The 57,671-nt window shown below is 37.6% G+C and carries 49 protein-coding genes, 3 pseudogenes, 1 riboswitch and 2 other annotated features (1 of these 55 running past the window's edge); of the genes and pseudogenes, 43 read left to right on the top strand and 9 right to left on the bottom strand.

Going from position 1 to position 57,671, the window contains the following annotated elements; all coding sequences use genetic code 11:
• Positions 1-376 precede the first annotated feature (376 nt).
• Positions 377-1,042 carry a helix-turn-helix domain-containing protein gene (locus OS138_RS00005; protein WP_070828548.1) on the bottom strand — a complete coding sequence of 222 codons (666 nt, stop codon included), beginning with the start codon at positions 1,040-1,042 and terminating at the stop codon, positions 377-379.
• Positions 1,043-1,221: 179 nt separating this feature from the next.
• Between OS138_RS00005 and OS138_RS00010 the strand changes: the two are divergent.
• From OS138_RS00010 to OS138_RS00045, 8 genes and pseudogenes are all read left to right on the top strand, one after another.
• A pseudogene (locus tag OS138_RS00010) lies at positions 1,222-3,204 on the top strand (DUF1430 domain-containing protein).
• Between the two features lie 3 nt (positions 3,205-3,207).
• Positions 3,208-3,842, top strand: a pseudogene (locus OS138_RS00015) (ABC transporter ATP-binding protein).
• Between the two features lie 376 nt (positions 3,843-4,218).
• Entirely contained in the window at positions 4,219-5,130 is a 912-nt protein-coding gene (locus tag OS138_RS00020) for a peptidylprolyl isomerase (RefSeq protein WP_002288548.1), read from the top strand.
• A 216-nt stretch (positions 5,131-5,346) separates the two neighbouring features.
• Positions 5,347-5,784: a hypothetical protein gene (locus OS138_RS00025; RefSeq protein WP_002321308.1), complete on the top strand. Its 438-nt coding sequence runs from the start codon at positions 5,347-5,349 to the stop codon at positions 5,782-5,784.
• A gap of 94 nt (positions 5,785-5,878) precedes the next feature.
• Entirely contained in the window at positions 5,879-6,763 is an 885-nt protein-coding gene (locus OS138_RS00030; RefSeq protein ID WP_010728140.1) for a diacylglycerol/lipid kinase family protein, read from the top strand.
• A 221-nt stretch (positions 6,764-6,984) separates the two neighbouring features.
• On the top strand, positions 6,985-10,155 hold the full coding sequence (locus OS138_RS00035) for an Ig-like domain-containing protein (protein ID WP_325069570.1): 3,171 nt from the start codon (positions 6,985-6,987) through the stop codon (positions 10,153-10,155).
• A 19-nt stretch (positions 10,156-10,174) separates the two neighbouring features.
• Positions 10,175-11,203, top strand: a complete 1,029-nt coding sequence (locus OS138_RS00040; protein ID WP_002291157.1) for a DUF916 and DUF3324 domain-containing protein — start codon at positions 10,175-10,177, stop codon at positions 11,201-11,203.
• Complete coding sequence (locus OS138_RS00045; protein ID WP_002291155.1) at positions 11,200-11,958, top strand: WxL domain-containing protein; 759 nt, start codon at positions 11,200-11,202, stop codon at positions 11,956-11,958. Before OS138_RS00040 ends, OS138_RS00045 begins: the two co-directional genes overlap by 4 nt.
• Before the next feature lie 85 nt (positions 11,959-12,043).
• On the opposite strand, the gene OS138_RS00050 is transcribed toward OS138_RS00045, so the two are convergent.
• The gene (locus OS138_RS00050; RefSeq protein ID WP_325069571.1) at positions 12,044-12,784 is read right to left on the bottom strand and encodes a LytR/AlgR family response regulator transcription factor; all 741 of its coding nucleotides are present in this window, start codon (positions 12,782-12,784) and stop codon (positions 12,044-12,046) included.
• A 60-nt stretch (positions 12,785-12,844) separates the two neighbouring features.
• Between OS138_RS00050 and OS138_RS00055 the strand changes: the two genes are divergently transcribed.
• The 15 genes and pseudogenes from OS138_RS00055 to OS138_RS00125 all read left to right on the top strand — a co-directional run bounded on the left by OS138_RS00055 (position 12,845) and on the right by OS138_RS00125 (position 28,930).
• The gene (locus tag OS138_RS00055; RefSeq protein ID WP_002291152.1) at positions 12,845-14,098 is read left to right on the top strand and encodes a GHKL domain-containing protein; all 1,254 of its coding nucleotides are present in this window, start codon (positions 12,845-12,847) and stop codon (positions 14,096-14,098) included.
• Positions 14,099-14,392: 294 nt separating this feature from the next.
• A pseudogene (locus OS138_RS00060) lies at positions 14,393-14,647 on the top strand (winged helix-turn-helix transcriptional regulator); the annotation flags it as partial.
• Positions 14,648-14,769: 122 nt separating this feature from the next.
• Positions 14,770-15,096, top strand: coding sequence for a nucleotide pyrophosphohydrolase (locus tag OS138_RS00065; protein WP_002291148.1), 327 nt, complete (start codon positions 14,770-14,772; stop codon positions 15,094-15,096).
• A 67-nt stretch (positions 15,097-15,163) separates the two neighbouring features.
• Positions 15,164-15,877, top strand: coding sequence for a class A sortase (locus tag OS138_RS00070; protein ID WP_284598573.1), 714 nt, complete (start codon positions 15,164-15,166; stop codon positions 15,875-15,877).
• Between the two features lie 309 nt (positions 15,878-16,186).
• Positions 16,187-17,038: a BglG family transcription antiterminator LicT gene (licT, locus tag OS138_RS00075; RefSeq protein ID WP_002291144.1), complete on the top strand. Its 852-nt coding sequence runs from the start codon at positions 16,187-16,189 to the stop codon at positions 17,036-17,038.
• A 120-nt stretch (positions 17,039-17,158) separates the two neighbouring features.
• Positions 17,159-19,024: a beta-glucoside-specific PTS transporter subunit IIABC gene (locus OS138_RS00080; RefSeq protein ID WP_002333802.1), complete on the top strand. Its 1,866-nt coding sequence runs from the start codon at positions 17,159-17,161 to the stop codon at positions 19,022-19,024.
• A 13-nt stretch (positions 19,025-19,037) separates the two neighbouring features.
• Entirely contained in the window at positions 19,038-20,480 is a 1,443-nt protein-coding gene (locus OS138_RS00085) for a glycoside hydrolase family 1 protein (protein WP_002291139.1), read from the top strand.
• Between the two features lie 107 nt (positions 20,481-20,587).
• Positions 20,588-21,289 (top strand): GntR family transcriptional regulator, encoded by a 702-nt coding sequence (locus tag OS138_RS00090; RefSeq protein WP_002291138.1) that lies wholly within the window; start codon positions 20,588-20,590, stop codon positions 21,287-21,289.
• Positions 21,290-21,585: 296 nt separating this feature from the next.
• Positions 21,586-22,926, top strand: a complete 1,341-nt coding sequence (locus OS138_RS00095; protein WP_002323610.1) for a PTS sugar transporter subunit IIC — start codon at positions 21,586-21,588, stop codon at positions 22,924-22,926.
• Between the two features lie 25 nt (positions 22,927-22,951).
• A complete protein-coding gene (locus OS138_RS00100) occupies positions 22,952-24,040 on the top strand; it encodes a DUF871 domain-containing protein (protein WP_002291136.1) in 1,089 nt (362 codons plus the stop codon).
• A gap of 8 nt (positions 24,041-24,048) precedes the next feature.
• Positions 24,049-25,161 carry an amidohydrolase/deacetylase family metallohydrolase gene (locus OS138_RS00105; protein ID WP_002291135.1) on the top strand — a complete coding sequence of 371 codons (1,113 nt, stop codon included), beginning with the start codon at positions 24,049-24,051 and terminating at the stop codon, positions 25,159-25,161.
• Complete coding sequence (locus OS138_RS00110; RefSeq protein WP_002323612.1) at positions 25,145-26,242, top strand: DgaE family pyridoxal phosphate-dependent ammonia lyase; 1,098 nt, start codon at positions 25,145-25,147, stop codon at positions 26,240-26,242. The genes OS138_RS00105 and OS138_RS00110 overlap by 17 nt, the downstream gene beginning before the upstream one ends.
• A 13-nt stretch (positions 26,243-26,255) precedes the next feature.
• A complete protein-coding gene (dagF, locus tag OS138_RS00115) occupies positions 26,256-26,996 on the top strand; it encodes a 2-dehydro-3-deoxy-phosphogluconate aldolase (RefSeq protein WP_002323613.1) in 741 nt (246 codons plus the stop codon).
• Between the two features lie 10 nt (positions 26,997-27,006).
• Positions 27,007-28,020, top strand: coding sequence for a sugar kinase (locus tag OS138_RS00120; protein WP_002291132.1), 1,014 nt, complete (start codon positions 27,007-27,009; stop codon positions 28,018-28,020).
• Between the two features lie 586 nt (positions 28,021-28,606).
• Positions 28,607-28,930, top strand: a complete 324-nt coding sequence (locus tag OS138_RS00125) for a hypothetical protein (RefSeq protein ID WP_002291130.1) — start codon at positions 28,607-28,609, stop codon at positions 28,928-28,930.
• 451 nt (positions 28,931-29,381) lie between these two features.
• Here the strand turns inward: OS138_RS00125 and OS138_RS00130 are convergent, their stop codons facing one another.
• Together OS138_RS00130 and OS138_RS00135 are read right to left on the bottom strand one after the other, a co-directional pair.
• Complete coding sequence (locus OS138_RS00130; protein WP_002323377.1) at positions 29,382-29,864, bottom strand: hypothetical protein; 483 nt, start codon at positions 29,862-29,864, stop codon at positions 29,382-29,384.
• Positions 29,865-30,016: 152 nt separating this feature from the next.
• Positions 30,017-30,370, bottom strand: a complete 354-nt coding sequence (locus OS138_RS00135; protein WP_002323376.1) for a hypothetical protein — start codon at positions 30,368-30,370, stop codon at positions 30,017-30,019.
• Positions 30,371-31,447: 1,077 nt separating this feature from the next.
• Between OS138_RS00135 and OS138_RS00140 the strand changes: the two genes are divergently transcribed.
• The 5 genes from OS138_RS00140 (at position 31,448) to OS138_RS00160 (ending at position 34,536) form a co-directional block, all read left to right on the top strand.
• Entirely contained in the window at positions 31,448-31,669 is a 222-nt protein-coding gene (locus tag OS138_RS00140; protein WP_016628078.1) for a CAT RNA binding domain-containing protein, read from the top strand.
• Positions 31,670-31,763: 94 nt separating this feature from the next.
• On the top strand, positions 31,764-32,213 hold the full coding sequence (locus OS138_RS00145; RefSeq protein ID WP_002293614.1) for a PTS sugar transporter subunit IIA: 450 nt from the start codon (positions 31,764-31,766) through the stop codon (positions 32,211-32,213).
• Positions 32,214-32,228: 15 nt separating this feature from the next.
• Positions 32,229-33,098, top strand: coding sequence for a ketose-bisphosphate aldolase (locus OS138_RS00150; protein WP_002323375.1), 870 nt, complete (start codon positions 32,229-32,231; stop codon positions 33,096-33,098).
• A 12-nt stretch (positions 33,099-33,110) separates the two neighbouring features.
• Positions 33,111-33,437 carry a PTS fructose transporter subunit IIB gene (locus tag OS138_RS00155; protein WP_002293612.1) on the top strand — a complete coding sequence of 109 codons (327 nt, stop codon included), beginning with the start codon at positions 33,111-33,113 and terminating at the stop codon, positions 33,435-33,437.
• 1 nt (position 33,438) lies between these two features.
• Positions 33,439-34,536, top strand: a complete 1,098-nt coding sequence (locus OS138_RS00160; protein WP_002323374.1) for a PTS fructose transporter subunit IIC — start codon at positions 33,439-33,441, stop codon at positions 34,534-34,536.
• A 397-nt stretch (positions 34,537-34,933) separates the two neighbouring features.
• Here the strand turns inward: OS138_RS00160 and OS138_RS00165 are convergent, their stop codons facing one another.
• Positions 34,934-35,143 carry a phenylalanyl-tRNA synthetase subunit beta gene (locus tag OS138_RS00165; RefSeq protein WP_002296192.1) on the bottom strand — a complete coding sequence of 70 codons (210 nt, stop codon included), beginning with the start codon at positions 35,141-35,143 and terminating at the stop codon, positions 34,934-34,936.
• A 240-nt stretch (positions 35,144-35,383) separates the two neighbouring features.
• Here OS138_RS00165 and OS138_RS00170 point away from each other — a divergent pair, with 240 nt between their 5' ends.
• The 3 genes from OS138_RS00170 to OS138_RS00180 are packed head-to-tail and all read left to right on the top strand — an operon-like array spanning position 35,384 to position 37,116.
• Positions 35,384-35,959 (top strand): TIGR00730 family Rossman fold protein, encoded by a 576-nt coding sequence (locus OS138_RS00170; RefSeq protein ID WP_002293608.1) that lies wholly within the window; start codon positions 35,384-35,386, stop codon positions 35,957-35,959.
• On the top strand, positions 35,959-36,399 hold the full coding sequence (locus OS138_RS00175; RefSeq protein ID WP_002293607.1) for a nucleoside 2-deoxyribosyltransferase: 441 nt from the start codon (positions 35,959-35,961) through the stop codon (positions 36,397-36,399). Before OS138_RS00170 ends, OS138_RS00175 begins: the two co-directional genes overlap by 1 nt.
• 15 nt (positions 36,400-36,414) lie before the next feature.
• The gene (locus OS138_RS00180; protein ID WP_002293604.1) at positions 36,415-37,116 is read left to right on the top strand and encodes a deoxynucleoside kinase; all 702 of its coding nucleotides are present in this window, start codon (positions 36,415-36,417) and stop codon (positions 37,114-37,116) included.
• Positions 37,117-37,603: 487 nt separating this feature from the next.
• Here OS138_RS00180 and OS138_RS00185 read toward each other — a convergent pair whose 3' ends face one another.
• Positions 37,604-38,029, bottom strand: coding sequence for a hypothetical protein (locus OS138_RS00185; protein WP_002293601.1), 426 nt, complete (start codon positions 38,027-38,029; stop codon positions 37,604-37,606).
• Positions 38,030-38,402: 373 nt separating this feature from the next.
• Between OS138_RS00185 and OS138_RS00190 the strand changes: the two genes are divergently transcribed.
• From OS138_RS00190 to OS138_RS00210, 5 genes are all read left to right on the top strand, one after another.
• Positions 38,403-39,374 (top strand): LacI family DNA-binding transcriptional regulator, encoded by a 972-nt coding sequence (locus OS138_RS00190; RefSeq protein WP_002293600.1) that lies wholly within the window; start codon positions 38,403-38,405, stop codon positions 39,372-39,374.
• A 31-nt stretch (positions 39,375-39,405) separates the two neighbouring features.
• Entirely contained in the window at positions 39,406-40,803 is a 1,398-nt protein-coding gene (locus tag OS138_RS00195) for a glycoside hydrolase family 1 protein (protein WP_002293599.1), read from the top strand.
• Positions 40,804-40,961: 158 nt separating this feature from the next.
• Entirely contained in the window at positions 40,962-41,585 is a 624-nt protein-coding gene (locus tag OS138_RS00200) for a hypothetical protein (RefSeq protein WP_002293598.1), read from the top strand.
• Between the two features lie 558 nt (positions 41,586-42,143).
• Positions 42,144-44,237, top strand: a complete 2,094-nt coding sequence (locus OS138_RS00205; protein WP_002329531.1) for an LTA synthase family protein — start codon at positions 42,144-42,146, stop codon at positions 44,235-44,237.
• A 159-nt stretch (positions 44,238-44,396) separates the two neighbouring features.
• Positions 44,397-45,263 carry an Rgg/GadR/MutR family transcriptional regulator gene (locus OS138_RS00210; RefSeq protein ID WP_002293329.1) on the top strand — a complete coding sequence of 289 codons (867 nt, stop codon included), beginning with the start codon at positions 44,397-44,399 and terminating at the stop codon, positions 45,261-45,263.
• Positions 45,264-45,284: 21 nt separating this feature from the next.
• Here the strand turns inward: OS138_RS00210 and ndk are convergent, their stop codons facing one another.
• Positions 45,285-45,722: a nucleoside-diphosphate kinase gene (ndk, locus tag OS138_RS00215; RefSeq protein ID WP_002293327.1), complete on the bottom strand. Its 438-nt coding sequence runs from the start codon at positions 45,720-45,722 to the stop codon at positions 45,285-45,287.
• Positions 45,723-45,894: 172 nt separating this feature from the next.
• Positions 45,895-46,069: riboswitch (M-box (ykoK) riboswitch) on the top strand.
• 341 nt (positions 46,070-46,410) lie between these two features.
• Between ndk and mgtA the strand changes: the two genes are divergently transcribed.
• From mgtA to nhaC, 7 genes are all read left to right on the top strand, one after another.
• A complete protein-coding gene (gene mgtA / locus OS138_RS00220; RefSeq protein WP_002323359.1) occupies positions 46,411-49,059 on the top strand; it encodes a magnesium-translocating P-type ATPase in 2,649 nt (882 codons plus the stop codon).
• A gap of 86 nt (positions 49,060-49,145) precedes the next feature.
• Positions 49,146-49,817: an HAD family hydrolase gene (locus OS138_RS00225; RefSeq protein ID WP_002293780.1), complete on the top strand. Its 672-nt coding sequence runs from the start codon at positions 49,146-49,148 to the stop codon at positions 49,815-49,817.
• 76 nt (positions 49,818-49,893) lie between these two features.
• Positions 49,894-50,127: a binding site (T-box leader), on the top strand.
• A 43-nt stretch (positions 50,128-50,170) separates the two neighbouring features.
• Positions 50,171-50,409: a binding site (T-box leader), on the top strand.
• Positions 50,410-50,464: 55 nt separating this feature from the next.
• The gene (locus OS138_RS00230) at positions 50,465-51,538 is read left to right on the top strand and encodes a methionine ABC transporter ATP-binding protein (protein WP_002323358.1); all 1,074 of its coding nucleotides are present in this window, start codon (positions 50,465-50,467) and stop codon (positions 51,536-51,538) included.
• A 1-nt stretch (position 51,539) separates the two neighbouring features.
• Positions 51,540-52,220 carry a methionine ABC transporter permease gene (locus OS138_RS00235; protein ID WP_002293786.1) on the top strand — a complete coding sequence of 227 codons (681 nt, stop codon included), beginning with the start codon at positions 51,540-51,542 and terminating at the stop codon, positions 52,218-52,220.
• A gap of 16 nt (positions 52,221-52,236) precedes the next feature.
• Complete coding sequence (locus OS138_RS00240) at positions 52,237-53,076, top strand: MetQ/NlpA family ABC transporter substrate-binding protein (RefSeq protein ID WP_002306089.1); 840 nt, start codon at positions 52,237-52,239, stop codon at positions 53,074-53,076.
• Between the two features lie 30 nt (positions 53,077-53,106).
• Positions 53,107-54,330, top strand: coding sequence for a M20 family metallopeptidase (locus tag OS138_RS00245; RefSeq protein ID WP_325069573.1), 1,224 nt, complete (start codon positions 53,107-53,109; stop codon positions 54,328-54,330).
• Between the two features lie 402 nt (positions 54,331-54,732).
• Positions 54,733-56,151 carry a Na+/H+ antiporter NhaC gene (gene nhaC, locus OS138_RS00250; protein ID WP_002293307.1) on the top strand — a complete coding sequence of 473 codons (1,419 nt, stop codon included), beginning with the start codon at positions 54,733-54,735 and terminating at the stop codon, positions 56,149-56,151.
• 507 nt (positions 56,152-56,658) lie between these two features.
• Here nhaC and OS138_RS00255 read toward each other — a convergent pair.
• Positions 56,659-57,102: a DUF305 domain-containing protein gene (locus OS138_RS00255; protein ID WP_002299975.1), complete on the bottom strand. Its 444-nt coding sequence runs from the start codon at positions 57,100-57,102 to the stop codon at positions 56,659-56,661.
• 215 nt (positions 57,103-57,317) lie between these two features.
• Positions 57,318-57,671 carry the final stretch of an amino acid permease gene (locus tag OS138_RS00260; RefSeq protein ID WP_002296179.1) on the bottom strand. The gene runs 987 nt beyond the window's last position, so the window shows 354 of its 1,341 coding nt (coding positions 988-1,341); its start codon lies beyond the right edge, outside the window — the gene reads right to left on this strand; the stop codon is at positions 57,318-57,320.

A 57,671-nucleotide genomic window follows, 5' to 3' on the forward strand; every position in this document is an offset into this window, starting at 1 on the left:
TATTTATGTTACTGTAAGCCATCATATAAAAGTAAATGAGCAGATCATAGAAATATAAAAAAGAACTAAAATTGATCTAAATTATGTGCAGCTTGACTACGTACCAATCTATATTACTTACTAGATTGGTCGTTAATCTATTCGGATCGAATGAGCAAAATATTTTTGTGAATGTCCATCCTTGATTATGATTCCAAAAAGAATCATTGGGAGGCTGTGGCGTAAATATTATACTATAAGCCAGAAATACCTATCATTCTGAACTTTTTTATTTAGGAACTTTCATCTCAAAGCTTTTTCAATTAATTTGTACCCCTGTTTTTTTTTGATAAGATCATGTGCATTGATTTTTTCTATCTCTACGTTCATCTCCTACTTAATGCCTATCTGGCTCCTGAGGGCTTCTTTTTAAGGCATCGTCATAGTCTTTGCTGAGAATTTCTTGGTAATCTGGGGGAATGGCTTCCCAAGAGAGCAGGCGAACGTTCATGACGTGTTTTCCTTTGTGTTTGATTACAGCATGATTCTTACCTTTTTCTACCTCTCCAGCGTGAAAAGACAGCCATGTACCATGGCCAAAGATATCATTACATACCCAATGTTCGATGGAATTGTCCACGTATCCTACATGGAGTGTGGTATAGCCGATTTGTGGTTTCAAAAAAGGATTGAATCGATCAATCGTTTCATTTTTGTATTGATAATTGATAAGAAAAAGATAGACCAAACAAAAGACGAGCAGAAAGAAAGATAGTGTCTTTTTGAGTGAGAAGGGTTGTTTTGATGAATAAGATTTCTTGATAACAAGAGGTTCGTCTGGCAATGTTGGTTCTATTGATTCGGTAGCTGATTCAATAGAAGGAAAATCAATCGGCAGACCTAAAGTCTGATGTAAAAGTGACAGCATTTCAAGGTCTGGCATTGTACGAGAATTTTCCCAACTAGAAATCGTTTTATCGGAAACACCGATTTTTTCGCCTAATTCTTTTTGCGTAAGCTTACAATTTCTGCGGTAAGTTCGTATTTTTTCTCCGATGTTCATCTTCTTCTCCTTTCGATTCTACAGTATATAGATTTATTCTACATGACCTATACACTTGATAGATACGTTTTTTTGATGAAAAACGGTATGATTTTATCGAAGAATCATTTAAGTAAGGGAGAGTGGTGATAATCAAAAAAAAGTTCACAGTTTTACTCACAATCATAGTAATCGGTATCATGAGTGGTTTTGCCTTGGTTAGTGTAAATAAACAGGTACTCTATCGGACAAATGAATTTTTCCATCAAACAGATACTTATACTCCGATTCGATTGCCACAACATTTTATTGGGCAAGAAGAATATGAGCAGCTAATCATGGTATTTGAAAATGTCTCATCAGAAACTGAGCTTTCTTATATGAAAAAAACAGTAAATGAATCCAATGAAGTAGATACATCTTGGAACTTCAAGATACAGCCAAAGCTTGAAATGACATTGTATTATCAAGGGGATGTCAAATCTTCTCACGAGAAGGTACCCTATTCTAATACCTCCTTTCGCGTAACGTCCATTGAAGAATCGATCAAAATAAAAGATTTTGAAGGTGAATTTTTCTTGATGACGAGAGAAAAAGAAGACTATGAACGGTTCATTTCACTATTCACTGATCGATTCAATCAAGCATTTCACACTGATTATGCGACTAATATTTTTGAAGACTTTGAAAATAGCTATTCGTATTCGGTTATTTCAAGTACAGACGTATATAATTATCGAGTGTATTTAACTATTGGATTGATTCTTTTATTCCTTTTGTTATCATCCTTTTTCTTATTGATGAATAAAGAAATCAGTTTATTATTGAATAATGGCTTTTCATTACATCAAGTATTGTGGTGTTTATTGGGGAAAAAGAAAATCATTATTACATTCATAATTGCAGGAATCATTGGTGGTTTTATTTTTATGTATTATAAGGAGCAATTTCTTTATTTGTTCCAGATGTACGTTTTCTTGTTCAGCGGAATATATGGTATCTCTTTGATTTCTCTTTTATTAGTTGAAAAAATCGCTTCGTTAAGAGAAGCGTTCAACTATATCCAATACATTCTTTTTACATTTGGTTTGTTGTTTTCTCTTCTTTTGACCGTTGCCAATGTCGAATTAGCAACTATCGTTTTTTCTTCTTCACAGTTAGCTGTTTCCCATGAACCTCCAAAAGAAATCGCTGATGAAGACTATTATGTGTTTTATCCAGTAACCATCGGGAAAAACCACGTGGATTTTATTTATTCCAATCGTTTTGCATCAGCAACAGATCAGGAATTATATGAAACTTTGAATAAAAACGGAAGTATATTAGTCAATGTATCAGATTACTTGAATGAAGAAAACGAACAGTTTGGCAGAGGGATAAAAATAAATCTGAATTATCTTAAGAAATTTCCTTTAATTGATGTCTCTGGAAGGTTGATCCAAATAACCGAAGAAGAAACGCACCCTGTTATATTGATCCCTGAACGATATAGACATACAGATTTAAAAAATGACCTGGCGCAAATAACAGAATATTATCAAGAAATCAGTGAAAAAGAACCGGAATTTCTATTTATAAAAAACAATCAGCCCATTTATACATTTATTCCTTCTATCCCCTGGATCGAACATTATCCGGTTGTTGAAATACTGACATTGAAAAACAGTACGTATTGGGAAAGAAATATTCTCAGCGGAGAAATCTATCCACCGTTAAAGATCAAGATAGGCTCTTTGTCGAAAGAAAGGTTATTTGAGCTGATTGAAGAAAGTTAGTTACGTGATAACTTGCAGTTATCATTTCCGTATACTCAGACTGAAGAGATAGCTGTCAAAGTGTTAAGCAGATCATTTCATTACTTGATACAGATATTTTTACTCACTTTCTTTTCTTTCTTCTTGTTGAGCTATGTCATGTTATGCATATATTTTGTCTACAATTGTCGGAAAATCGCTATCTTTCGTTCAAGTGGTTATTCGCTCTTTGAAACGTATAAAGATTTCTTCATGATGAACCTCATCAAATGGGGGACGACAAGTGTAATCTTCCTTTTTCTTATAGAAAGAGAGCCTAAATATCTTTTTAATATTTTTTTCTTTAGTTTCATTGATTTTATTCTTTCAGTTGTTTTTATTTTGTCTACAGAAAAGAAAAGTCAGTTATTGCTGATGAATGGAGGTTAACAAGTGGAGCCGTTGATAGTGATAAAAGGTGCGAAAAAAATCATTCGAAACAAAACGATTCTTCATTTGGATCGTTTCACTGCGGATGCTGGGGATCTTGTGACTGTTGTTGGAGAAAGTGGAGCAGGTAAAAGTACGTTATTGAATATATTAGGATTGAATGATCAATTCAGTTCAGGGCAATTTTATTTAATCAAGAAACAAAACATTTAACTGGAAGAGAGAAGCGCTTGATAAAAAGAAATACCATATCTATTCTTTTTCAAGATTTTGGGTTGATTGAATATGAAACAATCGATTTTAATTTAGATATTGGATTGAAGTTTTCGAATTTAAATGTTTCAGATAAGCGAACAGCAAAGTATGAGGCATTGAAAAAAGTAAATATAAACAAGAAACTAAGTACGCCTATCTACACATTATCTGGTGGTGAGAAGCAAAGAATCGCCTGTGCGAGAGTCTTATTGAAGAATAGCAAAATCATTTTAGCCGATGAACCAACTGGATCATTAGATAAACGAAATAAGGAGCAAGTCGTTGAAATCTTATCGCAACAGGCTTCCCAAGGTACGTTAGTTATCGTGGTCACGCATGATCCATATCTGACCAAAATAGGAAACAAGAAGATCATGCTTTAGAAAACAAATGAAAAATCAAATTTTTTTCAATAAAAACAACAAAAAAATGTCTGGAAAATCGAACATAAAAGTGTCTGATTTGAATATCCCAGCAGCGGAAGAAGAAAAACAAAATCGATAACATTTGTTCTAAGAATTAGTTACGTTAAATACGGAACGCAAGATAGACTTGAAAAACGGTAACAAAAGAAGTAGTATATTAAGGTGTGATGTGCTACTTGACATTTATTCTGCTGAGCGAACTTTCTGGATTGTGTAGCCTTATATCTATTCAGGACGTATCGAGCAGATTAGTAAAGGTGTTCTTGATGATTTTCATCTTGAACACCTTTGTTTTTAGCAATTCGCAAAAAACGAAAAGTAGGAGAATTGATAAATGAAAAAAAGATTTTTAGCACTTGCCATCGTACTAGGCACTGGCTTATTGTCAGGCTGTACGAATGCCGGTGAAAAAACAGCCGTTAGTTATAAAGGCGGTACAATCAGCGAACAAGAAGTAATGGATAGCTTGAAAAAAATGCAAGGAGCAGATTCCGCTGTGCAACAGTTGATCGTTTATCAAGTATTTGAAGATAAATATGGAGATGACGTATCAACCAAAGAAATAGATTCCCAATATGATCAAACAAAGAAACAATTGGGTGATTCATTTGATTCACAATTGAAATCTGCAGGTTACACAGAACAAACATTCAAAGACAGTATCAAACAAAGTCTAGCCTTTCAAGAAGGTCTAAAGAAACATATCAAATTGACCGATGAAGATTTAAAAACGGCTTGGGAATCTTTCCATCCAGAAGTGGAAGCTCAAATTATCCAAGTAGCAAGTGAAGATGATGCAAAAGATGTGAAGAAAGCTGCTGATAAGGGAGACGATTTCTCTAAATTAGCCAAAGATAAGTCAACTGATACTACGACAAAAGAAGATGGCGGAAAAGTGAAATTTGATTCCACTACTACAACGGTTCCGGCAGAAGTCAAAGAAGCAGCCTTTAAGTTGAAAGATGGTCAAGTTTCTGATGTGATCACTTCTACCAATGCTTCAACTTATACTACGGAATATTATGTGGTTAAAATGGTGAAAAACCAAAACAAAGGCAACGACATGGATAAATACAAAAAAGAATTGAAAGAAATTGCAACAGACACAAAATTAAGTGACAGTACCTTCCAGAATAAAGTAATTGGCGAAGTATTGAAAGACGCTAATGTAAAAATCAAAGACAAAGACTTTGAAAATGTTTTGAGTACATTCACTTCAGATTCTAGTACAGCAAGTAGTAAATAAGCGGTATAAATAAAAAATATGAACTATTTAAATCAATAAAACTGTTCATCTAAATCTTTTTATTAGAACTAACTCAACAGTAGTTTAATTACTACTTGATTTAGTTCTTTTTATTTTAAAAATTTTTTTTACTTAGAATCCAGCGACCCTAGATATTTTTCTGTATAATCTTAAATAAAGAAAACAATATCAAAAAATGCACGTAGAAGTAGATAAATGGAGTGGTTTTGCAAATTTCTTTTATTTCTAGAAGTTATTCACGTATACGGATTTGTTTTTCTCACAAATAAAAAGGCAGGAAGTACAATGGATCATTTGTATATAAAATATATTCATCAATTTTCCGTTTTGGTGTTAGGCACACTAATTATAGCGGGGATTGTCGCATTTATTATTCAAGGTCGTGACATATTAACAGTACATCAAGAGTTTTTCAGTTATGCATTTGGTATTCCTCTGATCGCTATAAGGTCTGATAACAAAAAGTGGAAGAAACGCTATTACATTCTCTTGCTATTTTTGTGTTTTTATCTGCCACCTAAGATTTTTACTTTATTAGGTATACAATGCCTATCATTTTCTTTTATTTCCTATATCATTGTTTTAATTTTCCTCAGTTTCATAGTATGGGTGTTTTATCTTGTCAAAAAATAAATGAATGTTTCATGAACAGTACTTCATCACAGCCTAATTTTTTTCTTTATGCTATCGTTATATTAAAGAAATCAATCAGAAGGGAAAGAAAGTGATGAAAAAAGTTTTATTAGTGGTAAACCCCAGTTCAGGCGGTGAACAAGCAAAGGAATTTGAGCAATTAGCGATAGCAAAATTGGAATCGGTGTTTGATGAAGTGGTCGTCTTGCATACAAAAAAAGCAGGGGATGCAAAAAACTTTACTCGCGAAGCGGTTACGGAAGGGTATCATAGTGTGTTTGTCATGGGCGGAGATGGAACAGTCAACGAAGGAATCAGTGGAATCGCTGAACAAGAACATCGGCCAAATTTCGGATTTTTCCCATTGGGTACGGTGAATGACTTGGCTCGAGCATTAGGGATACCGCTAGAACCTGAGGAAGCGATCAATCATTTTTCGATTGAATCAGTCAAGCCATTGGATATTGGAAAAATAAATGACGACTATTTTATGAATGTCGTCGCAATTGGCTCTATCCCTGAAGCAATCAATGATGTAGATGCGGAGAAGAAGACGAAATTTGGAAAACTAGCTTATTTCATGTCAGGAATCAAACAGTTAGCTTCCACACAATCCTACTCGTTTCACGTAGAAGTTGATGGAAAGAAGGAAGAAATTGAGAGCAGTACCTTGCTGATAGGACTAACTAACTCAGTCGGCGGTTTTGAAACATTACTTCCAAATGCAAAAGTGGATGATGGTAAGCTCCATTTGGTTTATTTAAAAGATTCTTCTTTGATCGATACGCTTAAAACATTGCCAGACCTATTAAAAGGAGTAGATGAATCTACGAAAAATCTAGCCTATCTTACTTGTGAGCAATTAGTTGTGTCATTAGCTGATGAGGAAGAATTGACGACGAATGTTGATGGAGATGAAGGGGATAAATTACCTGTGACAATCAAAGTGTTACCCTCACATTTACAGGTTTATTGTTAAAATGGATGTTGTGACCGAAGAGTTGTCAGGAGGACATCGGTTGTTCGGAATAAGGGACTGTGACAAGACTTTTGTCACAGCCTTTTTTTGTACAAAAAAGAAATTTTCACCTAACAGAAAAATTTGCCATAAAAATACATATTTTAAATATGAAAGTACAATTACAAATAAATTAAAACGTTAAAATAAAATTGTCAAAACGTCAGAGAGGATGGTGGAGAATGAATCAATATGTAAAAAAGCTGATTGCGTCGATTTTGTTTGTCTTCCCTCTCTTGATGGTGACATCCGTTTTTGCCGATGTAGAGAAAACAAGCGAATCAACGCAATCAGAGAATCAAAGTTTTGACAAGACTACTTTTTCAGAAGAATTAATTACTTCTGAAACTACAGAATCCCAAAGTGAGGCGCCTACTTCTAATACAAGGCAAGAAGAAAATAAGACAAGTGAGACCTCAGAAGTAGCTGAACAAACGTCTGATAGCAGTGAAGAGGTACAGGTTAGAGTTGTTTCAGCGGATGGGTACAGCGAAGCTGCCACAACAGAAGAACTGACGCAGCTTCTCGCAGACGAATCAGTAGCTAAGATTCGTTTAACTCAGCCTTTGACTTTAGACAGGGAATTGGAGATCAAGCGAGATATCGTTATCGATTTTGGCGGACTTGCTCATAATTTCGGCACACATCACATCTATATCAATGAGACACCTCAGTCGATCGAGTTTCAGAATTTTAAAGGAACGGCAGCTCATCCAGGTGGGTTGATACCAAATATCGATGGAAATGCCATTATCATTGCTTATATGTCCGATTTTTGGGGAAACAGATATCATTTTACGGGAGAAATAAAATTTACCGGGAAACTTGACTTATATGATGGTTCTAAATTAGGCCTGATTTACGCCCCTCGTGCAACTGTCACATTAGATGGTGTTTCCGGTGTATTGGATGTCCAACCAGTGAAAGAAGGGATGAATGCCGCTCCGGGTAAAGCTTATTTTTGTAGAAGCTATCAGCTAAATGTAATCAATGGTAGTCAGCTTTATGGACCATATCTAGGAAAATTCTATGGTTTTCTAGATTCAGGTGATGAGACGGGCAGTGGAAAAACAGCACCAGGACTCCATATCTTGAGTGGTTCAAAGGTCTCTCTTGACTATGATCGGGCAGATGGCGTCAGCGATGAAGGAGAGGCTGTCGATACGCTACCCGGGAATGTCACATTTGAAGTCAGTGGCTCAGGAAGTGAATTTTCGGTAAATACAAAGATCAATATTACCAACGACAACAATCGCGGAATTATCCAAATGAGAGGCTCAGGATCAAGAGTCGCTGTGTCGAATGATGGGAAAATCACAATCAATACAGCGACTACTGGCGGATTTCGCCTGCAAGGAGATTCTAGTCAAATCCATGTATCAAGTGGTGGACAAATCTCGGTTAAAATGGCTGGAGATGGCGACCAACCTGGAAACAATGGGATGCGTTTTGTAGGGAAAGGACTTTCTTTGATCGTAGAAGGAGCCGGATCAGTCATCGATATTGATAAGCAAAGTGGTCGTTCTAGCGCAGTTCGTTTTGAGAACGGTACGCAAAAACTAACAGTAACTAATGGAGGCTCACTGAAGGTAAGAAATGCAGGGGATGGCAAATCTTATGTGAACAGACTCAATCAAGGAAACCAAGCGATCCAATTTTATGACGCTTCTGGTTTTCTAGAAAGTCCAGGGTCAGCTGATTTTACGGTTACTGGAGAAAAATCAAATATCGATATACGCGCAGATTCCGGAGCTACCGTAGATACAACTGGAGATATTGATTTGAACTTTATGGCTGGCGAAAAAACTTATTTAGTCATGGTCGGGAAAACTGGGGAAGATAAGACTGGCATCATCAGTGGGGATGTGTTGAATGTAGACTTAGAATCTCCTACCTATTTCGATTTCCAAAACAAACGGATCGGAAGCGAGACTAATGGCATAGGTGGCTGGGTATTTCAAGGAAATGGCGATTCTTCATTGAAGATCGCTCATTCAGAAATTGCTTTATGGCGAAAGGCAGGAGCAACGTTCGATAACTTTGAAAAAGATCCGGATTATTTTTCTGATATGACAGACTTATCGATCAATGGAACCGACTTAGGTAATTTTGTATCAAGCCCTAGTGCAGGTTTAACAAATGAATTTGCTCAGACAGGTGCCGGAATGAAAAATTATAATCGAATCAGTGCCAATAACCAGCTTCCGATGATTGAATCCTTAAGAGTACCAACGAATGCAGATAAAAAAATCTATGGGCATGTCGTTGTTCCCGAAGGTGTCGAGGCAAAGCCAAGAGATGCTTGGACAGGCGAAGTAGAAGTGACTTTACGTATTACTTATGCAGATACGACGAAATCACCTGTAGAAATTACTGCTCTCACACAAGGACAAACAGATGAAAATGAAGGGGCAGGATATAATCCGTGGGGAGAAGGCGAACAAGGCGGTTTGTTTGAAGTTCAAGTACCCAACGAAGAAAGACTAACAACGGGGGATCAAGTGCAAGTAGTTGCTGCTAAAAAAGTAAGAGGCGGCCAAGAAGTGACAGAACTGGACTCTGCCAAAACGACAGTCGATGTGATTCCCCCTGAACCTGCTAATTTAAGTACCACATTGATCAATGCAGCTTCTCGCTCAATCACAGGTACAGGTGAAGCAGGAGCTTTGGTTTCATTGAAAAAAAATCAAGCTGTTTTGTCCGAAACAACTATTGATGATACAGGGAAATTTGTTCTTTCTATCCCAGAAAATCAACTTTTTGCAGGAGATGTATTAGAAATTGTATTAAACGACCAAGCAGGAGAAGCTGCTGCTAAGGGTGTGCAGAACAAGCCAAGTACCAACGATGAAATTGGGAATCACAATCCAAGTGATACGCCAGTTGTTTATCATGATGCCCCGCCTTTTGCACCTGCTACGAAGATCGTAGTAGAAGGTGGTCTCTCATTTCTTGCCCCTTCCAAACTCGATTTTGGTCAGATCAAAGCAACTGGTTTGATACAAGAAGCATTTGGCCAAATGGATGGGCAGGAAAAATTATGGATTTATGATCAGCGAGAAACAAAAAGTCCATGGATCTTAACGATAAAATTATCTCAGCCTTTCACAAATGATGCAGGATTTTCTATGCAGGATGTCCTATATTTCAAGAAAGCTGAGGAGTATCAATTAGTGAATGAAGAAGAACTGGAAATTGTCAGAGGACAAAATTCAACGAATGTGCAAGCAGATTATTCAGAATATTTAAATAACGGTCGGGCGTTTAAACTTGTCTTAACCAAAGAAAATCAGATAGCTGGTAATTACTCAGCAGAGATAACATGGACATTAGCAGATGCGCCGACAGAATAAAGATCAAGGAGGATGATTGATGAATCGAATATGGAATAAAAGTCATCGAAACAACTGCTCTTTACTTCTGATCCTTCTCCTTGGATTCATCCTTTGGCAGACACCTGTCCATGCCTCCGAATTCAATTTTGCGGTAGATTTTGAATTACCGGCTAATCAGATTGATAAGAACAAAACATATATAAATGTAAGGATGGAGCCTGGGAAAACACAGGAAATCCCCTACACGGTCTTTAACCGAACAGATAAATCAGTAACAGTTGAGACATTGATCCACTCCGCTACGACGAATTCAAACGGTGTGATCGAATATGGAGAATCAAAAAGTAAATTTGATGAAACATTAAGTTATGATATGAAAAACTTAGCAAAAACAGTGGGAGAAATAACTGTTCCTCCTCAAAGTGCGGTCACTGAGACACTTTCACTGAAAGCGCCAGAAAAAGAGCTGGCTGGTGTGGTCGCAGGAGGGATCACGTTTCAAGAAAAAAAAGAGAACGTTTCTAACAAAAGTACAGTTGGTGTCGTCAATCAGTTTTCTCAAGTGAAAGCAATCTTGATTCGAAATAGCGAAAAAGAGTCTTCCCCAGATTTGAAATTAAAAAAAGCTTATGCGGATCAAAGCGATGGAAGAAATGTGATTAAGGCGAATCTTCAAAATCCAAATGCTTCTTATATGTTCGGCTTGACTACATCGGTTGAAATCTACAAAAAAGAAACAAAAGAGCCTTACCTTTCAATAAAAAAAGAAAAAATAGATGTAGCACCCAATACAAATTTTGATTTACTTGTCCCATTAGAAGGAAAAAAATTAGCTCCGGGACATTATCAAGCGGTTGTGAAGGGTGCTTGGAAAGAAAAACGCTGGAATCTCCATACCGATTTTGAAATAACTGATGATGCAGCGGACCAATTGAATGAAAAGGATATTGATTTAAAAAATCAGCCAGAAACATTTGACTGGCGATGGCTGATATTTGTTGGAGTCATTCTTATTGGCTTATTTGCTGGATTATTTATTTTAAAAGAAAGAAGGAAAAAGAAATGAAAAAAACAATTGCATTAAGTACCGTTCTAGCTGGAAGTCTATTATTATGTACACAAAGTGTTTTTGCTGAGAATAAGAGCTCAGCCACTACAGAAGGAACGATTTCTGTAACAAAACCAGATGCCGCAAATCCTGAAGACGTTGTTCCAGTTCCTCCTGTTGATCCAAATGATCCCGATACGCCGTTTACACCTGACGAACCAAATCAGGGAACATCCGGATTACTGACGATTGACCAAGCTCCAGATCTTGATTTTGGAACAATCAAGTTAGGTACAGCAAAAACAGTATATGCTGCATTACAAAACGGAACGGACAGTACAGGGACAGCAACACAAGTACAGAATTTCGTACAAGTAACGGATAAAAGCGGAAATTATGCCGGTTGGAAACTATCAGTCAAACGAACAGAATTTATTGGTACAACATCTGATACGAATAAACTAACTGGTTCAAAGGTGAAATTCAAAAACGCCGTGATTCGAAATAGCGCAACTAATAGCAGTGGAACGCCATCTACTATTTCTGGTACTGGCGCTGAAGGAATTGAGATCCCAGCAGATCAGGCAGTAGATCTAGTAACTGCAGGAGCAAATGAAGGGATTGGCACATGGATTTATTCATTAGGAGAGAATGTGGAACAAGGGAGACAATCAGTGGAATTATTTGTTCCTGTATCCAATTATGCCGTAGACAACTACGTTTCAACATTCACATGGTCGTTAACAGATGCTCCTACAGAAGGGAAAGCGTAAAATCAAATCAATGACTTCAGGGAGTGGAGCCGATTCAAGGCCTACTCCCTGAAATCTGCTATGCTTACGTCTCAGCTCTTATTCATCAACTCGAAGCAGTTTTTTGGAAGTCATGGAAACGTTCCTTTGTCTTTTCAAAGATCTTTCGACCAACGAGTAAGGAGTCACCATTGAAAAATTCTAACACATAATGAGCAGAATCAATTTTCTGCAATTGCGATAAGTTGATACAGTAAGATTTTAATAGTAAAAAGTAAGCATACTTTTCTAACTCTGTCTTCAATTGTTTTAAAGAAGTATTCACTAATTTATCTTCTGTAGTTGTTTTGACCATAACTTGGTTTTTCAAACCTTTGATACTTTCAATATATAAAATTTCCCGAGGATACAGGACGAGACTTCCACCTTTTTGATCAATAAAGATTTTATCGACATTTACGATCTGCTGTTCTTTCCAATTGATCTGTTCTAGCACTTGACGAATTTGTTCAGATAAATTCCTGTCTTTTCTGATATATCCAATCGGAAGGATTTTCCGATTGATGATCTCTACTGCAAAATTCGTATAAGCGGTGAAAAAAACAATATTACTATGTGCATTTTTTTTACGTATTTGTTCGGCGACATCAATACCTGTGAGTGATTGCTTCAAGTCGATATCGATAAAGAAAACACCGTGATTATCAATAGTGCCCAACTGGATCAACTGATTGATTTGAGAGACAGAAGTGAGCTGCACGATATTCTCGATATGATGATTGACCAATTCTTTGATGATCCATTCGCTGTGAAACTGGTTATCTTCTATGATAAAATACTTTTTCATATGCAGGCTCCTATTAAAAAAATATGTGTACATTTTGAAACAAAACAATGGAGGAATAAGATGGTCGCAACAGTGACACTTTATTTGACCTTTACTTTGATTTTAGATTTAGGTATCTATTTATTCTTTTCGAAACAACTGCTAGTAAAAAACAGCTTTGGTTGTATAGCTTTGATGGTGGTGACACTTTTACTTCCTATCCCTAAAGTGAGCTTTCCTTACCTAGTTGGCTTATTATTGATGTTTCTTTTTTATTTTACTACGAAAAACCTGTTTATCAGCTGTTTGATCAGTAATCTTTTTTTTGCTATCACTGGACTCAGCTTTTTTCTGGTTTTTGATCTGATGGATTATTTAGGAAAGAGACATCTTGGAACAGCAAGTTTTTTTGCACTACTTATCGCATTTATTTTCTATCTATTAGTAAAAAGTATAGACAAACAGACGAGATTTCTCAACTTGCTTTTTACTTATCCAACTGAACACTATTTTGGAGGTATTTGTATTTTATTAAGCTGGGGCGTGATTTACTTGGTATTGGGAAGTGTTCACTTCCGCTCATCTAATTATCTGCTTCTATCTCTTTTGTCGATAGTCATCAGTTTTTTTTCTTTGTTTTTTTCCATTATGTTGATCAGTTTCCAAGTAAAAGAAAGACAACATCAGGAATCGCTTCAACTGTATCAAATAAATGAAGAATATTACCATCATCTAGAGGAATTCAAACATGATTATAAAAGTCTACTGTTTTCATTAAAAATTATTCTTCAGGAAAATAAAAAAGAAACGTTGGAATTTTTAGAAATCTTAGAAGATCATTCTGCAGCTATTTTTGAAAAACCGCAAATACAACAGCTAACAAATATTGTATCCCCAGCTGTCAGGGGTGTCTTTTTAAAATTTCTAGAAAAAGCAGAATCGGAGAAAATCCCGATCCAAGTAGTTATTCCTGTCGAAGTGAAAACAATCCCGATTGATCTGGTTGTTTTTATTCGCTGTTTATCTATTTTTATTTCTAACGCATTCGATCATCGTGTAGCCGATCAGAGTCCGATTACGATCAATCTGCTGGAAGAAAAAGAGGGATTACGTTTTAGTATAGCGAACAAGGCAAATCCAACGAATTTGACGCTATCGGAGATGGTCAAAAGAGGAAAAACCTCTAAAAAAAATGGCGGGTTAGGTCTATACAGTGCGAAAAAAATGCTGGATGTTTACGAAAATGCAGAACTAAAAATCGATTTTTCAAAGCAGAATCACTGTTTCTTTGTAGAAATGTATCTGGCATCTAGAAAGAGCAAATCAGCCTACTGACTTACTGTTAAAGGATAAGCTTGAGGAAAGTCTACACGGAGATAGAGACAACAACACAGCATATTCAAAAGAAACAGAAGCGTGATGACCGTTGTCACCCTTCTGTTTCTTTTGCTATGTAGTTAAACAAAGTAGTTGACACTTTCGCTACTTAGTATTAGTACGAAAGTATACTTCATGATACTAAGTAGATAAGAAGTGAAAAGCGGAACCCACGATCGTCAAAATGCTAACTGCTTTGCTTACACCAGATAAAGGGAAGAGCAATATCGCTTATTTTAGGCGTGGAGAAGCAAGAAAATCCCTACGATCACACAAAAAATGCTGACCCAGCAGTTAAGAGAGTTAGAACAAGATGGCATTGTCCATCGAAAAGTCTATAACCAAGTCCCGCCTAAAGTAGAGTACTCGCTCACCGAAGAAGGAAAATCATTAAGAGAGATTCTAGTAGCGATGTCTGTTTGGGGAGAAGAACGTATCGAAAAACAAAAAGCCTCAGGGGAAGAAGTCATATTACTGCATACACATGGTGGCTACCTAAATTACTGATTTTCTATGACATTTATTTTAAATAAAAGAAAACAGGAGTTTTTTTAAAAGCATCATCTATTTTTTATGTAAAAAAATGGTATGATTAATCAAGTAAGAAATGATTGGAAGAAGGCAAGCAAATGAATAGCATGGAAAAAGTCAACCAGTTTAGAGATGAACGTAATTGGCGACAATTTCATAACGAAAAAGATTTGGCTATCTCTATTTCATTGGAAGCATCTGAATTGTTAGAACTTTTTCAATGGAAAACGCCGGAAGAAGTAAAAGAAACACAATTAGAACGAATCAAAGAAGAACTGGCAGATGTATTGATCTATTCATACATGATGGCAGACAACCTTCAGCTGGATCTAGATGAGATCATTGAAGAAAAATTGATCAAAAATAATTTGAAATATCCTGTAGAAAAAAGCGCAGGTGTACGAAAAAAATACACAGAGTTGTAGAAATGTGTCATTCGGCTGTTGGAAAGAGCAAAAGAAAAACAGTAAAATGAGTCTGGAGGGAGAGAAAATGAAAAAAAAAGGAAAAGCAAAAAGATGGCTAGTCAATATCCTCTTGTTCCTCTTGTTATTAGTAGGACTAGCTTTGATTTTCAATGAACAGATCAAGGATTATCTTGTCAGAGAGACAGGAGATAAATATGCTATAGCGAATGTAACAAAAGAAGAACTGAAAAAGAATAACGATAAAGATGTCAGTTTTGACTTTGATGCGGTAGAACCAATGACGACAGAAGGGGTCATGAGGTCGCAGATGAGAGGAACAGATCTACCAGTGATTGCTAGTATCGCAGTCCCTTCAGTTTCAATCAATTTACCGATTTTCAAAGGCTTGGATAATACGTCACTACTTTACGGAGCAGGAACATTATCTCCAGATCAAGAAATGGGAAAAGGAAATTATGCCTTAGCAAGCCATCGTGCAACGAACCCTGAATTGTTGTTTACACCGCTGGAAAATTTAGAGATGGGTGCCAAGATCTATTTGACAGATTTAGAAAATGTGTATACATACAAAACATTTTTTAAAGAAAAAGTTGCTCCTACAGATACCCAATTACTGAATGAAGTCGAGGGAAAAGAAATTGTCACACTAATTACTTGTGGCGACATGGATGCCGTCACGCGACTAGTTGTACAAGGAGAACTGGAAAGTGTTACACCGATAAAAGATGCGACAGATGATATGAGATCTGCTTTCAATCTAGAGACAAAAACATTTTAGGATACTGGGACATAAGTCGTTACAGATTAAAAACAGCCAAAGGATATGAATCGATAAGGAAAAACCAATTTGCTGAAAAAAAGAGGAACGCAAAGAGGTGCATCTCTGATTTGGTTGTTCTCTAGATAGACTTGTGTTCCAGTTTTTTTATTTTTTATATGAAAAGGCTTGCATAAATAAAAATTCGATGGTATGATGATTTTGAATAAGAAATGGATTGTTACTGTACGGCAGGCAAAACCAGAATTCAGCTAAGAAACAGTAGGCGAATTCTAGGTTTTTTTATTTTTCTTGAGAGGGCGAAGCAAAATGAAAATTGATAAAATTTTGAATAACAACGTCGTCATTTCGAAAAATGGATTCGGGGAAGAAGTCGTTTGTATGGGAAAAGGACTAGCCTTTCAAAAAAAGATTGGGGACGAGATTTCGCCAGAAGCTGTCCAAAAAGAATTTGTTTTAAGAGATTCTTTTGCTAAAAACCAATTCCAGCAGCTGATGGCTGATATTCCGGCAGAGGAGATCGAATGGGTCAAGCAAGTAGTCGAACTGGCTGAAGATAAACTAAAAGTTGAATTTTCGCCTAATATTTATCTGACATTGACCGATCATCTTCATTATGCGATCACACGAGCAAAAGAAAATATTCAACTGCCTAATCCATTATTATTTGAAACAAAAAAATTTTATCCGAAAGAATATCAAGCAGCGAAAGAGGCTCTTTTGTTCGTGAAACAAAAGACGGGTGTGGAACTTTCTGAGGATGAAGCCGGTTTTATTGCCTTTCATTTTGTGAATAGCCAACAAGGAAACGAAGACATGCAAGTGACGATGACCGCTACCACAATGGTAAGAGATATACTGAGTATCATCAGTAAATTCTTCGGCATCGTGTTCGATGAAGAATCTTTGAATTATCAGCGTATCATTACTCATCTGCAGTTTTTTGCCCAGCGTTATCTCAAAGGGGAAGGATCTGACGAACAAGATGAATTTCTCTACGCATTAGTTCAAGGAAAGTATCCAAAAGCGTTTCACTGTGTCGAACGGATCAATGAGTATCTTCGACAAACGCAAAAACAGGAAATGGGGATCGCAGAGCAGATTTATTTAACGATTCATATTCAAAGAGTAGTAAGTGAGAAAAAAAGCATCCAATCATAAGGATTGTTACTGTATGGCAGGCAAAACCTGGATTGAAAAAATAGGTTCACGAATGTTTGTGACTGTTTTTTTCAATCTGGGTTTTTATTTTTTAAATAAAAAAGAAAGAAGGAAAAAACAATGGATAATCAAGCAGTTGGTCGTCGTGTATGGGAAGCGGTAGGAGGACAAAAGAATGTCAAAAGTTTAGTACATTGTGCTACGCGGTTGCGATTCAGATTAAAAGATGAATCTTTAGCAGATACGCAAAAGTTAAAAGAAGACCCGGACGTGATCCAAGTCGTCCAAAGTGGCGGTCAGTATCAAGTAGTGATTGGCAGTAATGTAGCAGATGTTTATCAATCGATCGTGGATGAGGAAGGTCTTGCAGTTTCGGAGGATGGAAAAGAAGAGTCCAAAAATATTTTGAATCGTCTAATTGATATCATTTCTAGTATATTTACACCTTTTCTAGGGGCGATGGCAGCCGCCGGGGTATTGAAAGGATTCTTGTCATTGGCAACGGTGATGGGCTGGCTGACAGCTGATAGCGGTACTTATCAAATATTGTTTGCTGCAGCAGATGGTGTCTTTACCTTCTTACCTGTCATGCTTGCTTTTACAGCAGCTAAAAAGTTCAAAGCCAACCAGTTTTTAGCAGTAGCAATTGCTATGGCACTTGTGTACCCAGCTATCACAGCAGTTGCTGGTGCGGGAGAAGCTATCAGTTTCTTTGGGATCCCAGTGATTCTTTCACCATCTGGTTATACTTCTTCTGTCATACCAATCATTCTAGCGGTATGGGTTCAAAGTAAATTAGAGCCATTCGTAAAAAAAGTGATTCCGCAATTTCTGCAAATGATTTTAGTTCCGCTTGTCGTTTTAGTAGTGATGGTTCCATTAACATTTCTTGCTTTAGGACCAATCGGGACGGTTGCCGGTAATGCTTTAGGCGGTCTCTTCAACTCGATTTATGGATTTAGTCCAATCGTAGCAGGTCTAATCATGGGAAGTTTATGGCAAGTATTCGTGATGTTCGGCATGCATTGGGGATTCGTACCAATCATGTTCTTGAATATCGAACAATATGGGTTTGATGTATTGATGCCAATGCTTCTTCCAGCCATCTTGGCACAAGGTGGGGCTGCTTTAGCTGTAGCATTGCGAACAAAAGATACGAAACTTCGAGCATTAGGGATTTCTTCTACAGTGACTTCGTTATTTGGAATCACTGAACCAACTGTGTATGGTGTGACATTACCTTTGAAGAAACCATTCATTGCCGCTTGTATTTCTGGAGGTATTGGTGGAGCTATTATCGGATTTTCCGGAGTAAAAGCTTTCTCCAGCAGTTTGGTCAGCTTATTGACAATTCCGACTTTCATTAGTACGGTGGATGGTGTAGAGTCAAATGTGACAGTAGCAGTAATAGCTACAGGAATTGCTTTTGTTCTTGCATTCGTAGGTACATTGATTTTAGGATTTGACGAACAAACACAAGACAATCAATTAGAAAACAAACATGCGAATGCAGGAGAACCGATTACTTCAGCACGGCATACCTTAAAAAGTCCTTTAACGGGTAAAGTACTGCCATTGAGTGAAGTACCAGACCAAGTTTTTTCTTCTGGCGTGATGGGAAAAGGTATCGCTATTGATCCAGAATTAGGAGAACTAGTTGCACCTGCAGACGGAGAGATAACGACTATTTTCCCAACTGGACATGCTGTAGGGATCACAACGACTGACGGAGCGGAGATTTTGATTCATATCGGGATGGATACAGTAGAATTAAATGGGAATGGCTTTGAGATCTTAGTCAAACAAGGGGATCTCGTCAAAGCAGGAGATTTATTGATTCGTTTTGACATCGAAGCAATTAGAGCAGCTGGCTATAGCGTAATCACTCCAGTTGTCATTACGAATACTGATGCATTTGCCGATATACTTGAATTAGACCAAAAAGAGATTATTGCAAACGAAGATGTTCTAGCAATTGTAAAATAAGGAGGAAATCAGGATGCAATCACGCTTTTCAGAAAAATTTTTATGGGGTGGCGCAACCGCTGCCAATCAATTAGAAGGAGCTTATGATCGAGACGGAAAAGGGTTATCCGTTGCAGATGCTATGCCTGGAGGTAAGCAGCGCTTTGCGATTATCGGCAGTGAAGAATTTGACTGGACGATTGATCAAGAAAAATATATTTACCCGAATCATCGCGGAATCGATCATTACGATCGTTTCAAAGAAGATCTTGCCTTGTTTGCGGAAATGGGATTCAAATGTTATCGTTTTTCGATTGCCTGGACACGGATTTTTCCAAATGGAGACGAAGGTACTCCTAACGAAGCGGGATTAGAATTTTATGATCAGCTGATTGATGAGTGCTTAAAATATGATATTGAACCTGTGATCACGATTTCTCATTACGAAATGCCTCTTCATTTGGCAAAAGAATACGGTGGCTGGAAAAATCGAAAACTGATCGACTTCTATGAACGATTTGCTCAGACAGTATTAGAGAGATACAGCAGTAAAGTCAAATATTGGATGACTTTCAATGAAATCAATTCGGCCTTTCACTTTCCAGCTTTAAGTCAAGGATTAGTAAAAAGCAATGGAGCAGGAGAGTACCAAAATATTTTCCAAGCATGGCATAATCAATTCGTTGCAAGTAGCAAAGCCGTAAAAATCGGCCACGAATTGCGTTCGGATATCCAAATCGGCTGCATGATTATCTATGCAACAACTTACAGCATCGATGCCAATCCAGTCAATCAGGCAGCAACAATGATCCAAAACCAAGAATTCAATTTTTTCTGCACGGATGTCCAAGTACGTGGAGAATACCCTGCATACACAGCGCGTACCCATAAAAAATATGGAGTCGATCCGGAAAAATTAGAGCAAACGGAAGAAGACTTCCAGTTGCTAAAAGAATATCCAGTGGACTACATCGGATTTAGTTATTATATGTCTACGGCAATCAATGAGACTGATCCTCAAGCAGCAACTTCAGAAGGGAACTTGCTGGGAGGAGTAAAAAATCCGTTTCTTGAGGCAAGTGAATGGGGCTGGCAGATCGATCCAGAAGGGCTGAGAATCGCATTGAATGAATTATACAATCGTTACCAGAAACCATTATTCATTGTTGAAAACGGTCTTGGAGCCATTGATCATATGGAAGAGGATGGCACGATTATTGATGATTATCGGATCGATTATTTACGTCGTCATATCGAAGCGATGGCTAATGCAGTAGCAGACGGTGTAGATTTGATGGGCTATACGCCTTGGGGATGTATCGATCTTGTCAGTGCATCAACAGGAGAAATGAGTAAACGTTACGGCTTTATCTATGTGGATCTAGACGATGAAGGAAATGGGACACTGAATCGATCAAAGAAAAAATCTTTTGATTGGTATAAAGAAGTAATTGCCTCAAATGGCGTAAACTTGTAATTAAAGCAGCTGAATGAAAAAGAACACACTTCTCACATGTGATTTGTGTTCTTTTTTTATTTTTTATGTGCTATTCTTTTAGTAATAGTAAAGCAAAGGGTGACGTTATGAAAAGGACACGTGTACTATACTTGGAAGTCGCAGATAAAATTAAAGAAGATATTTTCTCAGGAAAATATCCAGTCGGTTCGATGTTGCCGACAGAAAGTGAATTAGAAGAACTGTTTCAAGTCAGCAAAATCACTGTCCGAAAGGCAATCGAACTGCTGGCATCAGATGAATATGTCGAAAAGAAAAGTGGTCGTGGGACGACGGTTCTAAGCAATCGTCCTTACAATCGATTATCCAAAGCGGCAAGCTTTACGCAAATCTTGGAGAACTCCCGATATGAAGTCCGGAAAGAAACGCTGGATTTGCAATTGGTCAATATAAAGAAGGAAGATCCTTTGTTTTCCTTTTTCGGTGAGCAAGCTGTTTGTTTTAAGCGCTTATATTATTTGAACAATCAGCCTTATATTTATTTTGTCCATTATCTTCCACAAGAAATGATGCAATTCAGCAGAGAAGAATTTGGCAAAGAATCTTTGTATCGTTTGCTGACGAAAAAAGGATATACTATTGACTCATTTTCTGATGATTTCTCTGCAGTATTTTTAACAGAAGAAGAACAAGGAATTCTGAAAACAAACGCACAGATCGGCATCAAACGGATACGGAAATCGTCTACGCAAATTGGGGAAATGATTGAATATTCGGAGGCGGTCTACCATACGGATCTGCATCCTTACCATATTGATTATGAAACATAAATAAAAAAAGAGGTTGTGAAAAAGCTGCCCTGCATCAAGTACTAAGAACAACCAAACAAAAATAGCTTCTCATATTTTTCGTTTGGTTAGGCTTATTACCGCAGATACACGGCTGTTTCTGGATTACCACTTATTCTGGATAAGGGAGTGTGGCACGACTTTTGTCATATCTCCTTTTCTTTCTAAAAAGAAAACAGCAAAAGAAGGAGAGATTGTTAGAAAAGCGTTTACAATTAACAGAGAAGTGTGTTACTATTCACTTGTAAACATTATAATGTTATAAAAGGAGAAAGAAGATGGATAAATTTATAGGAATTATCGAACAAAAAATCATGCCCGTAGCCAATCGTATTGGTACTCAGCGACATATGACTGCCATTAGAAAAGGAATCATTGCCACTATGCCACTGACAATCGTAGGATCATTTTTTACAATTTTACTGAACATCCCAATTGAATCAGTTGCAGCAGTCATTGAGCCATACCGTGAGATATTAGATATTCCTTTTCGCTATACTGTTGGTATCCTTGCTCTTTATGCGACATTTGGGATAGCTTCTTCTTTGGCGAAAAGCTATCGACTCGATTCCCTAACAGCAGGTATCTTGGCATTAATGTCTTTTCTGATCGTAGCAGCTCCTCCTACACGTATTTTAGAAGATATGGGGGAAGTCACAGCCGGACGTTACATTAACATTGCTAATCTAGGATCGGGCTCATTATTTGGAGCTATCGTGACAGCAATTATTTCAGTAGAAATTTACCGGTTTTTTATTGAGAAAAAAATAACCATCAGAATGCCAGATGGTGTACCGCCGGAAGTAACAAATTCTTTTGTGGCATTGATACCAGGAGCAGTTATCTTGATTTTCTTTTGGATCATCCGCCATATGCTTGGGTTCGATTTAAATGGATTCTTGAGTCAACTACTTATGCCTTTAAAAGGTGTATTAGCGGGTAACAGCTTGTTTGGCGGTCTTTTGACTGTCTTCCTGATTTGTTTCTTCTGGGTATTAGGAATCCATGGCCCAGCGATTATGGGTCCGGTTATTCGTCCGTTTTGGGATATTTCGATTGCTGAAAATATTGATGCGTTTAATGCAGGGACAAGTGCTAACGCCATGCCGAATATTTTCACTGAACAATTTCTACAATGGTTCGTTTGGATTGGCGGAGCAGGAACCACTCTTGCGTTAGTCGTCTTATTCATGTTTTCTAAATCCAAGTATTTAAAAAGCTTAGGACGTTTGTCCATTCTGCCGGGATTGTTCAATATTAATGAACCAATGATTTTTGGTGCACCAGTAGTGATGAACCCAGTTTTAGGAATTCCATTTATTCTTGCACCTCTTGTGACGACGACTCTGTCTTATATTCTCACTGTCAGTGGTGTCGTGCCAATGATGGTTGCGCGTCTGCCATTTGCGATGCCTGCGCCGATTGCTGCTTGGATGAGCACGAACTGGAGTATTGCAGCAGGATTATTGGTTATTGGTAATTTCTTGATTACTTTGGCTATTTATTATCCATTCTTCAAAGTGTTTGAAAAACAGCAATTAGCCAGAGAAGCAGAGGAGCAAGCGAAAGAGCAAGCAGATCTCACTCTGACAGATGGCGTCACCGAAGAACGACTATAATTGAAAAGAAAGAAGAGAACAAATCATGAAACGTTCATTAGGCATTTCCCTTTACCCAGACCACAGTGATCCTCAAAAAGATCGTGAGTATATCGAAACAGCCCATCAATACGGATTCAGCAGGATTTTTATGAGTATGCTTGAAATCTCGGAAGATCCGGAAGTTGTTCAGAAAAAATTCCAGCAATTGATCTTTTTTGCAAAAGAGAGAGGATTTGAAACGATATTAGATGTTTCGCCCGCTATTTTTGAACAACTGAATATTTCTTATGACGATTTAGGATTCTTCCATAAATTAGGAGCAGATGGTATTCGTTTAGACTTAGGATTTGATGGAAAAAAAGAAGCACTTTTGACTTTTAATCCTTATCAATTGGCCATCGAGTTGAATATGAGTAACGATGTCGCTTATCTAGAAAATATCTTGACACATCAGGCGAATACATCTTTTCTATATGGCTGTCACAATTTTTATCCGCAAGAAGGAACCGGTTTACCGTATCATTTTTTCCAATCTAGTAGTGAACGATTCAAAAAAAACGGTATTCGAACGGCAGCCTTCATTACCTCACAATCAGGTAGAATCGGACCATGGGATATCAATGATGGACTGCCTACTTTAGAAATGCATCGCCATTTCTCTGTAGAAACAGCAGCTAAGCATTTGTTTGCCACAAATCTAATTGATGATATAATTATTGGAAACGCATACGCAAGTGAAGAAGAATTGAAGTCATTAGGGCATTTGGATCGTTACCAGACTGTTTTTAGGGTCGAGTTTGTTGCAAATATAAATGAGGTGGAACGGCAAATCGTATTGGAAGAGCAGCATGTTCGTCGAGGGGACATCACAGATCAAGTGATACGATCAACGGAAGTTCGAAAAAAATATCAAAAATATGAAAACAAAGCACATGATACCGAGTTTGAATTTGTCGTAGGAGATGTTGTCGTTGGAAATGACCGTTTTGGCAAATATAAAAACGAGCTGCAAATCGTTTTAGAGCCCCACAGTGATCCGCGAAAGAATAAAGTAGGGCATATTATTCAAGAAGAATTGATCTTGCTGCCATTCATTCATCCATGGTCTAAATTCAAATTTATAGAAAAGTAGGAATGATTATGTATGATTTAGTCATTAAAAATGCAAGAAAGTTTAACGGGATGACCTTCGATATCGGGATAACCAAAGGAAAGATCTGCGAAATTGCACCTCTCATCACAAAAAAAGCTCGTCAGAAAATCAGCTTGACCCCTCAGCAATATTTGTCGGCTGGTTGGATCGACGATCATGTTCATTGTTTTGAAGAAATGACCCTGTATTATGATTATCCAGATCAAATCGGCGTGAATAAAGGTGTGACAACAGTCATCGATGCGGGGACGACTGGGGCAGAAAACATTGCTGATTTTTATGAACATGCTAAACAGGCAAAAACAAATGTCTATGCGCTTTTGAATATCTCAAAATGGGGAATCATTGCACAAGATGAACTAGCAGACCTAAACAAGATCCAAGCTGATATGGTAAAGCAAAAAATCGAGGAACTGCCGGATTTCATTATTGGTCTCAAAGCACGGATGAGCAAGAGCGTAGTGGGTCAAAACGGCATCACTCCGCTACAGCTAGCAAAAAGGATACAAAAAGAAAACCATCAGCTTCCTTTGATGGTTCATATCGGTTCTGCTCCGCCAAATTTGTTGGATATTTTAGCTTTACTGGAATCAGGAGATATTATGACTCATTGTTTCAATGGAAAAACAAACGGGATCTTGGAACAGAAAACGAAAAAAATCAAACAAATAGCTGTAGAAGCAAAAAATCGAGGAATCATCTTCGATATTGGACACGGGACGGATAGTTTTAATTTCCAAGTTGCAGAAACCGCCTATCACCAAGGGATAAAAGCAGATACGATCAGCACAGACATCTATATTCGTAATCGTAAAAACGGTCCAGTCTACGATTTGGCCACAACAATGGAAAAATTGCGGCTTGTCGGATATACGTGGGAAGAAATCATCGAAAAGGTGACGGAAGTTCCAGCACAGAATTTTCACTTGAAGACGAAGGGACAAATCAAAGAAGGCTTTGACGCTGATTTTACTGTTTTTGAATTGATCAATCAACCTAAGGAACTAATCGATTCCAATGGAGAGAAAAGACAGTCAAATCAGCAAATTAAACCAGTACAAACGATTATCGGAGGAAAAAGTTATGCATGCGAATCATGAGAAATTTCAGCTGAAAAAAGTAATCAATGCTTCAGGAAGAATGACGATTCTAGGAGTCTCGACCCTCTCAGAGACAGTTCTTGACGCGCAACGTTTTGGTGGCCAGCATTTTTTTGAGATGGAAGAATTAAGCATTCAAACAGGAAAATATTTAGCCGATTTGTTAGAAGTAGAAGATGTCCAGATCGTTTCATCCGCATCTGCAGGAATCGCTCAATCGGTAGCTGCTGTTATAGGTAAAGGAGAACTGTATCCCCTTTATCATCCTTATGCAGAATCCATCAAAAAACGACAAATCATTTTGCCAAAAGGACACAATGTAGATTACGGCACGGCTGTGGAAATCATGGTACAGCAAGGAGGCGGTCAGGTAGTCGAAGCAGGTTACGCTAATATGTGTACGCCGGAACAGATCGAAATGATGATCACAGAAGAAACAGCAGGGATTCTCTATATAAAAAGCCATCACACGGTACAAAAAAGTATGCTTGACGTGTCAGAGGCAGCACAGATTGCCAAAAAGCACCAGCTTCCGTTAATCGTTGATGCTGCGGCAGAAGAAGATCTGAAAAAATATGTGCAGTTGGGCGCTGATCTAGTTATTTATTCAGGGGCAAAAGCGATCGAAGGACCAAGCGCCGGAATGGTGATTGGAAAAAAAACTTATGTTTCATGGGTTCGGATGCAATCAAAAGGAATCGGACGTTCTATGAAAATCGGAAAGGAAAATATCCTCGGTTTTGTCCAAGCAGTGGAAGACTATTTGAATAAAGGCAGTGAGTCTGGCCTTGCAATGAAAGAAAGACTACAACCGTTCATCGAACAACTCAATCAGATCGATCGTTTGGAAGCTAAAATCGTTCAAGATAGCGCAGGTCGAGAAATCTATCGAGCAAGTGTGAAAGTTTCAGGAGATCAATCAGCTAAACAAGTGATTAAAGCATTGAAAGAAAAAAATCCTGCCATCTATACAAGAGAATACCAGGCAAACAACGGCATCATTGAATTTGATATCCGTTCCGTCAATCAACAGGAGATGGAGAAAATCATCGATCGCTTAAAAGAAATCTTGAAGAACTAGGAGAGAAAAAGGAATGAGATTAAGTCCCAATTATTTAAAAGATAAGATATGTCTAAATGTGTTAGCAAATTCTGTAGAAAACGCAAAAGAATGCTATGAGGCCGCGGAAGGCCATATTGTTTTAGGGGTTCTTTCAAAGAACTTTTCTGACGACGAAACAGCTATTGCAGAAATGAAAAAATACCAGCAAGCAACAAATAATGCCTTATCTATCGGTCTAGGCGCGGGAGACCCAAACCAGAGCCAGATGGTCACTCGTTTAGCCGAAGTATTGCAGCCTCAGCATGTCAATCAAGTCTTTACAGGAGTAGGAGCTTCCCGAGCTGTATTGAAACAGACAGAAACAGTCATCAACGGTTTGGTTTCTCCCACGGGAAAAGAAGGATATGTCAACATCGCAACTGGTCCTTTAAGTTCACAAGGACCTGCAGGAGTCGTGACACTTGAAACAGCTATTCGATTGTTGAAAGATATGGGCGGCAGCTCAATCAAATATTTTCCTATGAAGGGACTTGTTCATATCAAAGAATATAAAGCCTTAGCAGAAGCTTGTGCTGCCAATGATTTTTATTTAGAGCCAACTGGTGGGATCGACCTTGATAATGTGGAAGAAATCGTACGGATCGCAATAGACGCAGGAGTGAAAAAGGTCATCCCTCATGTATATAGTGCAATTATCGACAAGGATACAGGTAATACACGCCCAGAAGAGGTACGCCAACTGTTGCAATTGATGAAAAAAATCGTGGAATAAGGTGAGAAGAATGAAAATTGGTGCATTTGGGGAAGTCATGCTGCGACTCACGCCTCCAGAACATTTGATGCTGGAACAAACCCATACCTTACGCATGGCTTACACAGGGACTGGCGTAAATCTAGTAGGGAACCTTGCCCATTTTGGTGTTGAAAGTTATTTACTGACGGCTCTGCCAGACAATCGTCTAGGAAAAGCAGCACTCACTAATTTGAACGGACTAGGTATCCAAACGAAGTATGTGATCCATCAATATCAACACATCGGGACTTATTTTGCAGAAATGGGGTATGGTGTCCGTCCGACAGAAGTCACTTATCAAAACCGAAAACATAGCTCATTTGGTTTATCTGTAATAGAGGATTATGACTGTGCAGCATTTATTGATGAGATCGATTTGATCCATATCTGCGGGATCAGTTTAAGCTTATCTGATGAGACGGCTGAAACAGCTATCCAGTTAGCAGAACAAGCACATAAAGCAGGGAAAAAAGTTTGTTTTGATTTCAATTATCGTCCTAGTTTGAATCAAGAAGATGGAAAAAAAGAACAGATGAAGAAGCGTTATCATTCAATGTTACCTTATTGCGACATCTTGTTTGGCTCAGTTAGAGATCTGACAGAACTGGTGCAGTGGGAGGAAACAGACAATGTAGAAAACGAACATGATCCTATTTCTTATATCCAGTCCTTTATGAATCACTACGATATCCAGTGGTTTGCTGGGACGAGGCGAGAAAGTGTGGATGGAAGAAAACAGTTAAGTGGTTACTTGATCACACAACAAGAAGCAGAGAAAACAACAGTTTATCCCTTGGATGTACTTGATCGAATCGGGGCAGGAGATGCATTTGCTGCTGGAATCTTACTCGGTTTCTCTGAGAAGTGGTCCTTACAGAAGACCGTTTATTTTGCCTTAGGAAATGCTCGATTAGCTCATTCGATCCAAGGAGATGTTCCGTTAACGACAAGAGTACAAGTCGAGCGTCTGCTGAATGATCCTGAAACAGACTTGATCCGTTAAGTATACCAATCAGACAAGGTGAAAAACTATCTTACATCGAGTATCAAAAAAGCTCATGACGAATTTTGGTCATGGGTTTTTTCTTTTATTTGAGTCTTTGCAAATAAAAAATCATATAACGAAGAGTACAGAAAAAGAGACATGACACATGAGGTCCGTAACCATAAAATTTTACACTAGGTATGCTGGAAGATTCTAAGAAAACACTCGAGAAGGTTTGATACTATCTTACTAAAATAGGAAAAAGTCAAATTTCCCCCTGTTAGATTTTTGATATACACCGATACAGATAACAAACCAACTTATTTGTAAACTTAAACAAAATTCATGGGTAATTAATGTTTGATAGTTACAATGAGGACTATAAAAATTATCGAGGTGGATAAATGGAATGATTTAAAGTATCGTAAGCTTAGAATATACTTATCAACACACATATCTTACGGGGAGATTTAAGTCTGCCATCAAATAAACACAGAGAACTATGATGAAATCATTGAAAGTGTTAAAATTCCCTTTTTGAATAGAAAACCATTTGAAACAATCCATGTAAGATATAAAATTCTTAATTAAAAGAGGAGAAAAAATGAAAAATAAAAAAAAGAAACTCAAAGGAATGAAAGCAAATGATCTTTTAGTAGGTATTTTGGTTGTTATTGTATTCATTATGCTAGTTCTAAGACATACAATATTCAAAAACAGCCAATTTGATTTTCTTCCGCTGATTTCATTTATTGTTGTATTAGGGATTCTTATTGTTAGTTTCATAAACGTAGAACCTACGAAAAAACATGAGGTATTCGTTGAAAAGGGCCTGGGATTTGGGTATACTATCAATCCTAGAAATCTGTTTGGACTGTTTCTCTATATTATTTTGCTAGTAGCAACTATATTGCCTTACTTTATATAAAGTAAGCTTTTAAGTCTCCAAAAATTGTAAATCATTTATTAATAAGAGCATACAAAACTCAACCATGTAGATATATAGCGTATGTAATCTAAAGAAATCAATTTAAAGATAAACGTAAAGTATGACGCTAAGAGGGAACTGTGACAAAAGTCTTGTCGCAGTTCCTTTTTCCGAATAAACGGAGTTCAAAAGCTTGCATCTGCGGTAATAAGCTCAACCAAACGTAAAATATGAGGAACTATTTTTGTTTGGCTGTTCTTATTACTTGATGCAGGGCAGCTTTTTCACAACCTCTGATACACGGTGTTCCAGAAGTAACTTCTTCGAAAAATAAGCCGAAATTTCACAAAAATTTGAAAAGCAATTTTCGTAAATTCCTTCTTATTTCTTGAAGCTACCCACTTCTGTCACAACCTCCATCCATTATGAAAGGAGAACACTGCAAGCAGAACTACGGTCTTCTGTATGATTCAAAGAGATGTCGATTTTCAAAGTTTGAAACATAATCTAAAAAATAAATATCTCTATTATCTAAATGTTCCTGTTCGATTCCTTGTTGGATTCTAAAGTCAATAGCTAATAAACTGCAATTTGTTTCCATGATCCCCAGTGACGCTTCGAATATAATATAAATTGTTCCTTTCTTTAACCTAGGGAGTGTGATTGGATTTTTTGCATATGACTGACAATATATTTTACTTTTTGAGTTGTCTTCTACATAAAATAGGTGAAATTCTATTGTTTTTTCTTTTCGAACATAAATCGAGTTAACAACATTGGTTTTTAACATTTCAAGATGATCTTTATAGATTTTGGAAATAGGGACCTCATTTACATCTACCATTTCTTTTAATGTAGTTAATGGTTTTTTTCTTTTTTTCACGCAGTGTATTTTTTCTTTATATTTTTCAAAAAGAAAATCCGTATCTAACAATATTCCTTTTCAAATAAGTATATGGATCTGGTCAATATAACTTACATAAGGATTGTTAAATAGTAGTTTGGTAATAATCGTTTTTTAGTAACGTAGCAAATATTCCCTAAAAATTAATAGCTGTTTGCTATGGTGGTAATAAACTCAAAGATCTATAACACAGGATCATTCAATTTGTAATGATTATATTTCGAAAAGGCTTCTATCTTATCGAAAATGCTATCTACGTCAGCTGTTGCTAAATCCTGATAAAGGATGGAAAGCCCATTTTTTTTGATCTCATCATTCATATAAGCTTGATCCATTTCATTGTACATAATCAAATCAGCTTGGGGAATATCAGTAGTAATATCGTAGCTAATGATTGAAAGGTCCCATTCGGGTTCAACTTTTATACGTAATTGTTCCTGAAGCTTCTTTGATCTACTCCAGATCATACCGGCTCCGCTACTCTTAAGAATTCCCCCTCTTGTGTTTACCGAATAAATCCATACCAGCTTTTTCATACCTTTCACTCCTTAATACTTTTATTGTGTCTATATAATATAAGTAATGTAGTATATACTTTAATACTCTTGAACTTGATAGTTATCTTCAGTTAGCAGAGAAGATCATTATCTGTTCATTTAACCTAATCATAGACCACTCTTGGAAATAATCAAGTTGTTCGTATACCAGTATACTTTTTCAACATACTGAGTTGAGTACTGACTAGCTATAAATCACTAATTCTATAATTTCATTAACAATAGTAGCTTTAGGGAGCTTAAGACGTATCTCTTGAAGTTTCTTGCGAATAAATTTTTTATAAACTGTGAGGGGAGCTAACAAAATGGCTAAACACACGACACTTTTCCTTGTTTACGGTGTTTGCATAAGATTTGCATAAGAGGAGAAAAATTGTTATGTAGCAAAAAAAGCAGGTCCTTATCAGTAGCGCTTTGACTTAAGGTGTAGCCAAGAATCAGGAAAAGGATTGGCTAAAAAAGTATGATCACCAGAAGTTTTGGATGAATGAAATGCCGTACCTCTCATCTTGAGACTGTTAGAAGAAAGAAAAAAAAGAAGGGGCACTAGAAACAAGTGTATTTCGTGAATGGATCGTAAAAGAATAAGAAATATTGTTTTTACAAAAACCTGACCGAAAAACAGTACACATTTTCGTATTTTTTCGTTTTTTCTTGACTACTGATGGCGCTATCAGTATCATAAATGGCAGATAGACACAGCCAAATAAAAAAAGGCACCTCTGCTTCTAGTGGCAGCTAGAAGCAGAGACCTTGAAAAGTCATCACACGTGACCGTCCAAGTTTGCCATAGTCAATGTAAATACATCAACCTTGTTTATTGTATCGAATCTAAAAGGAGAAATCTACCCTTTAGAGGAGAAATTTCAACAAAATGTATGCGTTTTATTTGCTGAGCAAAAGGTATTGGACGTTTGTGTTCAATACCTTTTTTGTCTGAACATACACCTGAAGATAAAACTGCTCTGTTCGAAGATCTCTTGTGCTTTTAATAGAGCTATAGCCAGCAGAATCGGTCAGTGTAAAAAGATGTTTTTTCGTCAAAGGAACTAGCCTTTGCGTATCTTATTATGGAAGCAGATTTTATTTGGCTGTTTTCTATCGCTGAAAGGAGAGGAGCAACCGATGCAAGTGATCGCTATTTTGAATCACAATGCTATCATTGCGAAATCAGAGGAAGGGGAGTGGGTGTTGATCAAAAAAGGAATAGGCTTTGGACGCAAGATCGGGGATCCAATCAATGAAAGAGATGTGGAAAGTGTCTATCAAAAAATTTAAAAATCGGGGAGTCACTGTTCAACAGGCTTGACCCATTTCGCTTCAGCGGAATGCGTCAAGCCTGTTTTTTTGAAGGGAGGAAATACCGCTGGAATTGACTCAAGTCATTTATGAAGAGTTGCTGATCATTCAGTCAAAAGCACAAACGAAACGCCAAATCTTAAAAGAATTAACAAAACTCATGACAGATAAAGGCGTAATAACTGATACAGAAAGTTTCTTGGATGATGTCTATCAAAGAGAAGCAGAAGGAGCAACAGGAATCGGACAAGGAATTGCTATCCCTCATGGTAAATCACCAAGTGTCCGGCAGACAGTGATCGCAGCTGCTACTTTAGCTGATCCGATTCCATGGGAAACATTAGATGATCGTCCTGTAGAAATCGTGATTTTATTTGCTGTACAAGAAGGTGACAAAAATAAAGGGCATCTTCAGCTTTTGCAAAAGATTGCCGTACTTTTGGCAAGAGAGAGGTTTATCAAAGAACTGAAAAAAGCTGCTTCAATCGAGGAATTATATATATTATTGACACAAAATGACTAGGAGGAATAATGACTTATGTTAGTAACAGGAAAAGAAATACTAGCCGTAGCGAAAGAGAGAAGCTTTACCGTTCCTGCCTTTAATGCAGGTTCTGGGCAATTATTGAACGCAGTGATAGAAGCTTGTGAAGAAGCAGAATCTCCTGTTATGATTGCAATCCATCCAGAAGAACTGAAATTTTTGGCAGACAGTTTCATCGCTCAAGTGAAATATGCAGCTGAGCAGACAGATATTCCCGTATGTATCCATTTAGACCATGGTGATGAATTCAAACAAATTATTCATGCCATCCGCTTAGGTTTTACTTCTGTTATGATCGATGCATCCCATCAATCGTATGAAACAAATGTCATGTTATCTAAAAAAATAGTAGAAGCAGCTCACGCTGTTGGTATTTCTGTAGAGGCCGAACTGGGGACGATCGGAGACACAGGTAATACTGTAGAAGGCGGTGTCAGCGAGATTATTTATACGGATCCGTTAACAGCACAAGCATTCATTGAGGAGACCGGAATCGACAGTTTAGCGATCGCTATTGGAACAGCCCACGGGATCTATCCTAAAGAACTCAAACCCAAGCTTCGCTTCGATATTTTAGAATCGATTCGATCATTGACTACTATTCCTTTAGTCCTTCATGGAGGATCAAGCAACCCAGATGAGGAGATTCGTCAGGCAGTAGAATTAGGAATAAATAAAATCAATATTTCCAGTGATATCAAAATGGCATTCGCAGAAAAACTCCGAGATATCTTGAACTCAGGAGATTTAGAGATACGTGAACCGAATATACTGTTTCCACCTTGTATGGAAGCTGCAAAACAGGTTGCTTTAGATAAAATTTATTTATTCCAATCAGATGGCAAAGCAAAATACTATATGTGAGGGGGCAACAAAATGAAGATCGTAGGAATCGCAGCTTGTACCGCGGGGATTGCACACACGTATATCGCAAAGGAAAAACTGCTTCAAGCAGCAGAGAGCCTTGGACATGAAATCTGGATTGAGACACAAGGTCTTGCTGGAACACAAGAGCCACTAGAGCAAAAGTGCATTGCTGCTGCAGATGTCGTGCTTATTGCAGCAGATATCAAGGTAAACGGAAAAGAGCGTTTTCGTGGAAAAAAAGTAGTCGAAGTACCAACTAGTTTAGTTGTCAAATCTCCGAGAAAGCTGATCGAAAAATTAGAAGAGATGCTGAATGAAAGAATGGAAGGGGAATAAGATGGAGATACTGAAATCAATAGGCTTCAAAAAACATTTAATGACGGCGATCTCTTTCTTTTTACCTATCGTCGTCGCTTCCGGATTCTTGCTAGCTATTGGGAATATGATGGATGGAGTCACTATTGAATCATTCACAGATGGGTTTTCTTTTGCAGATACGATGACAACGATGGGAGGATATGGTTTAGGTTTATTACCAATGATTGTTTCCTGTGCCATTTCTTATTCAATAGCAGATAAGCCTGGTATTGCCCCTGGTTTGATTACTGGGATGACCGCTAGTGGGATTGGAGCGGGATTTTTAGGTGGAATGGTTGGCGGATATTTATCTGGATTAGTTGTTATTGGACTAACGGCAGGAATCAAAGTACCTAAATGGATGGATGGTCTAATGCCGACTCTGGTTTTACCATTTCTCAGTTCTTTCATTGGAGGATTGGTCATGTATTACGTGATAGGGACACCTATTAATTGGATTACAGAGATGGTTACAGGTTATCTAAGTAATTTAGATACTTCTTCGTTATTTTTATATGGTGCAGTAATTGGAGTATTATCATCAATCGATTACGGTGGAGCAATCAACAAAGTAGTATTTGCTTTTGTGTTTGCTTTGTTTTCAGAAGGAATCTATGAACCAATCACTGTATTGATTTTAGCTTCGATGGTAACCCCTTTCGGCTTGTCGATCGCTTATTTCTTAGGGAAAATCATTCGTAAAAATATATTCAATCGTCAAGAAATCGATACATTGAAGACCGCTTTTCCTATGGGGATCTGTCAGATCACAGAGGGATGTTTCCCTATCGTATTGAACGACTTGGCACGCAATGTCATAGCAACGGGAGTCGGTGGGGCAGTAGGTGGCGGATTAAGCATGCTTTGGGGCGCAGATAGCCGTATTCCGGCATCGGGAATGTTTGCAGTCGCTACGATGACCAGACCATGGGCATTCATTGGTGCATTGTTAGCTGGTTCTTTTGTCACAGGAATAACCATTTTATTATTGAAAAAACCAGTAGATCCGAATGCAGAAATCATCCAAGAAGAAAAAGAGGAAGAAGACATATCTTGGGATGATTTGACAATTAGTTAGGAGAGGCAGAATGGATTACAAGAAAAAAGTACAATAGATGTACCTTGAGGCAGGAATGGTATGAAAGAATCAGAGTTAGAAAGAATCGAATATACAGATTTTGGTTTAGGAGCGATCGAAACTGTCCAGAGCATCGGCACCCTCCTTGAAATGACGATGAAGGAAAAATGAGAACCTTTCGTTGTCGAAAAGGTCTGGTATACCTTATGTCGAAGGAAAGGAAACAAAAAAACTTTCCTGTACTATTCCAAAAAGGAAAGAAAGTTATTATACAGTAAAAAAAGAAATTATTCTTCATGCTAGAGATCAGTACACGATCGAGCCCAATATCAAACACTAGTTCCAGGCAGGCGCAACAGGTGCGGTTATCACTGAATTTTCTTCCAGCAGTGACGATTCAAGTGATATTTTTACAAATCCAGCTATTTATCGTTAACAAAAAGATTTTTAGGAGAAGCTGATGAACAAAAATGATCAAATTTTGATCGTTTAGTTCGTCGGCTTTTTTATTTAGAGAAACATCATTTATCAGTGAAACATAACACGAGAACAAAATGATTTTTTCGTTAATAAAAGAAACAAGTATTTGTTGTTTAAAATAATACACGTTATTGGCATATAGGACGAAATCCCAGTATCTTCTATAAGTAAGTCATTTCATATCGATGAAAACACGTTATTTATTTTTGCTTTATCTATAAAATAGCTGAAAAATGATTTTTTCCAAAATACTATATATAGTGGTGTCTATCCTATATACCACTAAAAAACTACAAAATCTAGTCTTTTATTTTAAAAAAACACGTGTAGAATGAAGATAGACTTTTGAGTTAGGGAGTGTTTTTTTATGAAACTTACTGTTTTTTGCGGTTCCCGTTTTGGTAATAAAGAAAGTTACAAATTTATTGCGCAAACGTTAGGAAAATACATGGCACAAGAAGAAATCGAACTGGTTTACGGTGGTTCATACTCCGGGATTATGGGAGTGATTAGTAAAACAGTACTGGAAAATAACGGAAAAGTCACAGGTATCTATCCGAATGGGCTTTTTGAAACTGAATTGCCTGGAAAAGATGTTACTACATTTATTCCTACAGAAACGATCGATGAAAGAAAGGTATTATTATTTGAAAAGGGAGATGCTGTCCTCGTTTTCCCTGGAGGTCTAGGTACATTGGAGGAATTCTCACAACTTCTTTCTTGGATAGCAATCGGTCTGACGCCTGACAAGCCAATCGGAATATTGAATATTGGCGGTTATTACAGCGGCTTGCAACAATTATTAGAAACTTTTGCAAAAGAGGATTTTATGGATAAAAAATGGTTGGATCAAGTAATCTTTTCCAACAATCCATTGGAACTGGTCAATGAATTACGAGCAGTATCTATTAAAAATCAGTTATTATTGAAGGAGGCAAAATAATGAGTCAAATATATTTAGCAGGACCATTTTTTTCAGAGGAGCAAATCGATCGAGTAAGTCGTATCGAAAAAGCGTTGGAGGAAAACAAAACAGTCACAAGTTTCTACTCTCCACGTCATCACCAAGAAAGCAATTATGAACTATTCAGCGCTGGATGGGCGCAGGAAGTATACGAAAAAGATATGGAAGAACTGACAAATGCAGAATTTGTTGTTGCTATCCTTGACTTTGAGCATCAAACAATCGATCCAGGAACGGCTTACGAATTAGGTGTGGCAACTATGTTGAAAAAACCGATGATCATTGTACAAGAAGAGACGGTACCTACAAACTTGATGATTACACAAAGTCTCCATACGTATTTAAAATCAGACCAAGCTGTACGTGAATATGATTTTGAAACATTGCCTGTTGAAACTTACGTAGGCGAGTACTTATAGAAGAGGAAGGGTTGTATGTCAGTGATTTTGATTTCAGGAACGATTGGTGCAGGTAAGAGCAGTTTGACGGATATGCTTGCAAAAGAGATTGATTCTAAACCATTTTATGAAAATGTCGAAGATAACGAAGTATTGCCGCTCTTTTATTCAAATCCTGAGCAGTACGCATTTTTATTGCAAATCTTCTTTTTGAACAAGCGATTTTTAGCAATGAAAAATGCTTTAGTGAACGATGACAATGTGCTAGACCGATCCATCTATGAAGATAGCCTGTTGTTCCATCTAAACGCTGATTTAGGTCGGGTAACGGATATCGAAGTACAGCAGTACGATAGCTTATTAGATACGATGCTAAACGAGTTAGATGATGTTGCTCCAAAAAAACGGCCTGATTTGATGGTCCATATCAAAGTTTCTTTGGACACGATGCTAGAACGTATCAAAAAACGTGGGCGTGATTATGAACAGCTAGAAAGCGATGAAACGTTATATACCTATTACGAAACGTTGAACACCCGCTATAATCAATGGTATGAAGATTTTGATGTATGTCCTAAAATACAAGTGGATGGGGATACATTCGATTTTGTAGAAAATCCAGAAGATGCAAAAAAGGTGATCCGTCAGATCCAAGAAAAATTAGCTGAATTGGAAGGAAAGCCTGCTGGAAAATATTTTACGGATAACCAGCATGCAAAAGGTCAAGAATTAGGCTAAAAATAAAAAACCAAACGACGGGAAAGAAAAATTACTACGTGATGTAGAATAAGCCTTTCTGTCGTTTGGTTATTTTATATTCAAATATTTGAAATAAATAAATCTTTACTCTTTGATTTGTAAACTGAAATGATCCACTGTTTGTTTTACTGATGAAGCTTGATCAAAGGAAGAAGCTGAGTTTGAAGTTCATAAAAATCAGCCATAGTGAGTTTTGCTTGATTTTGTTTATCTTCTTCTACTTTTTACATAATTTTGAACAGGATAAGATTCAAATGTTTTAAATGAATCTTTGACTAGTTTGTGACAGTTGTCGCATATGCTCAAGCTTCCTTGGTCATTAAATTCTGTATGGATATTTTTGTTGTTATTACATGTACAATAATCAGGACTATCGATCATCCATTTCGTCTCCTTTACAATCATCTTGCTTCTTTACTATAGCAGAAAAGAAGGGGAGAAACAAAAGAAGATCCAACAGACGGCACTATAGACTGTAGATGTTGCCATCCTCATCCTTCAAACGGTAATTACCGATTTTTGTAAATATGACTGTTGTTTCTTTTTTATTTTCTTTTCCTGAAATAATATATTCGTCATCTTTGGTAGTGATCTTGATATCTGTCAGCACTGTTTTTTCTTCAGATGATTCAGAAGAATCAGTTCCTTGTGTCTGATACGTGCGTGTCCATTCCATTTTTTTATCTGTAAATGTCAACTGTCCCGCGGATAAATCCATATCTTTACGTACTTTTAGCGTATATACACTGTTAGTGATATCTGCTTTTTCCGCTTTTAAGACAGAAGAATCGGTTGTTTCATCCGAGGATTGGTCAGAGCCGCCAAACAAATTACAGCCAGTCAATGTCAAAAGTCCCGCAGACAAAATAAATAGTACGATTAATTTCTTCAAAATACTTCCCCCATTTGATAGGATAAAGAAATTATACCATTGGAAAGTAAAACTTCAAACGGATGGAAGAGAAAAACGCACAAAACACCCACAAATAGAGTAAATTTTAGAATAAAATTTTAAAAAGGCAAAAAATCCGCCACTTTCAGAGAGCGTTTTAAAAAAGTGTTGCAATCTTTTAAAAAAATGCTATATTAAAAATGAACCGGTTCAAATACTTGTTTAAGTATAATTAATAGTGAGAGGAAGTTGCTCTACTGAAGACTTTAGTTATATGGATATTGATGACAAGCAACACTATGCAAAGAAAGCGGTCATCATAATCGAACAACAAGAAAGAGAAATCAAATGTAACTGGCAGGAGTGAGAATGTATGGCATCGATCCGTGACGTGGCTAAGATGGCTGGTGTTTCAGTGGGAACAGTTTCCCGTTACTTGAATGGTCAGCAACTGAAGGAAAAGAACATGAAAAAAATAGCAGAAGCGATTTCAGCGTTGGACTATAAAGAAAACATCATTGCTAAAGGGTTGAAGAATAATCGAAGCTTCTCTATTGGACTTTTGATAAACGGGATTTCCAGCCGTTTTGGGTCGGAAGTTGTCTCAGGGATCGAAAGAGTAGCTGAAGAAAATGGGTATAGCTTATTATTAAGCGGGTTTGCCGATCAGCCAGAAAAAATTGAACAAAAAATTGAATACCTGATGAAGCATGTGATCGATGGGCTGATTGTCTTCTTATCCGAAGAAGAGTGGTCTGGATTTGAAATGCTCACAAAAATGAGTATTCCAGTTATCGCATTGAATTGTCCAGAAGGGCCAGCAGGTATTGATACAATATTAGTGAATGATCGAGAAAGTGTAGCAAAAGTGATCGCTCATCATGGTGAACAAGGACATAAAAAAATCGGATTTATTGCTGCCACTCAAACAGACTACGTAGCAAGAGAACGTTTAGCAGGAGCCAAAGAAGCGGTACAAAATGATCCATCGATCCAATTAGAGGTCTTTACAGGAGACTATTCTAGAAAAAGTGGCTATTATGGGGCAAAAGAATTATTAGAAAAAGGAGTAACAGCGATTTTTGTCAGCAATTATAATATGTCGATCGGTGCTATCGAATGTTTCAATCAAGAAGGTATCAGAATCGGGAAGGACATTGCGTTTAGTCATTATGATTATTTGGATAAAAACGAATTGAGCATCCTTCCGAAAATCACGATTACACCACCAACAGATAAAATTGGGGAACAAGCCGCAGAACAGCTGTTGAAACGAATCAAAAAAGAAGAGGAAGAAAATGAAAAAGTGATTGTGATGGAAAATATCATACATGGAATCAACTAAAACGAACTAAAAAAGAAAAAGAGGTGCTTTGATGAAAAAATATCAATTTCCAGCAAATTTTTGGTGGGGTTCTGCAGCAAGTGGCCCACAAACAGAAGGAAGGATTTCAGGTGATGGAAAAGGAGAGAACATTTTTGATTATTGGTACAAAAAAGAACCGCAAAAGTTCTTTGACCAAGTAGGACCTGAAAAAACTTCACAAGTTTATACGAAGTATCAAGAGGATGTACAGTTGATGAAACAGACTGGGCATAATTCATTTCGAACATCTATCCAATGGAGCCGTTTGATACCTGATGAATCTGGAACAATCAACGAAGAAGCCGTTCGTTTCTATCATCGTTATTTTGATGAGTTGATTGAAAACGGTATCGAACCCTTTGTGAATCTGTATCATTTCGATATGCCGGTGTATCTGCAAGAAAAAGGCGGATGGTTGAACCGAGAAACGGTTGAAGCCTATGAAAAATATGCCAAAAGTTGTTTTGAATTGTTTGGTTCGAAAGTAAAAAAATGGTTTACTCATAATGAACCAATCGTTCCAGTCGAAGCAGGTTATTTATATCGATGGCATTATCCAGAAGAGTCAGATATGAAAAAAGCGATCCAAGTTGGCTATCATGAAGCGTTGGCTTCAGCGTTAGCCATCAAATCTTACCATGAAATGGAGCAAGGTGGTGTTATTGGTATCATCTTGAATCTGACACCAAGCTATCCAAGAGACGAATCAAACCCTGAAGATGTTAAAGCAGCGCAAATAGCAGATGCGTTCTTCAATCGTTCATTCCTTGATCCAGCTGTAAAAGGCGAGTTTCCAAGTGAATTGATTGAGATAGTAAAAGAACTTGATCTCATGCCTGTGATCCATGCAGAGGATTTGACGGTTATCAAAGAAAATACAGTAGATCTTTTAGGTATCAATTATTACCAGCCACGCCGGGTAAAAGCAAAAGAAACACCAATCGATACTAAAAACGGTCCAATGCCTGAGGATTATTTCGACAATTATGAAATGCCTGGTCGTAAAATGAATCCTTATCGCGGATGGGAGATCTATGAACAAGGAATCTATGATATTTTGATCAATGTACGAGATCATTATGGAAATATCGACTGCTTTATTTCTGAAAACGGTATGGGTGTAGAAAACGAAGCACGATTTATCAAAGAAGATGGCATGATCCACGATGATTATCGGATCGAATTTGTCCAATCTCATCTGAAATATGTCCATCAAGCCATTCAAGAAGGTGCCAATTGTTTAGGCTATCATATGTGGACATGTATGGATAACTGGTCGTGGACCAATGCATATAAGAATCGATATGGCTTTATTTCAGTAGACTTAGCACAAGATGGAAAAAGAACAATCAAAAAATCGGGTCATTGGTTCAAAGACGTATCAGATAAAAACGGATTTGAGGCTTAAGAAAGAATAGTTGAGAGCAAATGCGTGAAATTCTCCATTCTTACCATTTTGTGAAAAAGAAGTTCAATTATTTACGATCTTTTTCAACTTTTTTGTCTTTCTATTTCATTTTTTGTATATAATAGAATAGTCAAAATTAAATAGGAGTGGAGGAAAGCATGAGGAAAAAAAGACCGTTTCTTCTCTTTTGGTTATTCGGTTTTTTCTTACTGCTTATTTTATCCGCAGCATTTTCAGGAAAAATGACAGCAGATCTTGCTCAGAAAGAAACAGAAAAAATCGTAGCAAGCAAAGAATCAGTAGATAATTTCAAAAAAGAATTCTCAACTTATTGGTGGGCGGAGTATAAAATAACTGCCAATTACGAAAAAGGCGAATTGGACATTTATTTGCCAAAAGGAAAAGAAGAAAATCAATTTATTAATATCGATGACGTACTTAGTGCGATTTCTCTCAGACAATATCAATTCAAAGACAAACATTTGACCGTTTTGCTTTTGACTCATGATGGCGACAAAGTAGCCCGTTTGAAAAATGGAAAAGTGATCACCGCTTATTCTGAAAAAGTAGACAAAAAAGTGGTCGCCGATCGTTTAGCGGAATGGAAAAAGACAAATGAACAAGTCAAGAAAACAACTATCTCTTCTCAAAAAAACGAATCGACAGGAACAAGCCCTTCAGATTCTGGCAGTGGGCAAACGATAACGGGAAATGAAGAAAATCAAGCCTCAATCATTACGAATGAGTCATCAGAAGGACAATATCAAACTTATGGGCAATGAAAAACAGAGGTTGTGAAATCAGCGTTTTGACCTGAGTATTAGAGAAACAAACGGCAAAATAGTTCCTCATATTTTGCCGTTTTTTGAGCTAATACCGAAGGTCAGCTGATTGAACACCGTTTAAGAAAGAGGTTGTGAACCTGCCGTTTCAGTCTGAGTCACAAGGAGCAATTTCAAAAAATAGCTCCTTATATTTTTCGTTTGGTTGGGCTTATTACCGCAGATGCAAGCTTTTGAACACCGTTTAAAGAAGAAGTTGTGAAAAAGCTGTCCTGCATCAAGAAATAAGGAGCTGCGACAAGAATTTTGTCACAGCCTCTTTTTTTGTACGAATACCGAGAAACTGGCTTTTGAATACCGTGGAGTGAAGCGGTCACCACAAGACTTTTATCTCTTCATTAGTTTAATCGCTTACATCGCAGCGGTTTTATGCTGTGAAAAGTGGACGGAATAATCTTTAGAAAGAATAAAAAAATCTTAAGATAACAACTTTTTTAGGAAATTTTCATTTTTCAGGAGCAAAATAAGAAAAAATGTGAATAGAGAGAAGTGATATACGTGACACAACTTAAAAAATTGTGCCAAAATCGTTTAGCAATCGTTTTGACAGCTGTTTTCTTTTTCTGGCTGAAGACGATCATTGCCTACTATGCAGATTTTTCATTAGGTGTGGAAGGTACGATCCAGTACTTTATCTTGTGGATCAACCCAATTGCGACTACCTTATTGTTTTTTGGCCTTTCTTTGTATATTAAAAAGCCAAAGCCAGCGTTAGCTATTCTTTTGATCATTGATATTTTAAATACGCTTTTGTTGTACTTGAATATTATTTTTTATCGGGAATTCACAGATTTCATTACAGTCAAATCTGTATTAGGCTTTTCGAAAGTGTCGCAAGGATTGTCAGGAAGCTCCTTTTCTTTGATGAAGCCCCATGATGTCATCTACTGGCTGGATATCGCTGTGTTCATTGGGCTACTGGTTTGGTTGAAGGTCAAGAAAATACCTATCAAAAGTCAACCTGTCGGCAAACCGATGGCTATCGCTGTTACCTGTCTTTCAGGGCTTATTTTTTCAGGAAATCTAGCGCTGAGCGAAGCCAACCGTCCACAATTGCTGCAGCGAACATTTGACCGTTCATATATTGTCAAATATCTAGGAATCGATGCGTATACTATTTATGACGGAATCAAAACAGGAATGACTAGCAGTGTTCGCGCGCATGCAAGCAGTAATGGGATTGATGAAGTTTTAGATTATACAAAGAAACATTATGCAGAGCCAAATCCCGAAACATTTGGGATCGCTAAAGGGAAAAATGTGATCGTTCTCCATTTAGAAAGTTTCCAGCAGTTTTTGATTAATATGAAGGTAGACGGACAAGAAGTCACACCGTTTTTAAATAGTATTTTCCAGAATCAAGCAACGATCAGCTTTGACAATTTCTTTCATGAAGTAGGACAGGGAAAGACAAGTGATGCTGAAAATATGTTGGAAACTGGCACATTTGGTTTACCTCAAGGCTCATTATTCACAGAGCTTGGGTCAGACAATGTCTTTCAAGCCGCACCAGCGATCCTTGGACAAAAGCAAGGCTATACAAGCGCTGTTTTCCATGGGAATGTAGCTAGTTTTTGGAATAGAGATCATGTATATAAAAACTTAGGTTATGACAATTTCTTTGATCGATCTTATTTTGATGAATCCGACGAAACGTTAGGTTATGGGATATTAGATAAAGATTTATTCAGAGAATCTGCCCAATATCTTGAGCATCTACAACAGCCGTTTTACACGAAATTTCTTTCCGTAACCAACCACACGCCTTATTATACGGATGACAAGAATTTCGACTTTCCATCTTTGAATACTGGCAATAGCACAGTAGATAATTATGTTCGAACGGCACATTATCTGGATCAATCATTGGAACAATTTTTTACGTATTTGAAAAAATCCGGTATTTACCAAAATTCGATCTTTGTGATTTATGGGGATCATTTTGGCATCTCAAATACAGATAATAAAGACTTAGCAAGTGCTCTTGGAAAAGACCCAGATACATGGAATGAATTTGACAACGCACAAATGCAGCGTGTGCCATTAATGATTCATATGCCTGGTTATACTAAAGGGTCAGTCAATCACGAATACGGTGGAGAAATCGATGTTTTGCCGACATTACTTCATCTCTTGGGAATCGATGATAAAGATTATCTTCATTTTGGTACAGACTTATTATCTTCTCAGCATGATCAAGTAGTTGCTTTTCGAAATGGGAACTTTGTGACACCCAAATACACCGTCCTAGGAGGAAAAGCTTACAATAATCAGACAGGAGAAATCATCGATACGAAAGCAGCAGGAATCGATGAGGAAATCTCCAAAGATCAGGAAAAAGTCAAGACTGCGTTAAGTCTTTCAGATAAGCTGAATCAGGAAAATCTCTTGCGGTTTTATGTGCCAAACGGATTTGAGACGATTGATCCGAAAAAATATGACTATAAAAATGAAGCGGAACGTAATGAAGCAATCGAAAAGCAAAAAGGCGAACATTCGACAAGTGTCTTTTCAAAAAATGGCAATAAAACAACAACCAACTTATATCCAGTAACAAGAACAGACGTTGAACAGCAAAAAGATAATCAATAAACAATCAAACCAACCTTCAGTAGTTAGACAACATTCTAATGCTTGAAGGTTGGTATTTTTTATGAAAAAAACATTTTTTTATTTTTTTCGTGTATTTTTCCTTTTTAACGTATCTATTTATTGAATGCGGAAAAATTTAAATTAAAAAGGAGAACTATTATGTATGATGGTGAATTGATCAAGAAACTTCGAGTCAACAAGAAGTTGACACAGTCCCAATTAGCGGAAGGAATCTGTTCTAAGACTTCTCTAGTCGGGATTGAGACAAATTCAGTGAAAAAAATGTCATTTGTAACATTGAGATCATTTTTAGAGCGAATGAACATGACACTTGCAGAATATGAATGGATGCGAAACCAGCTGGATGAACCAATAAAGTTAAAGAAAAAAAGACGAATGCTAGATCGGGTACAAGAAGACAGCTTTGATCCTTATAAAGAGATCAGCAATAACCGTAGGCATTTTAAGAAAACAGAAGATCTGTATTATTTGGTTTTGAATCTTCACATGGTCGAAAAAACAGAAGTATCTGAGACAGAATTTGAATTTTTACGTTATGAATGCCGAATCATTGAAGAATACTTGATGCAGATACCAGACTATGGTCAATTTGAACTATCTATTCTAGCTGATTTTCCTTGGATATTCAGTGATCGGTTCATTGAGAACAATTATTTGAAAATCAAAAAAAGAATGCGACGATTAGCACAGTTGAACAATCATGAGCAGTATCTCTTTACTTTTTTAATGAACCTGACTTCGTTTTATATAGAAAATGGTCGGTTGAAAAAGGCACGTAGTGTGAATGAAGATATGAAACGGAGCTTAGCACATAAAGAAAGAAGTACAGTGATCTATGAAACATTGATGGCAGATTATTATCAAAGATTGATTTCTGCTGCTTTAGGGGAAGAAAAGACGAAAGACTACCAAGAATTCTTCACAGTGCTCGAATATATGTTAGGAAAGAATCAACGGAGGTCCTTAGAGAAAAAACTGCTGGCCATTGCTGAACCCAGCAACTAGACCAGCAGTTTAGAATTTGTATCACTTCGCCGCTTTTTCAGACGGTTTGTTTATATCGAATGGCGGGAAAAAGCGGGCGATCTCTTTTACCGCAGCATCACGGGAATCAGAAGCGTGAATAATGTTTTCAGTCCCCGGCAGCGCGTAGTCTCCTCGGATCGTACCTGGAACAGCATCGGCAGCTTTTGTTGCTCCAACCATCTTACGGACGATATCGATCACTTCCTCGCCGACCAGGACAAGATAAACGACAGGACCGGAAGTCATGTAATCGATCAGTTCATCAAAAAAACTGCGCTCAGTCAAGTGCTGATAATGTTCTTTTGCTAATTCAGGAGTCATAGTTTCAAACTTCATTTCAGCAATGGCCAGTCCCTTTGCTTCAAAACGTTGGATGATGCTTCCGACTAAATGGCGTCTCACGCCGTCTGGCTTGATAATAACAAGTGTTCTTTCCATAACAGCACCTCGTTTCCTACTATATTTCTATTATAGCGGGAGGTGGAAAATGAGACAAATAAAACCGCGTGAGACAGGAATATAACGCGTGTATTTTAAAAAAAGTATGAAAAACATGGAAAATTGATTTGACATCCTCTTTTTTAGTTGTTATATTAACGAAGGAAAACCGAATAAGATTTGTTAGGTGAGGCTCCTATACAAACATAGGCTACTGCCCAAAAACGTCGAGAGACGCCAATGGGTAGAACAGGAATTGTCGAGATAAGGCTTTTCATAAGGTAGCTAAAAGCAGGTATCTGCTTTTTACGTTGTACAGTGTCAAAACTCAACGATGAGATCTGAGAAGCTTTTTTTAATATGCTTTTTCAAACCTTTCGCTGAGTATTTGGCGAGAGGTTTTTTTGTTGCCGCAAATCCCCATCGGTGAAAAATAAAAAGGAGGTGGTCTAATTGGGAAAATAACTATTCGAAAAATGATTGGAAGTCATGAATTAAAATTACTTAGTAAAGGAGATGAGAACAAATGGATGACAGTCATTCGAAAAACAAGGATCTAGAGGAAAGGCCAGGGCTATTATCTATCTGTTCTCAGCCCCTTTCAGTTTTTTCTCTATCGATCCGATGAATAGCTAAAGACCAAAAGCAGCGAGAACAGCTGTCTTTTGGACACAAAGGAGAGATTGAGATGGAAAAAAAGAAAGATACACAAAAAATCTATGCAGCTTTTGCTGGAAAAACGAAACAAGAATTATTTGAACTATTCCATGCATCAGCAAATGGATTGACAGAAGAACAAATCGAACGTTCAAGAGAAAATTACGGTGAAAATGCGATTTCATATGGCAAAAAAACACCATTCATCGTAGAAATATTGAAAGCATACATCACGCCATTTACATTAGTGTTGATCGCATTAGGAATTATTTCATTCATCACGGAATATGTATTAGCAGCTCCTGGGGATAAAGATCTTTTCGGTGTAGCCATTATCTTCACTATGGTTATCGTCAGCGGGACAATGACGTTGATTCAGTCCGTACGTTCCAATCAAGCGGCTGAAAAACTGAAATCACTTGTGAAAGTAACGGCAGCTGTAAAACGTAATGGAAAGTACACAGAGATTCCTATGGAAGAAATCGTCTGTGGAGATCTTGTTCGGCTTTCAGCAGGGGATATGATACCAGCGGATATGCGTTTATTGTCCGCAAAGGATTTATTCATTTCCCAAGCAGCATTGACAGGGGAAAGCTATCCAGTAGAAAAGCATGCGAAAGTATGTGAAGACGATCAGCAAAGCGAAACAAGTTACGAAAATCTTGTCTTTATGGGAAGTAATGTCATCAGTGGAAGTGCGGAAGGAATCATTGTTTCTGTTGGAAATGAAACACTATTTGGTCATGTAGCAGAAACGCTATCTGAAAAACCAATTCAATCAAGCTTTGAATTAGGCATCCATAAAACATCCATGCTACTGATCAAATTTATGTCATTGATGGCTCCAGCAGTTATCGTCATCAATGGGCTTACAAAAGGGGATTGGCTAGAAGCTTTTCTTTTTGGACTATCTGTAGCAGTTGGTCTAACACCTGAAATGCTTCCAATGATCGTTACGACGAATTTGGTCAAAGGAGCAAGTGTGATGGCCAAAAAAGGAACAGTGATCAAAAATTTGAATGCCATCCAGAACTTTGGTGCAATCGATGTGTTATGTACGGATAAAACGGGGACATTGACACAAGATAAAATCATTCTTGAATATCATATGGATTGTGAAGGAAATGAAGATGATCGTGTTTTGCGCCATGCGTATCTAAATAGCTACTATCAAACAGGGCTGAAAAATTTGTTAGATGTGGCTATCATTGATGAAGCAACAGAAACTTTAGATACAGATAAGATCAATTATCAAAAAGTGGATGAAATTCCTTTTGATTTTGAACGTCGCCGTATGAGTGTTGTGGTTGCTGATCCAGCTGGTAAAACACAAATGATCACAAAAGGCGCGATTGAAGAAATGCTGAACATTTCTAAATTTATTGATCTTGGCGGTACTGTTACACCATTAACAAAAGAACGAAAAGAAGCCGTACTTGCAAAAGTACAGTCACTTAATGAAGATGGCTTACGAGTGATTGGTGTCGCACAAAAGACCAATCCAAGCGTCGTTGGAGAATTTTCAGTCAAAGATGAGTCAGACATGGTTTTGATTGGTTATCTTGCTTTCCTTGATCCACCAAAAGAAACAACGAAACAAGCGTTGAAAGCTCTGAAAGAACATGGTGTAGCTGTAAAAGTTCTGACTGGGGACAACGAATTAGTTACACGTTCAGTGTGCCGTCAAGTAGGTCTAGAGATCAATGAATTGGTTACCGGTGAGAAAATCTCGGAAATGAGTGATCATGAATTAGCACAAGTAGCTGAAGACCATGAAGTATTCGTAAAATTGAATCCTCAGCAAAAAGCACGTTTGACGACAGCTTTACGTAAAAATGGTCATACTGTCGGATTTTTAGGAGATGGTATCAATGACGCTCCTGCAATGAAAGTGGCTGATATCGGTATTTCTGTAGATACAGCTGTGGATATTGCGAAAGAATCTGCAGACGTGATCCTTTTAGAAAAAGATTTGACGATTTTGGAAAGAGGCCTTCTTTCTGGACGAGAAACTTTTGGGAATATCATGAAATATATCAAGGCTACAGCAAGTTCTAATTTTGGCAATATGTTTTCCGTGCTGATTGCAAGTACGTTCCTGCCATTTTTACCAATGCTGCCTTTACAACTTCTGTTTTTGAATCTGATCTATGATGTTTCCTGCATTTCCTTGCCATGGGATCGGATGGATAAAGAATATTTGGACGAGCCAAAAAAATGGAATGCATCTAGTATTGGGAAATTCATGGTTTACTTTGGCCCAACAAGTTCGATATTTGATATTACTACTTACTTGTTGATGTATTTTGTTATTTGTCCTGCTGTAGTGGGCGGAAGTTTCCATACATTGGATAGTTCACAGCAAGTGATTTTCATCGCATTATTCCATGCAGGATGGTTTGTCGAATCACTATGGACACAAACCTTAGTGCTCCATGCACTGCGTACACCGAAAGTACCATTTATCCAAAGCAATGCAACATTTGCCATGTTTGTTATCACTACATTAGGAATTATTGTCGGTTCTGTCCTTCCTTTTACAAGTTTTGGTACTGAATTAGGCTTGATGCCACTTCCTGGCAATTACTGGTTATGGTTATTTGCTACAGTCATCGCTTATCTGGCGCTTGTGACAGCTGTGAAGAAAATCTATATCCGTCGATTCCAAGAACTCTTATAAACGAGAAGGATGGTTCTTTGCTTCTGTTCTTTTTGGACCAGTCGTGCTAAACTATGTGTATTGTTTTGGAAAGGATTAATGTATAGATGAAAGGTGCAATATTTGATTTAGATGGTTTGTTAGTTGACACAGAAAAAACGTATCGTGATGGCTGGCTTTGGGGATTTCAGCAATTTGATATCCATATCCCAAAAGAAATCGTTGACGCTTGGGGCGGAAAAAACTGGAAACAAAGTTTTGATATTTTAGTGAAAGCAGCAGGTAGCCCTGAAAAAGTACAGGAAGTCCGAGCGAAGCGTGAAGAATATTTTTATCAACAGCTGACAAGCGGAGCCATCCACTTAAAACCATATGCAAAAGAAATATTGGCAGACTTAAAAGAACGTCATATGAAACTAGGCATTGCTACGACCACTGTTACGAAAAGAGCAACAGATATCTTGGATCACTTTAAATTAGCTGATTACTTTGACACGTTTACATTCGGAGACGAAGTGTCGGAGAACAAGCCTTCACCGATTCCTTATCTGACAGCTTTGGAACGAACAGGATTAGAAGCTAGTTCAGCCTTTGCAGTGGAAGATTCTTTAGTAGGAGCAACAGCTGCTTCACGAGCAGGATTAGGCGTTGTTTTGATACCTGATTCCAGTTTTGTCCGAAATTATACCGTCGAAGAAAAGGAAAAATTGAAACTTCTTGCGGAAGGAAAAGATCTTCGAACTGTTATTGAAATGTTAAATAAAAAAACAGAAAAATAAATATAGAAAAAATAATTTGAATTTCGTACTTGACTTTTCAGTTTTCCTCATGTAGATTAATCCCAACAACAAAATATCGATTTCGTTGAAAAGGAAAGTAAGTTTGGAAACTTTGCAGAGAGGCTCTGGCTGGTGAGAAGAGTCAAGTAAGAAAAGCTGAAAATGGCCTTGGAGAATAATTTGTCGATAAGTAGGCAAATTCGGAACTGTTCGACCGTTAAAACGAACGCCAATCTCTCTTTTTGAGATGTTGGGCTTGAGGGAAGGAAACTTCCGAAAAAAGGTGGTACCGCGATACGTCGTCCTTTTACTGACATAGTTTATGTTAGTAAAAGGATTTTTTTTTTTGAATATTATTTGCATTGAAATGGTAAGTACGATAGAAGAACCTTTGACAGAGAGCTTCGGTAGCTGAGAAGAAGCAAGGAACGACTATTGGAAAATGGCCATCGAGCAATTCATCCCGAGCATAGATGTAAGGCGATGACGGCTGCGACCGATATCTTGCTAGAGTATGATCGTACTTGAAGAGGAGTTGTGTGTGAACACAGCTTGAACATGAGGTGGTAACACGCAAAAAAGCGTCCTCAAGAAAATGACATTTTCATTTTCTTGAGGACGCTTTTTTTAGATAAGGAGGAATTTTAATGATTGAATTGCGAGATGTTTCTGTATGTTTCAAACAAAAAGAAAAAGAGATACAGGCAGTAGATTCTGTAGATTTAACGATTGAAAAAGGCGATGTTTATGGAATCGTCGGTTACTCAGGTGCAGGGAAAAGTACGTTAGTTCGTGTGATGAATTTGCTGCAGAAACCAACAGCAGGAGAAGTCATTGTCAATCAGACGAATTTGAGTCAGCTCTCTCCCAAAGAATTGCGAAAAGAAAGAAAGGCCATCGGTATGATCTTTCAGCATTTCAATCTAATGGAAAGCCGAACTATTTTTGACAACGTTGATTTTTCTTTAAAGTATTCTGGAAAATCGAAACAGGAACGTCGTCAAAAAGTGAATGAACTACTGGAACTTGTCGGTTTGGAAGAAAAAGCATCTGCTTATCCTAAACAACTGTCGGGGGGACAAAAACAACGAGTAGCAATCGCACGAGCTTTGGCGAATGAACCTAAGGTATTATTATGTGATGAAGCAACCAGTGCACTTGATCCGAAAACGACCCTTCAGATCCTTGCATTGTTAAAAAAATTGAATCGCCAGTTAGGTTTAACAATCGTCCTGATCACTCATGAGATGCAAGTTGTCAAAGAAATCTGCAACAAGGTAGCGGTTATGGAAGATGGAAGAATCATTGAAAAAGGTAGCAGCATCCAGATCTTCAGCAATCCTGAAGAAGAATTGACCAAAGATTTTATTCGAACAGCTACTCATCTTGACCAAGCATTAGAAACGATCATTGCCCATTCTGCTTTTGCCGATCAGATCGCCAATAAATGGCTGTTGGAATTAAGTTATATTGGAAATCAGACGAACGAACCTCTAATCGCTCATCTGTACAGCAAATATCAAGTAACAGCGAATATTTTATATGGCAATGTAGAGTTATTACAAGAAACGCCGTTAGGGAGTTTGATCGTTACTTTAGCTGGAGAAACCAAACAGCGGCAAAAAGCATTGGATTATTTGATCAAATCTGGTGTAAAAATAAATATTTTACAAAAAAACGAATTAGATAGTCGTATCAAAGTGATCGAAGGAGGAAGATAAAATGACTGATTTCTTTAAAACATATTTGCCCAATGTTTATTTGATTCCGGATGAATTTGTCGAAGCGACGAAGCAAACACTATATATGTCTTTTTGGACAGCATTCATTGGCGGGATGATCGGAATCATCTTAGGTGTGACGTTAGTAGTGACACGCCCTAATGGATTACTAGCTAACCGTCTGCTATTTGAAATACTTGATAAGCTGATCAATATCATTCGTTCCATCCCTTTCATTATCTTGCTTTCTCTTTTAGCATTGACTACTCGTTTCTTAGTTGGAACGACGATTGGTGCGAAAGCAGCTTTAGTGCCATTGATTTTTGGAGTTGTTCCGTTTTTTGCTCGTCAAATCGAGAACGCACTGCTAGAAGTTGATCCTGGGGTGATCGAAGCGGCAGAAGCGATGGGAACCAGTCCAATCGGTATTATTTTACGTGTGTATTTGTTAGAAGGTTTGCCTGGTATCATTCGGGTCTCGGCGTTGACTATCATCAACGTGATCGGACTGACTACCATGGCTGGAGCAGTAGGTGCAGGCGGATTAGGGAATCTTGCTATATCGAGAGGGTATAATCGATTCCAAACAGATGTAACGATTGTGGCTACATTATTGATTCTAATCTTAGTTTTTTTAAGTCAATTTATCAGTAATCAACTGATTAAAAAAATTACACATTGAAAGTGGAGGAGAAAAAATGAAAAAAATTATTCGTTTTGTAGTCATTACATTTGTAGCAATTATTTGGTTGGCAGGGTGTAGCCAAGGAAAAGCAGATACAACTGACAAAAAAGAAACTACCGTAAAACTAGGGATTATTGGAGAAGATACAGATGTATGGGACAACGTGAAAGACCGTTTGAAAAAGGAGAACATTAATTTGGAATACGTGAAATTTACAGATTACAATCAACCAAATGCGGCTTTAGCAGATGGATCGATTGATTTGAATTCTTTCCAACATCAATTCTTTTTAGACAATTACAATAAAGAACACGGAACTGATTTAGTATCGATCGGAAATACTGTCAATGCACCGCTGGGAATTTATTCTAACACTTTGAAGGATGTAGCTGATATCAAAGACGGAGCAAAAGTAGCAATTCCTAATGATGTCACAAATGGCGGCAGAGCTCTTCTGTTATTGCAAACTGCTGGATTGATCAAAGTGGATAAGGCAAAAGGACAAGCGCCCACTGTTTCTGATATTACCGAGAATAAAAAAAATCTAGACATTTCTGAATTAGATGCTTCACAAACAGCACGTGCTTTGTCGGATGTAGACATTTCAGTGATCAATAGCGGTGTAGCTGTAGATGCTGGATTTAATCCTGCTTCTGATGCCATCTTCTTAGAACCAGTGGATGACCATGCACGTCCTTATGTGAATATCATCGTTGCAAGAAAAGAAGATGAAAAAAATAAAACGTATCAAAAAATAGTAGACGCTTATCAAACAGAAGACACAGTCAAAGTAATCGAGAAAACATCAAAAGGATCAAGCGTGCCTGCATGGGAAACATTCGGGAGAAAATAAGAAAAATGACTAGCATAGGAGGAATTTTTTATGACAACAACAATCTCAACAAACCAATTGAAGGATCTAATCCAATATCGTTTACCAGAATATCAAGCACTTGCTCTAGATATCCACGAACATCCTGAAGTAAGTAACTATGAGTTTTATTCCTCAGCAGCGTTGATTAAACAATTAGAAAAAGAAGGGTTTTGGGTAGAAAAAGAAATAGCTGGACACCGAACAGCCTTTGATGCACGTTATATTTCCAATAAACCCGGTCCCACAATTGCCTTTTTGGCAGAATTCGATGCTTTACCAGGTATTGGTCATGCATGCGGGCATAATTTGTTTGGTACTTACTCCGTATTAGCCGCCAGCATAGTGAAGCAATTTATTGATGAAACTGGTGGAGAAATCCGTGTATATGGCACCCCAGGGGAAGAAGGGGGCGAGAACGGATCAGCTAAAGGCAGCTTTGTTCGAGAAGGTTTTTTTGAGGATGTCGATGTAGCGTTATGCGTCCATCCAGCTTTTCGTTATGGGAAAACGACAGAATCTTTAGCGAATGATCCAGTCGACATCAAATTTTACGGTGTCGCTTCCCATGCAGCAGCAGCACCTGAAAAAGGAGTAAATGCTTTGGAAGCATTGATCCAAGTGTTTAATGGAATCAACGCTCTACGCTTGCAATTGCCAAAAGATGTCAATATCCATGGGATCATTACAGACGGAGGAGTAGCTGCCAACGTCATTCCAGATTACGCTGCTGGACGTTTCTATTTACGTGCAGGAAATCGGCAAACATTAGATAAGGTATATGAAAAAGTGGAAAATATCGTACGAGGTGCTGCGATAAGTACGGGCACGACTTTTGAGTTTGGATTGTTCCAAAATGCAGTTGATGATGTCATCGTTACTCCTTCTTTTGATGACTTATTCTTCCAGCATGCAAAAGAAGCAGGTGTTCCAGATGAAGAAATAGAAACGGAACAAAGAACAAGTCTCGGTTCTTCTGATGTAGGAAATGTCAGCCAAGTCATACCAACAATCCAGCCTACGGTAGCAATCTCTGAGACATATATTGCCGGACACACAAAAGAATTCAAAGCTGCTGCTAAAAGTGACAAAGGCCTTGCTTCTATTGCGATTGCAGCAGAACTACTCGCCAATACAGCTCTTGATCTGTTGAAAGAGCCAAAGCTATTAGAAAGAATCAAGCAAGAACATCAAGAAATAGTAGCAAGAAAAAAACAAGAGGGTGCTACTTTCTAGTAAAAAATAAACTTGTGTGTGAAAGTTATAAAAATAATTTTCAGAAAAATGAAAAAATATTTTCTTTTTCATTGACAAATGATCTTATGGAAGGTAAACTTCATACAAGTCAACTTTTCACGCAGTAGCGGTTAGGTGTTTTGTTCAGAAAGTCGGTGGTCGCTGTGAACCGATCAAGCCTAATTGACGAATTACATGGAAAGTCCATACATTTGAATAAAAGTTTGAAAGTGAAAAACAGATCTGTTTTTAATTAAGGTGGTACCGCGGAGTCATTCGTCCTTAGTTTAAAACAGGTCTTTTTATTTTTATAAAGGAGGAATCGCGGATGAATTGCGGCGGAGTAATCCGATATCTTAACTTTTTTAGAACATAAGAACAACTAAAAAAGGAGAGATTATCATGGGAAAAAAAGGAACACCAAGTTTTTTAGAAGCAACACTTGTATTAATGGTTATTGTTTTAGGCATTGCGATTGGCGTTGTCGGATTAAAGGTCTCACCTAATATCACGATCTTAGCAGCGATCGGAATGGTCATGTTGTATGCAGTGATAAAAAGATACCCGACAGATTGGCTGCACGAAGGAATCATCAATGGCATCAAACCAGGAATCATCCCAATCTTTATTTTTATTTTAGTCGGTTCATTGATTGCTGTATGGATACAAGCAGGGATCATTCCAACTCTAATGGTCATTGGGTTCAAATTGATCAGTGTCCAGTGGTTTGTCCCTTCTGTATTTGTTGTGTGTGCAATCGTAGGTAGCGCTGTAGGGAGTGCCTTTACTGTTATGTCAACGATTGGGATTGCATTTTTCGGTATTGGGACAACACTAGGCCTAAATCCAGCGCTGGTTGTTGGAGCTATTGTTTCAGGTGCCGTTTTTGGAGATAAGATGTCTCCATTATCCGAATCAACAAATCTAGCAGCAGCTATTGTTGATGCCGATTTGTTCAAACACATCAAGCATATGATGTGGTCAACTGTTCCGGCATTTGTTGTTTCTTTCTTTTTATTCATGATTTTAGGACACACAAGTAAAGCCGCAAGTCTTTCATCTATTCGTGAAGTGACTGATGTTCTAGAAGCAAACTTTACTATTTCAATCTGGTCACTGATTCCTTTATTTTTAATGTTACTGTGTGCATGGAAAAAGGTGCCGGCAATTTTGACGATTTTGTTGAATATCGCTGTAGCAGTAGGAATGATTTTTATTCAAAACCCACAAACTTCCTTAACGAAGTTGGCTGGGGTCATCGAATCAGGGTTTGTTTCAAATACTGGAAACCAACAAATCGATTCACTGCTTAGCCGCGGAGGAATCGAAAGTATGATGCCTACTGTGTCATTGATTATTTTAACTTTGTCATTAGGTGGATTGTTGATCGAATTTGGCTTGATCTCAACCGTGATGGAACGAGTATCAAGAAAGATGACGAACACACCAAAATTGATTTTTACAACATTGATGACAAGTATCGGAGTAAATATTTTTATTGGTGAACAATTCCTATCTGTTATTCTGCCTGGTAATGCATTTAAAGAAACTTATGAAAAAGCAGGATTTGATCCAACTGTATTAGGTAGAACGCTAGAAGATGGTGGAACAGTAATCAACTACTTAGTGCCTTGGGGAATTGCCGGAAGTTTCGTAGCAAGTACATTTGGTATTCCTACACTCACTTACTTGCCATTCGTATTTTTCAGTTTGCTTTCTCCTGTGTTTTCGATGGTCAGTGCCTTCACAGGTTGGGGAATCTCAAAAAAATTTGTGAAACCGCAAGAAGCAGTAAGCAAGACAGCGCAATTAGAACAATAAAAACATAAAAAGGGATTGTGACAAGACTTTTGTCACAATCCCTTTTTACGAATAAACGGTATTCAAAAGCCAGTTTCTCGGTATTAAGCCAAATTTATACAAAAATGTGGAAAGCCATTTTCACAAAATTTTTCTTAATACGCGAAACTAAGCGACTTTTTCACAACCTCTCCACTAAACGGTGTTCAATCAGCTGACCCTCGGTATTAGCTCAAAAAATGGCAAAATATGAGGAACTATTTTGCCATTTGTTTCTCTAATACTCAGGTCAGAACGCTGATTTTACAACCTCTTAATAAAACGGTGTTCAAAAGCTTGCATCTGCGGTAATAAGCCTAACCAAACGAAAAATAGGAGAAGCTATTTTTGTTTGGCTGTTCTTATTACTTGATGCAGGGCAGCTTTTTCACAACCCCTTATTCACGGTGTTCCAGAAGTAGCTTCTTCTTATTTCTTGAAGCTGATCACTTCTGGAACATCCTCTTTTTTTATTTGGACGGATAATGGTCATTCCATTTCTTTGATCATTTTTTTCATTTTGTCGATCTCTTCTTCTTGTGCCTGAATGATTTCTTCCGCTAATTTTTTTACTTCAGGATCTTTTAAATCAGCTCGTTTACTTGTCAGGATAGCGATAGAATGATGAGGAATCATGGCCTTCATCCAAGCTGTGTCGTTGACAGTAGTTTGGCTTCGTACCATAAACAAGGAACCGGCAAAAACAAGAAGACTAGCGGCTAAGATCATAACATTTATCTTTTTGTTTTCATACATTTTCCACATGAACAACAGCATGATGACTGCCATGACTGCACCCATCATCAACGCCATGAATACTCGTGTACGACTGAAGAAGATATGATCGAGCGCATAGACATTCAAGTACATCATACCAAACATAACTACCGTTGAAACACCGATCATCAACAAAAACTTCCAATACTTTTTCATTTAAAACAAACTCCTTTTTTTCATTCCTTTCTTCTATCATGTCATGAGCATGGAGAACAATCAATTATTTTGCACAGAGGGTTTTTGAACACCGTTTACCAAGAGGTCGTGAGACTGTTTATTCGGAAAAAGGAACTGCAACAATTTTTGTCGCAGCTCCTTTTTTCAATAGCTCTAGCTATTCAATATAAATAGAATAAAATTCTCTATTGGTTTCATTCATTCGTCAAGACGAACGCATCATTCTTTTTTTGATAACTGAAATAAATGAACAGGTAAAGCAAACCGGTCAATACAGTTACCCCAATGGAGTTCGTGAATAGGATACCGAGGAAAATCAACCCTAAGACAGCTAATGCAAAAAAGCTGATTCCTTTGTCCCATAACGTTCCTTTCCTTAGTGCCAGTACAAAGGATGCCGCACTGATAATGATCCAGATCAATAATACTGTATACGAAAGGGAACCTGCCAGATAGCCAAATAATTTGTCACCGACAAAATAAGAAAGAGCTACACCAAGATAAAGAACACTGGTACAAAATAAAACAGCACGTTGCGGTACTTGATG

The organism is Enterococcus sp. E5-37 (assembly GCF_035726925.1).
Lineage (GTDB): Bacteria > Bacillota > Bacilli > Lactobacillales > Enterococcaceae > Enterococcus_B > Enterococcus_B faecium.

Excerpts from the sequence above, each read along its gene's own strand:
- OS138_RS00005 (WP_070828548.1), bottom strand. The coding sequence starts at position 1,042 with ATGAACATCGGAGAAAAAATACGAACTTACCGCAGAAATTGTAAGCTT.
- OS138_RS00020 (WP_002288548.1), top strand. The coding sequence starts at position 4,219 with ATGAAAAAAAGATTTTTAGCACTTGCCATCGTACTAGGCACTGGCTTA.
- OS138_RS00025 (WP_002321308.1), top strand. The coding sequence starts at position 5,347 with ATGGAGTGGTTTTGCAAATTTCTTTTATTTCTAGAAGTTATTCACGTA.
- OS138_RS00030 (WP_010728140.1), top strand. The coding sequence starts at position 5,879 with ATGAAAAAAGTTTTATTAGTGGTAAACCCCAGTTCAGGCGGTGAACAA.
- OS138_RS00035 (WP_325069570.1), top strand. The coding sequence starts at position 6,985 with ATGAATCAATATGTAAAAAAGCTGATTGCGTCGATTTTGTTTGTCTTC.
- OS138_RS00040 (WP_002291157.1), top strand. The coding sequence starts at position 10,175 with ATGAATCGAATATGGAATAAAAGTCATCGAAACAACTGCTCTTTACTT.
- OS138_RS00045 (WP_002291155.1), top strand. The coding sequence starts at position 11,200 with ATGAAAAAAACAATTGCATTAAGTACCGTTCTAGCTGGAAGTCTATTA.
- OS138_RS00050 (WP_325069571.1), bottom strand. The coding sequence starts at position 12,784 with ATGAAAAAGTATTTTATCATAGAAGATAACCAGTTTCACAGCGAATGG.
- OS138_RS00055 (WP_002291152.1), top strand. The coding sequence starts at position 12,845 with ATGGTCGCAACAGTGACACTTTATTTGACCTTTACTTTGATTTTAGAT.
- OS138_RS00065 (WP_002291148.1), top strand. The coding sequence starts at position 14,770 with ATGAATAGCATGGAAAAAGTCAACCAGTTTAGAGATGAACGTAATTGG.
- OS138_RS00070 (WP_284598573.1), top strand. The coding sequence starts at position 15,164 with ATGAAAAAAAAAGGAAAAGCAAAAAGATGGCTAGTCAATATCCTCTTG.
- licT (WP_002291144.1), top strand. The coding sequence starts at position 16,187 with ATGAAAATTGATAAAATTTTGAATAACAACGTCGTCATTTCGAAAAAT.
- OS138_RS00080 (WP_002333802.1), top strand. The coding sequence starts at position 17,159 with ATGGATAATCAAGCAGTTGGTCGTCGTGTATGGGAAGCGGTAGGAGGA.
- OS138_RS00085 (WP_002291139.1), top strand. The coding sequence starts at position 19,038 with ATGCAATCACGCTTTTCAGAAAAATTTTTATGGGGTGGCGCAACCGCT.
- OS138_RS00090 (WP_002291138.1), top strand. The coding sequence starts at position 20,588 with ATGAAAAGGACACGTGTACTATACTTGGAAGTCGCAGATAAAATTAAA.
- OS138_RS00095 (WP_002323610.1), top strand. The coding sequence starts at position 21,586 with ATGGATAAATTTATAGGAATTATCGAACAAAAAATCATGCCCGTAGCC.
- OS138_RS00100 (WP_002291136.1), top strand. The coding sequence starts at position 22,952 with ATGAAACGTTCATTAGGCATTTCCCTTTACCCAGACCACAGTGATCCT.
- OS138_RS00105 (WP_002291135.1), top strand. The coding sequence starts at position 24,049 with ATGTATGATTTAGTCATTAAAAATGCAAGAAAGTTTAACGGGATGACC.
- OS138_RS00110 (WP_002323612.1), top strand. The coding sequence starts at position 25,145 with ATGCATGCGAATCATGAGAAATTTCAGCTGAAAAAAGTAATCAATGCT.
- dagF (WP_002323613.1), top strand. The coding sequence starts at position 26,256 with ATGAGATTAAGTCCCAATTATTTAAAAGATAAGATATGTCTAAATGTG.
- OS138_RS00120 (WP_002291132.1), top strand. The coding sequence starts at position 27,007 with ATGAAAATTGGTGCATTTGGGGAAGTCATGCTGCGACTCACGCCTCCA.
- OS138_RS00125 (WP_002291130.1), top strand. The coding sequence starts at position 28,607 with ATGAAAAATAAAAAAAAGAAACTCAAAGGAATGAAAGCAAATGATCTT.
- OS138_RS00135 (WP_002323376.1), bottom strand. The coding sequence starts at position 30,370 with ATGAAAAAGCTGGTATGGATTTATTCGGTAAACACAAGAGGGGGAATT.
- OS138_RS00150 (WP_002323375.1), top strand. The coding sequence starts at position 32,229 with ATGTTAGTAACAGGAAAAGAAATACTAGCCGTAGCGAAAGAGAGAAGC.
- OS138_RS00155 (WP_002293612.1), top strand. The coding sequence starts at position 33,111 with ATGAAGATCGTAGGAATCGCAGCTTGTACCGCGGGGATTGCACACACG.
- OS138_RS00160 (WP_002323374.1), top strand. The coding sequence starts at position 33,439 with ATGGAGATACTGAAATCAATAGGCTTCAAAAAACATTTAATGACGGCG.
- OS138_RS00170 (WP_002293608.1), top strand. The coding sequence starts at position 35,384 with ATGAAACTTACTGTTTTTTGCGGTTCCCGTTTTGGTAATAAAGAAAGT.
- OS138_RS00175 (WP_002293607.1), top strand. The coding sequence starts at position 35,959 with ATGAGTCAAATATATTTAGCAGGACCATTTTTTTCAGAGGAGCAAATC.
- OS138_RS00180 (WP_002293604.1), top strand. The coding sequence starts at position 36,415 with ATGTCAGTGATTTTGATTTCAGGAACGATTGGTGCAGGTAAGAGCAGT.
- OS138_RS00190 (WP_002293600.1), top strand. The coding sequence starts at position 38,403 with ATGGCATCGATCCGTGACGTGGCTAAGATGGCTGGTGTTTCAGTGGGA.
- OS138_RS00195 (WP_002293599.1), top strand. The coding sequence starts at position 39,406 with ATGAAAAAATATCAATTTCCAGCAAATTTTTGGTGGGGTTCTGCAGCA.
- OS138_RS00200 (WP_002293598.1), top strand. The coding sequence starts at position 40,962 with ATGAGGAAAAAAAGACCGTTTCTTCTCTTTTGGTTATTCGGTTTTTTC.
- OS138_RS00210 (WP_002293329.1), top strand. The coding sequence starts at position 44,397 with ATGTATGATGGTGAATTGATCAAGAAACTTCGAGTCAACAAGAAGTTG.
- ndk (WP_002293327.1), bottom strand. The coding sequence starts at position 45,722 with ATGGAAAGAACACTTGTTATTATCAAGCCAGACGGCGTGAGACGCCAT.
- mgtA (WP_002323359.1), top strand. The coding sequence starts at position 46,411 with ATGGAAAAAAAGAAAGATACACAAAAAATCTATGCAGCTTTTGCTGGA.
- OS138_RS00225 (WP_002293780.1), top strand. The coding sequence starts at position 49,146 with ATGAAAGGTGCAATATTTGATTTAGATGGTTTGTTAGTTGACACAGAA.
- OS138_RS00230 (WP_002323358.1), top strand. The coding sequence starts at position 50,465 with ATGATTGAATTGCGAGATGTTTCTGTATGTTTCAAACAAAAAGAAAAA.
- OS138_RS00235 (WP_002293786.1), top strand. The coding sequence starts at position 51,540 with ATGACTGATTTCTTTAAAACATATTTGCCCAATGTTTATTTGATTCCG.
- OS138_RS00240 (WP_002306089.1), top strand. The coding sequence starts at position 52,237 with ATGAAAAAAATTATTCGTTTTGTAGTCATTACATTTGTAGCAATTATT.
- OS138_RS00245 (WP_325069573.1), top strand. The coding sequence starts at position 53,107 with ATGACAACAACAATCTCAACAAACCAATTGAAGGATCTAATCCAATAT.
- nhaC (WP_002293307.1), top strand. The coding sequence starts at position 54,733 with ATGGGAAAAAAAGGAACACCAAGTTTTTTAGAAGCAACACTTGTATTA.
- OS138_RS00255 (WP_002299975.1), bottom strand. The coding sequence starts at position 57,102 with ATGAAAAAGTATTGGAAGTTTTTGTTGATGATCGGTGTTTCAACGGTA.